Here is a 56,247-nt window from a genome sequence, read left to right on the forward strand (position 1 = left end):
AGGTTATCGCCCAGCAGGTTACGAAAGGGTTGATAAACTCGAAAAGCCGACAGGCAGCTTCGCAAACCCGCTACGATCACTGGATGGCGCACGCTGGCCGCACAAATCGGGCAAGAGTGTGACACTTTTGCCAAGCTGTCCTTACCCCTTCCGGGGATTGACGAAACCGCCCTGCCCGGTCTGATGTTAGGAGGAGGCGTCCGGCCGGCATATGCACATCGACGCAATGCCCGACATCCGCTATTTGGACAGTAGCTATCGGAACCCCTGTCGCAGCACACAGACCCGGACGAAGAAAGACAGATGAGTCAGGCCAACCCGACATGTCGGATGCGTTTCGGCCGGATGCGGACGGGAGTAGCGTGCGCGTGACCGGCGACGACCGTTTCTCCCGGCTTATCGAGCGGGTTGCGCTAGACCGCGACCGCACGGCCTTTGCCGAGCTGTTCGATCATTTCGCGCCGCGCCTCAAGGCCTATCTGATGCGCCTGGGGTCGGAGGCCGCCACCGCCGAGGAACTCACCCAGGAGGTGATGATCACCCTCTGGCGCAAGGCGGGACTTTTTGACGCAAGTCGCGCCACTGCCGCAACCTGGCTGTTCCGCATCGCCCGCAACCGGCGGATCGATTCCCTGCGCCGCGACCGCTCCGCCCTGCTCGATCCCGAGGATCCGAGCCTGCGGCCGCCCGTGCCGGAAGACCAGGACGAGGAGCTCGATGCGCGCACCCGCGAGGACCGCGTGCGCGAAGCGATGAAGGAGCTTCCCGAGGAACAGGCGGACCTGATCCGTCGCGCCTTTTTCTCCGGCCTGTCGCACAGCCAGATCGCCGAGGAGACCGGCCTGCCGCTCGGCACCGTGAAGTCGCGCATCCGTCTCGCCTTCACGCGCCTGCGCCGCATCCTGGAAGCCGACGACGCAATCGATACGCAATGACCCCGCACAAGCCTATGCGGGGTCATTAATTCTTCTTTGAAATCAGATATTTATCTGAAAATCACTTCTTCGGGAGCGGGTCGAACCGCTTCCGAATCGATCAGCCCTGAACGCCGAGCAACCGGCAGATTTCGTCGAGCTGTTCGAGCGAGGCATACTTGATCTTGAGCTCGCCCGCGCCCTTGTCCTGCTTGTGGGCAATGGCGATCTTCAGGCCCAGCGTATCCGTCAGCCGCTTTTCCAGCGCCTTGGTATCGGCATCCTTCTCCGGCTTCGCCGCCTTGCCGGCATTCGTCCGGGAAAGCGCCTGCGGGTCCTGTGCGAGCTTCTCCGCCTCGCGGACGTTCAGCCCCTTCTCGACAATCAGCTCGGCCAGGGCGGCCGGGTCCTGCGCGGTGATCAGTGCGCGCGCATGGCCGGCGGTCAGCAGGCCCTCCGCGAGGTAGTCCTTGACGGAGTTCGGCAGCTTCAGCAGGCGCAGCGTGTTCGCCACATGGCTGCGGCTCTTGCCGATGACCTTCGCCAGCTCGCTCTGGCTGTAGGAGAACTCCTGCACCAGCTGATCATAGCCGAGCCCCTCCTCGATCGGATTGAGATCGGCGCGCTGGACGTTCTCGATGATCGCCAGTTCCAGGGCTTCCTGGTCGGTGACCTCGCGCACCACCACCGGCACCATGTGCAGGCCGGCGCGCTGCGCGGCCCGCCAGCGGCGCTCGCCGGCGATGATCTCATAGGCATTGTCGCGGCCCGCCACCGGGCGCACCAGAAGCGGCTGCACGATGCCCTTCTCGCGCACCGAGCTGGTCAGGTCTTCCAGGTCGCTTTCGGTAAAGGTCTTGCGAGGGTTGCGCGGATTGGCGGTTAGGAACTCGATCGGCACCCGGCGCGTGTCGCGGGGCGGACGCGGGTCCGCCGGCGGCTCCGTTCCCACTTCGCCGATCAGCGCGGCGAGCCCCCGGCCCAGCCGCTTCTTCTTTCCGCTGTCGTCATCCGCCATCGTCATTGCCTGTTCTTGTTGTCGGCCGCCGAACCGTTGCGCATCCGAATCGTCATGCGGCAACGCCGCGCAGCGTACGCTCGCGCTGAATGATTTCCGAGGCCAGACGTAGATAGGCCTGGCTGCCGGAGCATTTCAGATCGTAGAGCAGCGCCGGCTTGCCGTAGGACGGCGCCTCGGACACCCGCACATTGCGCGGGATGATCGTGTCGTAGACCGCATCGCCCATGGTCTCGCGCACATCGGCGACCACCTGGGCGGAAAGGTTGTTGCGGCTGTCATACATGGTCAGGACGATGCCGTGGATCGACAGTTCCGGGTTCAGCGCCGCCTTCACCTGCTCCACCGTGCTGAGCAGCTGGCTGAGACCCTCCAGCGCGAAGAACTCGCATTGCAGCGGCACCAGGATCGAGTGGCTCGCAGACAGCGCGTTGATGGTCAGAAGGTTGAGCGAGGGCGGGCAGTCGATCAGCACATAGGTGAAATCCGCAGGCGCGGCCTGGCGCCCCTGCCCTGCCAGCTCTGAGATCGCCTTGCGCAGCCGGTGCGCCCGGTCGGAGCGGCTGGCGATCTCCAGCTCGACGCCGAGCAGGTCCATCGTCGACGGGGCGACCCACAGACGCGGCACCGCTGTGTCCTGGATCGTTTCGGCCAGCGAACAATCACCGATCAGCACGTCATAGGTGGAAAGATCGCGGTTGCGCCGGTCGATGCCGAGGCCGGTCGAGGCGTTGCCCTGGGGATCGAGATCGATCACCAGCACCCGCTCGCCGATGGCCGCAAGCGCCGTTCCCAGATTGATGGCCGTTGTCGTCTTGCCGACGCCGCCCTTCTGGTTGGCAAGCGCGAGGACGCGTGGAGACTGAGGAAGCATGCTCATCCGGTCTGGCCTTTCCCTGTCGCGCCGCGCGGCCTTAGCCCCGAGATCATGAGGAGCCGGCTGTCGGGATCGATGAGGCTCTCCCTTTCTACCAGATCGAACTCCCAAGCGTGAGCGGCACGCGCGACCTCGTCGCGGAAATTTTTTCCTTTGTGGAAAATCGCAGGCGCGCCGTGATTCTGGAAGGGCTCCGTATAGGCCAGCAGCTCGGAAAGATCGGCCAACGCCCGCGCCGATACCGCGTCGATCTCGCCCGCAAGCTCTCCCGACACGTCCTCGATCCGCGAGGCGTGCACCGTCGCCGGGCAGCCGGTCTCGCGGATCACCGTGCGCAGGAACGCGGCCTTGCGGCTGTTGCTCTCGATCAGGTGGACATGCGCCCCGGGCAGGCGCTCCATCTGCACCATCGCCGTTACCAGCCCGGGAAAGCCGGCGCCGCTGCCCAGATCCGCCCAACGCGCTGCGTCGGGCGCCATCGCCACCACCTGCAGGCTGTCGGCCACATGCCGGCGCCAGGCCTCCGGCAGGGTCGAGGGCGCCACCAGGTTCTGCGCCTTCTGCCAGTGCAGGAGCAAATTCACGTAAGTGGTCAAGCGCTCCACTGTTTCACGTGAAACTTCGAAAATTCCGTGAAGCACTTCCGGGCCGTCCTCGACGGCAAGCCGCGCCGGCCGGCTCATGCCACGGCCTCCCGGCCACCGGCGCGCGACACGGCTTTCTCCGCCTTGCGCACATGCGACAGCAGCAGCGTCAGCGCTGCCGGCGTCACCCCGTCGATCCGCGCCGCCTGTCCCAGCGTTTCGGGCCGTGCAGCCTCGAGCTTCTGCCGCGCCTCGTTGGACAAGCCCTTGACCAGCGCATAGTCGAGGCCCGCCGGAAGCATCAGGTCTTCATCCCGGCGCAGCGCATCGATGTCGGCCTCCTGCCGCTTGAGATAGACCGCATAGAGCGCGTCGATCGCCACCTGCGCGGCGATCTTCGGATCGAGCGCACCGATCTCCTGCGGCCACACGCCGGCCAACTTGTCGAGGTCGATATCGGGATAGGACAGCAGCTCGAAGGCCGAGCGGCGCACGCCGTCTTGGTTGATCGGCAGGCCCGCGCGCCTCCCCTCTTCCGGGGTCACCACCAGCCCAGACAGTACGTCGCGCGCCCGCGCCAGATCCCGGCACTTCGCCTCGAAGCGCGATGCCCGCTGGGCCGACACGCAGCCGATCTCCATCCCCATCGGCGTCAGGCGCTGATCGGCATTGTCCGCCCGCAGCGACAGCCGGTACTCGGCGCGCGAGGTGAACATGCGATAGGGCTCGTTGACGCCGCAGGTCACGAGATCGTCGATCATCACGCCGAGATAGCCCTTGTCCCGGCCGAAGACGACCGGCGCCTTGCCGCCGGCCTTCAAGGCCGCGTTCAGCCCCGCGACAAGGCCCTGCGCGGCGGCTTCCTCATAGCCCGTCGTACCGTTGATCTGGCCGGCCAGGAACAGCCCTCCGACCCGGCGCGTTTCGAGCGTACGGCCCAGCTCGCGCGGATCGATGTGATCGTATTCGATGGCATAGCCCGGCCGCAGCACGGCGACATCCTCGAGCCCGGGAATGGTCCGCAGGAATGCAAGCTGCGCATCCTCCGGCAGCGAGGTCGAGATTCCGTTCGGATAGACGGTCGGATCGTCAAGCCCTTCCGGCTCCAGGAAAACCTGATGGCCATCGCGGTCGCCGAAGCGGACCACCTTGTCCTCGATGGAGGGACAGTAGCGAGGCCCCCGGCCGACGATCTCGCCGGAATACATCGCCGAGCGATGCAGGTTCTCGCGGATGATGTCGTGGGTGCGCAGCGTCGTGCGGGTGATATGGCACGAGACCTGCGGCGTGGTGATCGCGTCGGTCAGCTCCGAAAATGGTTCCGGATCCGAATCGCCCTTCTGCTCTTCCAGCCGGTCCCAATGGATCGTGCGCCCGTCGAGACGCGCCGGCGTGCCGGTCTTGAGCCGCCCCAGCTCGAACCCGTGCGAGAGCAGCGAGGCAGACAGCAGGTTGGAAGGCGCCTCGTCGGCCCGGCCAGCGGCGATCTTGCGCTCGCCGATATGAATGACACCGCGCAGGAAGGTGCCCGTGGTCAGCACCACGGCGCCAGCGATCAGCCGTCGCCCGTCCGCCAGCATCACCCCGCTGACATGCCCATCGGTCACGGTCAGCTCGGCCGCCTCCCCCTCGACGACCTCCAGATTGGCGGTCTCGCGGATCGCCTCCTGCATCGCCTCGCGATAGAGCTTGCGGTCGGCCTGGGCTCGCGGCCCACGCACGGCCGGTCCCTTGCGCCGGTTGAGCAGGCGGAACTGGATGCCGGCGCGATCGGCCACCCGGCCCATCAGCCCGTCCAGTGCATCGACCTCGCGCACCAGATGTCCCTTGCCCAAGCCCCCGATAGCCGGGTTGCAGGACATCACGCCGATTGTGGAGAAGCTGTGGGTGACCAGCGCCGTGCGTGCGCCCATCCGCGCGCTTGCGCTCGCGGCCTCGCAGCCGGCATGACCGCCACCGATGACGATCACATCGAAGACAGGCTCGGCGGCGGATCCGCCCTTCATCCTGGTCATGTGTTTTGGCCTCTGCCCGAGCCGGCAAAAATCGGGCCCGGGATCTCAGGGCAGCAGCGGAGAAGAAGGCCCGCGACGTCGCCCTTGCGTGGATAACTCGTGAGGCTGGTGATACCCGAAAACCGGCGCGCCGGTCAAAGACAAGCAACGCTGCAAGCTCGCTTCGGCCATCCGTTTCGGATGAGTCTTCATTACGGTTTTGAATCGATCCTCGATTCCTGCTGTTTCACGTGAAACGCTCGTTTACTTCCCGATACAAAATTCGCGGAAAATCACATCCAGCAGGTCCTCCACACCGACGCGGCCGGCAATTCGTCCGAGCGACTCCCCGGCCCGGCGCAGGTCTTCGGCGCGGATTTCCAGCGACCGCCGCTCGACCAACGCATCGCCCAAAGCCGCCAAGCACACCTCCAGATGCCGCCGGTGCCGCTCCCGCGCAGCCAGCGGCTCGTCCAACCCGCCGACATGCGCGGCGGCGAAAGCTGTCAGCGCGGACATCAATGCGTCGACCCCTTCGCCGCTGCGAACCGACAGGCGGAACGCTTGCTCCCCGGTTCCGGCGTCCGGCCAGATCTCTCCCGCATCGGCCTTGGTCTCGATCCGCCACAGCGCGGTCGAGCCCTCCGGAGGACCCATCACCGTACCCGATGCATCCGTCTGCGGCGCCACCAGCCACAGCACCAGGTCCGCGTCGCCGGCGCGGGCCAGTGCCCGGCGGATACCCTCGCGCTCGACCAGGCCCGCCTCCTCGCGCAGCCCCGCCGTGTCGACCAGCGTCACCGGATACCCGTCGAGGTCCATATGCACCTCGATGACGTCTCGGGTCGTGCCTGCCTCCTCGGTAACGATGGCGACGTCCCGGCGCGCAAGCGCGTTCAGCAGACTCGACTTGCCGGCATTCGGCGCGCCGAGCAGCACCACCTGCACGCCGCTGCGCAGCCGCTCGGCCCGCTGCGACCGCTCCAGGTGCCGGGCGATTTCGGTCCGCAGGCGCGCGACCTCTTCCCACACCGCGGCCGAAACATCGTCCGGCACATCCTCCTCGTCGGCGAAATCGAACTCCGCTTCGATCAAGGCCCGCGCCCAGGTCAGCCGGTCCCGCCAGCCGTCATAGATGGCGGCCAGCGCGCCCCCGGCCTGGCTCATCGCCAGACGCCGCTGGGCCTCCGTCTCGGCTGCAATGAGATCGGCAAGGCCCTCCACCTCCAGGAGATCCATGCGGTCATTGTCGAAGGCCCGGCGGGTAAACTCCCCCTGCTCTGCCATCCGGCATCCCGGCACCATGGCCAGCATCTCGAGAACGGCGGCGACCACCGCCCGCCCGCCATGGCAATGGAGCTCGGCAACGTCCTCCCCGGTAAAGCTGGCCGGTCCGGGAAACCACAGCACCAAGGCCCGGTCGATCACCGCGCCATCGCCCGGTCGCCGGAGGTCGCGCAAGGATGCCCGCCGCGGGGCGGGACAGATGCCGCAGATCGTTTCGAGGACGAATCGTGTGCGCGGGCCGGAAAGCCGGATTACCGCGACGCCCGCCGGCACCGGCCCGCTGGACAGGGCGAAGATCGTATCCCCGCCTGCCCCGCTTCCGAGGATTCGAATCCCTGCCTCATCCATCGGCTTTCCCTTGGCTCCCGGCATCGACTGACCTAGCTTTCCAGACACGAGATGGCGAGTGCGCGTCGGACCTCCGACGCATCACGCTCATGCCCTGATATCGGAGAGGTCCATGACCGACAACCGTCTGGCCGACGCCACCAGCCCCTATCTGCTCCAGCACAAGGACAATCCCGTCGCCTGGCGGCCCTGGGGACCGGAGGCACTGGCAGAGGCCCGCGCCACGGACAAGCCGATCCTGCTCTCCGTCGGATATGCGGCGTGCCACTGGTGCCATGTCATGGCGCACGAGAGCTTCGAAGACCCGGACGTGGCGGAGGTGATGAACCGCCTCTTCGTCAACATCAAGGTCGACCGGGAGGAGCGCCCGGACATCGACCAGATCTACATGAGCGCCCTGCATGCCCTCGGCGAACAGGGCGGCTGGCCCCTCACGATGTTCCTTACCAGCGAGGCCGAGCCGTTCTGGGGCGGGACCTATTTCCCCAAGACCGCGCGCTGGGGCCGGCCCGGGTTTACCGATGTTCTCGAAGCCATCGCCGGCATGTACCGAACGGACCGGGGGCGAATCGATACCAACCGCAAGGCCTTGATGGACCACCTCCGCAAGGCGCCGCTCGGCGCGACCGCCCGCCTGCCGTCGGACCTGCCGATCACCGCCGGGCAGCGTCTTGCAGGTCTTTACGACAAGACCCATGGTGGCATTCACGGTGCACCGAAGTTCCCGCAAGCCTGCGTCAGCGAGCTCGTCTGGCGCACAAGCCTGCGCACCGGCGATGCCGAGGCCCTGCGCACCTGCATCCTCACGCTCGAGCGTATGAGCAATGGCGGCATCTACGATCATATCGGCGGCGGCCTTGCGCGCTACTCCGTCGACGAGCGTTGGCTGGTGCCGCATTTCGAGAAGATGCTCTACGACAATGCGCAATACATCTCCCACCTTGCCCGGGCACTCGCCCTCCCCGGTTTGGCTCCGCCGGTCGCCGAACTGTTCCGGACCCGACTCGACGAGACGGTCGCCTGGCTGCAGCGCGAGATGATGAACGGCCCGGCCTTCGCCGCCAGCCTCGATGCCGACAGCGAGGGCGAAGAGGGACGCTTCTATGTCTGGACGCCCAACCAGGTCGCCGCAGTCCTTGGCGAGACCGAAGAGGCCCTGCTCTTCTGCGAAGCCTACGACATCACCGCTCCGGGCAACTTCGAAGGCTCGAGCATCCCCAACCGGCTGATACCGCCGGAGGACGACGGCGGCGACGTGCTCGCACGCTTCGCCCAGGCCCGCCATACGCTTCTCGCCGCGCGCGAGACACGGGTGCGCCCCGGTCGCGACGACAAGGTTCTGGCCGACTGGAACGGGCTGATGATCGCGGGCCTTGCCGAGGCCGAGTACATCTTCCGCATCGCCGGTGTTTCACGTGAATCCTGGCGACGGCTCGCCGTCGGGGCCTACCGGTTCGTCATGGAGGAGATGCGCGACGACACCGGCCGGATGGCTCATGCCTGGCGGGATGGTCGAAGCACCCGGCCCGGTTTTGCCAGCGATCTCGCCATGATGATGAAAGCCGCGATCGCGCTGGCCGAAACCTCGGCCTCCATATCGGAGGCGAATCGGTTCCTGACCGACGCGAAGGACCTCGCCGCGCAGCTGGATCGGGACTTTGCCGCCGAAGGTGGCGGCTATTACCTGTCGTCCGTGGATGCCGGCGACGTCATCCTGCGTCCCCTCTCCCCGATGGACGAGGCCGTGCCGAATGCCAATGGCGTTGCCGCAGAAGCGCTGCAGCGTCTTTGGCATCTGACCGGAGACCAGGACGCGGAGGCCCGCTCCGAAGCCATCGTGACGCGGTTCGGATCCGAGATCGCCGGCAATGTCTTCGGGACCGCAAGCCTGCTCAGCGCCATGGACACCGGCGTCAATGCGTTGCTGGCGGTCCTGGTCGTGCCCGTAGAGGGCGATGCGTCGGATAGTGCGATGGCCTTGCGCCGCGCGGTGGCGGGTCTTGCCGACCCCGCCGTCCTCCGCCTGGAGGTCCCGACCGGTCATCCCTTCCCCGCTGGCCATCCGATGGAGGGGAAGAGCGCGAAAGACGGCCGACCTACGCTCTATCTCTGCCGGCAGGGCGCGTGCAGCGCGCCCGTGACCGAGGCAGCAGATATCGAGGCGGCGCTCGTCCAGCTCCTGGGACCGAGAACAAGAGCCTTTTAGGAGACGTGCCAGCCGGTCATATGCCCGCCTGCATTTCCCGCCACCGCTCCGCCTTCAGGCGATAAAGCACATGGCGCATCAGCGGGTGCCCGATGGGAAGGAGCGGGTGATCGAAGTCGCCATGCTCGTCCCGCTGCATGCCGAGACGGTCCATCACGCGCCTTGAAGGAGAATTCGTCACCGTGGTGAAGGAGACGATCTCTTCAAGGCCCAGAGTTTCGAAACCGAATCGAAGCCAGGCACGGGCCGCCTCGCTCGCATAGCCCATGCCCCATGCCGACCGGGCCAATCGCCAGCCGACCTCGACGCACGGCGCAAAGGGCACCGCGTAGCGTGGCCGGCTGAGCCCGACGAAGCCGATGAAAGCGCCGCTCCGCCTGACAACCACCGGCTGGAAGCAGAACCCGTCCTCGCGGCTTCGCTGGCGCGCAGTCTCGATCAAGGCGTCGCTTTCCTGCCGATCGAGCACGGAGGGAAAATAGCGCATCACCTCCGGATCGGCGGTCATGGCTGCAAAGGGCTCCCGGTCTTCGTCGGTCCAGGGCCGCAGCAGCAATCTCTCCGTCTCGATCACCAGGCTGTCGTCGCCCGGACGCAAGCGTGTGAAGTTCGTCATCGTTCCATCTCCGAATCGACCTGATTCACGTGAAACATGCGGGTCTTGAAAAGCAACACCCGCGGAAGCCATTCGGCATCCGCGGGTGTTTCACGTGAATCTTTCAAGATGGCGCGGGGCCGTGCCCCACCCCGCTCCGTCAGGTGTTCATGCTGTCGAAGAAATCGTCGTTCGACTTGGTCTGACGCAGCTTGTCGAGCAGGAACTCGATGGCGTCGACGGTACCCATCGGATTGAGGATACGGCGCAGGACGAACATCTTCTTCAGGTTCACCGGCTCGACAAGGAGCTCTTCCTTTCGGGTGCCCGAACGCTGGATGTCGATGGCCGGGAACACGCGCTTGTCGGAGATCTTGCGGTCCAGGATGATCTCCGAGTTGCCGGTGCCCTTGAACTCTTCGAAGATGACCTCGTCCATGCGGCTGCCGGTATCGATCAGCGCGGTCGCGATGATCGTCAGCGAGCCGCCCTCCTCGATGTTACGGGCCGCACCGAAGAAGCGCTTCGGGCGCTGCAGCGCGTTGGCATCGACACCGCCGGTCAGCACCTTGCCCGAGGACGGGACGACGGTGTTGTAGGCGCGGCCGAGGCGAGTGATCGAGTCCAGCAGGATGACCACGTCGCGGCCATGCTCGACCAGGCGCTTCGCCTTTTCGATGACCATCTCGGCCACCTGGACGTGACGCACCGCCGGTTCGTCGAACGTGGACGACACCACTTCGCCGTTCACCGTGCGCTGCATGTCCGTCACTTCCTCCGGCCGCTCGTCGATGAGCAGCACGATCAGGTAGCATTCGGGATGGTTGGTGGTGATGGACTTGGCGATGTTCTGCAGGAACACCGTCTTGCCGGTCCGCGGCGGCGCGGTGATCAGCGCGCGCTGGCCCTTGCCGAGCGGGGCGACCAGATCGATCACGCGCGAGGAGAAATCCTTGCTGGTCGGGTTCTCGACTTCCATCTTCAGCCGCTCATCGGGATAGAGCGGGGTCAGGTTGTCGAAATGGACCTTGTGGCGCGCCTTCTCGGGGTCTTCGAAGTTGATCTTGTTGACCTTGAGAAGCGCGAAATAGCGTTCGCCTTCCTTGGGGCTGCGGATCTCGCCTTCGACCGTGTCGCCCGTCCTCAGCGAGAAGCGACGGATCTGCGACGGCGAGATGTAGATGTCATCGGGGCCCGGCAGGTAGTTCGCGTCCGGCGAACGCAGGAAACCGAAACCGTCCTGCAGCACTTCGACGACACCCTCGCCGATAATGTCGACGTCCTGGGCAGCCAGCTGCTTGAGGATGGCGAACATCAGCTCCTGCTTGCGCATGGTGCTGGCGTTCTCGACCTCATGTTCCTCGGCGAAAGCAAGGAGTTCGGTCGGCGTCTTGATCTTCAGATCTGAGAGTTTCATTTCCCGCATGGGCAATGGATGGTCTTCTGCTAGAGGGGTGGAGAGGTAGATGCGTGTGATCCCGCGCCGCATATGGGCAACCCGGATCATCAGGAAAAGGGAATGGCTGCGGGTCGACAATCGGAGCTGTCGTTCCGACCTGGTGCTTCTCCAGTTCCGGTTTCGCACGCGGGTCAAGACCGCCGCTCCGGAACTTCGCCAACACCATGCCCGCAGGATGTGAGGTTGACGGAATCTACATTTTTAAATTCGTCAGGGCAAGCACCATTCGTCGAGTGCTCGCAATATTGTCACGTCGGGCGCAAGACTAACCCTCTCCGCCCGACGCAGGGTTATCACAGCTTAACCGCTCAAAACGGCTTGATCACCACCAGAATCACGATCAGCACCATAAGTACGGTCGGCACTTCGTTGACGATCCGATAGTGGCGAGAGCTGTGCGTGTTGGCATCCGCGGCAAATTGGCGCACGCAGCGCGCAAGGTAACCGTGCAATCCGCTCATCACGAAAACCAGCATCAGCTTGGCATGCAGCCAGCCCGACGAGAAGAACCCGCCCTCATAGGCAACCCACAGGCCGAAGATCCAGGACGAGATCATTGCCGGCGTCATGATCGCCTTGAGAAGGCGCCGTTCCATGACCTTGAAGGTCTCGCTCTGCGGCGTGCCCGGCACTGTCTCCGCGTGATAAACGAAAAGCCGCGGCAGGTAGAACATCGCGGCCATCCACGCGATGACCGAGATGATGTGCAGGGCTTTCAGCCAGAGATAGAGCATCGATCATCCGTTTCCAGAGGGAATTCTGCCAGGGACAGGCCCTGGCAGCCGTCAGGACGCTTCGAGAGGATCGGGAGCCTGACGCACGCGTTCGATCATGCGCGCGACGTTCTCCGGATCCGCGTCCGGTGTCACTCCATGCCCCAGATTGAAGACGAGCGGACCCTGTCCAAGTGTCGCAAGCACCTGGTCGACGCCCTCGTCCAGCGCCCGTCCGCCGGCCACGAGCCGCATCGGGTCGAGATTTCCCTGCACCGGAACCAGCTTCTGGATCTCGCGGGCAAGCCCGCCCGGCACGGTCCAGTCGAGGCCGACCGCATCGACGCCCGTTCCCGCGATGTAATCCGCCAGCCGCGAGCTTGAGGCTTTCGGAAAGCCGATGATGCGCGCGCCCGGCACGGCCGCGCGAACGCCGTCGACGATTGCCCGCGTCGGCGCGATCGACCAGCGGCGGAAACCCTCGTCATCCAAGACGCCCGCCCAGGTGTCGAAGATCTGCACCGCGTCGGCGCCGGCCTTCAACTGCCGCACCAGATAATCGATGGAGGCGGTGACCAGCTGGTCGATGAAGGCCTGCATCAGCTCAGGATCGCGATAGGCGCCGATCCTGGCGGCCGTTTGCTCCTGGGTGGTGTGACCGGCCACCGAATAGCAGGCGACCGTCCAGGGGGCTCCGCAGAAGCCCAGAAGCGTCACCTCGTCCGGGAGTTCCCGGCGCAGGCGCGCCACGATCTCGATGACGGGGTCGAGATGCCCGACAGCGCGCCTCTGATCGAGATTGCCGACGAGCTTGTCGCTGAGCGGTTCCAGCACAGGTCCGCGCCCTTCCTCGAAGCGAACGGGATATCCGAGCGCATCGGGAACCACGAAAATATCCGAGAAGAGAATCGATGCGTCGAAGCCGTAGCGCCGGATGGGCTGCAAAGTGACTTCCGTTGCAAGCTCTACGTCGTAACAAAATTCAAGAAAGTTAACTCTTTTTGAACGGGTGGCACGGTACTCGGGAAGATACCGGCCGGCCTGTCTCATCATCCAGATCGGAGGCGGCCAGAGCCTTTCGCCGGCCAGCACCTGCATGATCCGTCGCGACGCCGTCTGAGACACGAGACCCCCTTTAAAAAAGAAAAGAATCCTTGAAAGAGGATTCTGTTGTTTTTGTTTGGCACTGGACAACCGGGATTATCGGTTGTCGACACGGCTCCACATGACCTGTTCGCTCACTGCCTGTCGAGGGGTTTCGGGCATAAGCCCTTTTACCCATGATGGTGATAACCCGGATTTCGCTTTCAAATCAGACGACTGAAGCTTTGTTAACCATCTGTTAACCTTTAAGGCACGGTCGAACAATCTGGGGACGGGCGAAGAACAATCCGGTTTTCCCCGTTATCGGCGATCCTTCCGTCTCCGGCTCTTGCCCGCCTGTGCAGTGTTGATTGTTTTCGCGCTTCGGGCATGGTTTTGCGGGTCCGGCCTCGAAAGGGCCTGTTTGACCACACTAACCAGCACAAACGCCGCGGGCAGGGGATAACAGCTTGGGTAAGACTCGTAACTTCTTCCACCTGCACATGGTTTCGGACTCCACCGGTGAAACTTTGATGACGGTGGCACGCGCCGCGACGGCCCAGTACGAGGACGTGCAGGCGATCGAGCATGTCTATCCGCTGGTGCGTTCGACGCGGCAGCTCGACCATGCGCTCGACGAGATCGAGCATGCGCCGGGCATCGTCCTCTACACGCTGGTCGACCCGGAGCTGGCCGGCCGGCTGGAGCAGGCGGCGCGGGCTGCCGGCGTTCCTTGCGTCAACATCCTCTCGCCGGTCTTCGCGGTCTTCCAGTCCTATCTCAATGTCCGCCTGACCGGCCGTATCGGTGGCCAGCACGCGCTCGATGCCGACTACTTCCATCGCATCGAGGCGCTCAATTTCACCATGCTGCATGACGATGGGCAGATCCCGGACAATCTCGACGAGGCGGATGTGGTGCTTCTGGGCGTCAGCCGCACCTCGAAAACGCCGACCTGCATCTACCTGGCCAATCGCGGCATCAAGGCGGCGAACATTCCCATCGTTCCGGACATCCCCCTGCCCCGCCAACTCGGCGAGCTGCGCCGGGCGATGGTGGTTGCCGTGGTCGCCTCGGTGGAGCGCATCCAGCAGGTGCGGCAGAACCGCATTCTCACGCTGAATGCGGGCGGCTTCGAGAACGAGACCTATGTCGACCGCCGGGTGATCGCCCGCGAGATCGCGGTAACACGCAAGATCTGCGCCGAGCACGGCTGGCCCCTGATCGATGTCACCCGCCGCTCCATCGAGGAAACCGCCGCGGAAATCATGAGCTTGTACCGGGCTCACAAGAGCACTCTGGCAAACGGCGGCGTGGCCTGATATCGCCTGAAGCGGCCTTCAACAGCTTGCGGATGGGTTCATGACCGACATCATTCTCGCCAGCGGCAGCCGGATCAGGGCCGAGCTGCTCGCCAATGCCGGCCTTGCCTTCCGGGTCGACCCGGCACAGGTGGACGAGCGCGCCGTCGAGGCGCCGCTGCTGGAGGCCGGCTTTCCTCCAGAGGACATCGCCCGGGTTCTGGCCGAGGCCAAGGCACAGGAAACGAGCGCCCGCAATCCCGGGGCGCTGGTCATCGGCGCCGACCAGGTGCTCGAGTTCGACGGCCGCCGCCTGACCAAGCCCGAGGATATGGAGGCCGCCCGCCGTCAGCTTCTCGCCATGTCCGGCAAGCGCCATCAGCTGCATTCCTCGGCCGCGATCGCCCTCAACGGCGAGACCGTGTGGTGCGGTACCGCGACCGTGCACATGAAGATGTGGCCTTTCGGCCCGGAATTCGTCGGCCGTTATCTCGCCGCCACCGGCGATGTCGTCCTGTCGAGCGTCGGCGCCTATCAGCTCGAGGGCCGCGGCGTGCAGCTCTTCGAGGCCATCGAGGGCGACTATTTCACCGTGCTCGGTCTTCCGCTTCTGCCGCTGTTGAAGCAGCTGCGCGAGATGGGAGCAGTCGAGACATGACGCGGCGTGCCGCGATCACCGGCTATCCCGTCAGCCATTCCCGCTCGCCGTTGATCCACAACCACTGGCTCGCCCTTCACGGCATCGATGGTACCTACGAGCGCATCGCCGTGGCGCCGGACGAAGCCCATTGCTTCTACGAGTCTCTTGGCGACCAGGGTCTCGTCGGCTGCAACGTGACGGTGCCCAACAAGGAGGCGGCTGCCGAGGTCTGCGCGACCCTCGACGAGGCGGCCCGCGCGATGGGCGCGGTCAACCTGTTGTGGGTGGGGGGCGACGGCCGTGTGCACGGTGCCAACACCGACGGCCTCGGCTTTCTCGGCAATCTCGACCAGATGGCGCCCGGTTGGGACGAGGGCCTGCGCGAGGCGGTGGTCCTGGGCGCCGGAGGGGCGGCCCGTGCCATTGTCTGGGCCTTGCTATCGCGCGGTGTGAAAACCGTGACAATCGTCAATCGCACAAGGTCGAAAGCCGAAGAACTCTGCGCCCGTTTCGGGTCCGACTCGAAGGCTGCCGACTGGGGAGAACTCACCAGTCTTCTGGGGAGCGCCGGGTTGCTCGTCAACACGACCTCGCTCGGCATGCAGGGCCAGCCGCCGCTGGAGATCGACCTCTCCACGCTTCCCGTCTCCGCGCTGGTGACGGATGCGGTCTATGCGCCGCTGGAAACGCCGCTGCTTGCGGCGGCACGGGCCAGGGGCAACCCGGTGGTCGACGGGCTCGGCATGTTGCTGCACCAGGCGGTGCCTTCCTTCGAACGCTGGTTCGGTGTGCGCCCGCAGGTGACCGACGAGCTGCGCGCCCTTCTGCTCGCGGATCTGGGAGTGGCTGCGTGATCGTCCTCGGCCTCACCGGCTCCATCGGCATGGGCAAGAGCACGACGGCGCGCATGTTCGCCGAGGCCGGTGCCGCGGTCTACGACGCGGATGCGGCCGTACATCGGCTCTATTCCGGCAAGGCGGCGCCGCTGATCGAGGCCGGGTTTCCCGGCACCGTCGTGGACGGCACCGTCGACCGTGTCCGGCTCGGCGAACGGGTGATCGGCAAGCCGGACGAGATGAAGCGGCTGGAGGCGATCGTGCACCCGCTGGTGCGCGAGGCGGAAAACGCCTTTCTTCAGGATGCCGCGCGCCGGGGCTGCCGTGTCGCCGTACTCGACATTCCGCTGCTGTTCGAGACGGGCGGCGAGCGCCGCGTGCGGGCCGCCGTCGTCGTCACCGCCTCGGCCGAGGTCCAGCGCGAGCGGGTGCTCGCCCGCCCCGGCATGAGCGAGGCGCGCCTCGAAGGCATCCTCGCCAAGCAGATGCCGGACGCGGAAAAGCGTCGCCGGGCTCATTTCCTCATCGATACGGGTAAGGGGCTGGAGCCCGCGCGCCGCGCGGTCGGCGCGGTCCTGCGGGCCGTCGCCGCCCTTGCCTGAGGAAAAGCGCGCGCACAAACCGCGCAAAAGCGGTTGATCAACCAGGTACCAGCTGGGGAAAACCGGTGGGTGACGGCATGTCGCCATGCGCCTTGCTGTCGCGGCCGGGCCTGATCTGAGACACTGATATCGGCCGCCTTGTGGGCCGGCCGGCACGAAAACGGGGACCTCGACCTTGCGGGAAATCGCCTTCGATACGGAAACTACCGGCCTTGATCCCAGGAACGGCGACCGCCTTGTGGAAATCGGCGGCGTCGAGCTGATCAACCACGTGCCGACGGGCCGCACCTATCACGTCTACATCAATCCCGAGCGCGACGTGCCGCTGGAGGCGTTCAACGTGCACGGGCTGTCGACGGAGTTTCTGGCCGACAAGCCGAAATTCGCCGAAGTCGCGCAGGAGTTCCTGGATTTCGTCGGCGACGCGGTGCTGGTGATCCACAACGCCTCGTTCGACATGGGCTTCATCAACATGGAGCTGTCGCGCGTCGGCATGGGGCCGATCCCGCCCGCGCAGGTGCTCGACACACTGGCGATTGCCCGGCGCAAGCATCCCGGCTCGCCGGCCTCGCTGGATGCGCTGTGCTCGCGCTACGGCATCGACAATTCGCGCCGGACCAAGCACGGCGCGTTGCTCGACTCCGAGATCCTGGCAGAGGTCTATATCGAGCTGATCGGCGGCAAGCAGGCGGGCCTTGCCTTCAGCGCCGAGGAGGAAACGCGCACGGACACCATCGTCCATGAGCGCACGCGCGCCCAGCCGCGCCCCGTGCCGCTCGCGCCGCGCCTCACGGCGGCCGAGATCGAGGCCCATGCCGGCTTCATCTCGGGCATGGGCGACAAGGCCCTGTGGAAACGTTACGAGCCCGGCGAGGCCTGAAGACGGCGCATCAAAAGGACGGGCAGGGACGGGTTCCCCCGTCCCTCATCCTCACAGCATGGACGGCAGGACGCGATCCGGCGGACGGTGGCCGTCCATGAAGGTCTTGATGTTGATGATGACCTTCTCGCCCATGTCGACGCGGCCCTCGACCGTCGCCGATCCCATATGCGGCAGCAGCACCACCTTGTTGGAGGCGACCAGCTTCGGGTTAACCGCGGGCTCGTGCTCGAACACGTCGAGACCGGCACCGGCGAGCTGGCCGGCATCGAGTTGACGGATGAGGGCGGCCTCGTCGATCACCTCGCCGCGCGCGGTGTTGACGATATAGGCTTCCGGCTTCATCAGCTTCAGCCTGCGGGCCGACAGCAGGTGATAGGTCGCCGGGGTATGCGGGCAGTGGATGGACACGACGTCCATGCGCGCCAGCATCTGGTCGAGGCTTTCCCAGTAGGTCGCCTCGAGCGACTCCTCCACCGCTTCGGAGACCCTCCGGCGGTTGTGGTAGTGGATCGACATGCCGAAGGCCTTGGCGCGCCGGGCCACGGCCTGGCCGATGCGGCCCATGCCGATGATGCCGAGTCGCTTGCCCCAGATCCGCCGGCCGAGCATCCAGGTCGGCGACCAGCCGCTCCACTCGCCATGCTCCAGCACCTTGATGCCTTCGGCGATGCGGCGCGGCACGCCGAGCATCAGCGCCATGGTCATGTCGGCCGTGTCCTCGGTCAGGACGCCCGGCGTGTTGGTGACCGTGATGCCGCGATTGTTGGCGGTGATGACGTCGATATTGTCGACGCCATTGCCGAAATTGGCGATCAGCTTGAGATTGGGGCCGGCCTGGGACAGGACGGCGGAGTCGATGCGGTCGGTGACCGTCGGCACCACCACGTCGGCGGTCTTCACCGCCTCGACCAGCTCGGCCTGGCTCAGCGGCCTGTCGGCTTCGTTGAGGCGCGTCTCGAACAGCTCGCGCATCCGCGTCTCGACGACGTCGGGCAGTTTGCGTGTCACGACGACCAGTGGCTTCTTCCTGGGCATGCTCCTCGCCTTTTCGCGCTCTGTTGAGGGCTCCTTAACCCTACCTGTCCGAAATTGCGTCGTCGTCGCCGCAGCGGCCGGGCCGACGCTTCAGTTCTCATTACCAGATGGTCCGGTCAAAACAAGGGACCGGAGTGCGCGATGGCGCCGGATGGCGGGCTCAATGCGGCCCTGCCTTGAAAATGTGCGATTCTCGGTCTTTCGCTGAACCCGCCGCGCGGGCAGCGGCGATACGGATGTCGAGGGAAAGGACAGGAACCCCATGCGAGGACTGGCAAGGCGGTGCAGCGATCACGACAGGCAGCTGGCGGACGACGCCGGCCGGTCGCACGCGCGCCCTGCGCCGCCCCGCATCCGCAGACCTCTCGCCCGCGTCCTTGCCGCAGCAAGCCTCTGCCTGCTCCTGCTGCTGCAGGTGCTCGCCGGACCCGGTGCAGCCCTTGCCCAGAGCACCACAAAGGGCCCGAGCGGCTTCCCCGTGCCCCGTTTCGTCAGCCTCAAGTCCGAGCGCGTCAATGTCCGCGTCGGCCCCACGCTGGAGCACCGCATCGGCTGGACTTATGTCCGCGCCGGCCTGCCGGTCGAGATCGTCCAGGAATTCGAGAACTGGCGCCGTATCCGCGACTGGCAGGGCGAGGAGGGCTGGGTGTTCCATTCGCTGCTCAGCGGCCGCCGCACGGCGCTGGTGACCCCCTGGGAACAGTCCGGCACCACGCCGCTGCGTGCCGAGCCGCGCTCCGATGCCCGCCTCGTCGCCGAGCTGGGGCCGAACGTTTTGGCCAATGTCGGCAGCTGCCGTGAGGGCTGGTGCCGGATCAGCGGCGAGAAGTTCGCCGGCTGGATCGACCAGACGCGCCTGTTCGGCGTCTATCCGGACGAAACGTTCGAATAAGCTGACTTTCTGCAAGATACTGAAATACAAAGAAAAACGGCGACCACGCTTTTGCGAGGCCGCCGTTTTCGTTTCCTTGTTCCGACGCGAAAGCCGGTTTCAGACTTCCTCGATCTGGCGTGCGGCCTGGGCTTCGGCTTCCTGCGTCTTCAGCGCGTCGAGCCGGGGCATCGACACGGTGTTGTAGCCGCTGTCGACGAAATGCACCTCGCCGGTGACACCGGACGACAGGTCCGACAGCAGGTAGAGCGCGGAGCCGCCGACCTCGTCGATGGTCACGGTGCGGCCGAGCGGCGAGTGCTGCTTCTGATAGTTGAACATCACCCGCGCGTCGGAGACGCCGGACCCGGCCAGCGTGCGCACCGGGCCGGCGGAGATCGCGTTCACGCGAACGTTCTGCAGGCCGTAATCCATGGCGAGATAGCGCACGGAGGACTCAAGCGCCGCCTTGGCCACGCCCATGACGTTGTAGTTCGGCATCACCTTGGTCGAGCCGCCATAGGTCAGCGTCACGATCGAGCCGCCGTTCGGCATCAGCTCGGCCGCCCGCTTGGCGATCTCCGTGAAGGAGAAGCACGAGATCAGCATCGTGCGGGTGAAGTTCTCCCGCGTCGTGTCGGCATAGCGACCGCGCAGCTCCGACTTGTCGGAAAAGGCGATGGCATGGACGAGAAAGTCGATGCTGCCCCACTCGGCCTTCAGCGTCTCGAACACCTGGTCGACGGTCGCGATGTCCTCGACGTCGCAGGGGATCAGCAGATTGGCCCCGACGCTGTCGGCCAGCGGCCGCACGCGGCGGCCGAAAGCCTCGCCCTGATATGTGAAGGCGAGCTCCGCCCCCTGTGCCGCGAGCGCTTTGGCGATCCCCCACGCGATGGAGTGATCGTTCGCGACGCCCATGACCAGACCGCGCTTGCCCTTCATAAGCCCGCTCATTCCCAACTCCTTCAGAGAAGCGGACGGGGCCTTGCCCCGCTCCGCCCGGTCCAGCCGTTGCCGGCCGGATGTGATTTGCGTGAAGATCAGCCGTTGTAGCGGCGGAAGACGAGCGTGGCGTTGGTGCCGCCGAAGCCGAAGCCGTTGGACATGATGGTGTTCAGGCCCGCATTGTCGATGCGCTCACGCACGATCGGCACGTCGGCGAAGATCGGGTCGAGCTCCTCGATATGGGCCGACGGCGCGATGAAGTCGTTCTGCATCATCAGCAGCGAGTAGATCGCCTCATGCACGCCGGCCGCGCCCAGCGAGTGGCCGGAGATCGCCTTGGTGGCCGAGATCCGCGGCAGGTCCTTGCCGAACACGCTGCGCATCGCCTCCACCTCGCGCTCGTCGCCCACCGGCGTCGAGGTCGCATGCGGATTGATGTAGTCGATCGGCTCGCCGACATTGGCCATGGCCAGCTTCATGCAACGGGCAGCGCCCTCGCCCGAGGGGGCGACCATGTCGTAGCCGTCGGAGGTCGCGCCATAGCCGACGATCTCGGCATAGATGGTCGCGCCGCGCGCCTTGGCATGCTCCAGCTCCTCGAGCACCAGCACGCCGCCGCCGCCGGCGATCACGAACCCGTCGCGGTTCTTGTCGAACGGGCGGGACGCGTTGTAGGCGCTGTCGTTGTACTTGCTCGACATGGCGCCCATGGCGTCGAACAGGTTCGACATGGTCCAGTCGAGATCCTCGCCGCCGCCGGCGAAGACGATGTCCTGCTTGCCCCACTGGATCAGCTCGGCGGCATTGCCGATGCAGATGTTGGTGGTCGCGCAGGCCGCGGAGATCGAATAGTTGACGCCGTGGATCTTGAACGGGGTCGCCAGCGTCGCCGAGGTGGTCGAGCTCATCGCCTTGGGAACGGCGGTCGGTCCGATGCGGCGCGGGCCCTTGTCGCGGGTGATGTCGGCCGCTTCGACGATGGTGCGCGTCGACGGGCCGCCGGAGCCCATGATGATGCCGGTGCGCTCATTGCTGATGTCGCTCTCTTCGAGACCGGCATCGGCGATCGCCTGCTGCATCGACATGTAGGTCCAGGCCGCGCCCGGTCCCATGAAGCGGGTCGTACGGCGGTCGAGCACCTCGAACGGGTCGACGGTCGGGGCGCCATGGACCTGGCAGCGGAAGCCGAGCCGCGCATAGTCCTCGGCCGGAACGATGCCGGACTTGCCTTCGCGCAGGCTCGCCGTCACTTCCTGGGTGGTGCCGCCCAGCGACGACACGATTCCCATTCCGGTTATCACCACCCGCCTCATCGCGGTCTCCCATGCTGTCTTTCGGATCCGGTCGCAGAAGCCGGTCCGGTATCATTCGAAATGTCGACCCTCGGCGCGGTCTCGCCATGCAGCAGTGCTGTCCGGGGGGCGCCTGGCCGTTTGCGCGGCCGGGCATGCCTTCACCAGATAGGCGCTGCCGCGCCGGCGATCAATCGTCCGCGTCGGGTCTCACTCGGCCTTGAACAGGCCGACCTTCAGGTCCTTGGCCTGATAGATCGTCTCGCCGTCCGCCTTCAGCCAGCCGTCGGCGATGCCGAGCACGAGGCGGCCGCGCCGCACGCGCTTCAGGTCGACGCCGTACTCGACCAGCTTGGTTTCCGGAGTGACCATCTTGGAGAACTTGATCTCGCCGGTGGAAATCGCGCGTCCGCGGCCCGGCTCGCCGAGCCAGCCGAGGAAGAAGCCGGTCATCTGCCACAGCGCATCGAGCCCGAGGCAGCCCGGCATGACCGGGTCGCCATGGAAATGGCAGGGGAAGAACCAGAGGTCGTCGCGGATGTCGAGCTCGGCGCGGACCTGGCCCTGGCCGTGTTCGCCGCCATCCTCGGAGATCGAGGTGATGCGGTTGAACATCAGCATGGGCGGAAGCGGCAGCTGCGCATTTCCGGGGCCAAACAGCTCGCCGCGTCCGCAGGCAAGCAATTCATCGTAGGAGTAGCTCGATTGCCGCACGTTCTTCCCATTCCCGCAGGTTGATCGGTTGTCCCGTATGCGCAAGGTGGCCGCCATTGGCCGTCCTCGGACCGGGATCTGGTTCTGCCGCGCTTACTAACATAGCACCTTGCGCTCCGGAAACCCGTGAAGTGGCTTCCGGAATGAGCTTTTTCGCACTCCTTTAGGTCGACTTGCCACATTTTCTGCCCTAAGCGACCGTTCGGGCCGTCATTTTGACCCTTTTTCTGGCCACCTTGGCTGCGGCGGACAGGGCGAAGCTTGCAAATCGGGCGCGATCCGTGGCAGAAAACTGCCATGGAACTTGCGTGCCGGTGGGGGCAGTCCCCACATGAATGGCAGGCAAGGTCCCCGGCAGGGACGCCGATGACGACCGAAAACCGGTTCCCCGGCGAGCCGGGATGCAACGAGAACGGAAAGCGAGCGGGAAGACGTGGGCGAACTGCACCGGCATCGTGAGGTACAGGAAATGCTTCGTTCGGCTGGTTTGAGGCCGACCCGTCAGCGCGTTGCGCTGGCCGAACTCCTGTATTCCAGGGGCAACCGGCATATCTCCGCCGAACTCCTGCACGAAGAGGCCGAAGCCGCCAACGTTCCGGTGTCGCTGGCCACCGTCTACAACACGCTGCACCAGTTCACCCAGGCCGGCTTGCTGCGCGAGGTCGCCGTCGAGGGCACAAAGACCTATTTCGACACCAACACCGACGACCACCACCACTTCTTCATCGAAGGCGACAACAAGGTGGTCGACATTCCCGGGTCCGGCGTGTCGATGGCCCGCCTTCCCGAGGCGCCGGAAGGCATGGAGATCGTCCGCGTCGACGTGGTGATCCGCCTGCGCCGCAAGGACTGAGCCGCGCGGCCTGCCGCTTCCCTCTTGAAATATCCGTGATCTGTGACAGGCCGAACGCGGGCGTGATCGCCCGCGCATTTGCGTTGTCCGGGGTCTGCCTTGCCCGATCTACGCTGCCGGGCGGCGCGTGTTTTCCGGGCTCTTGCACAGATCGGCGATCAGGCATTTCTCGCAGTCCGGCTTGCGGGCCTTGCAGATATAGCGGCCATGCAGGATTAGCCAGTGATGGGCGTGCAGCAGGAATTCCGAAGGCACCGCCTTTTCCAGCGCCTTCTCCACCTCCAGCGGCGTCTTGCCCGGCGCCACTCCGATGCGGTTGCCCAGACGGAAGAGATGCGTGTCGACCGCGATGGTCGGCTGGCCGAAGGCGATGTTCAGCACCACGTTGGCGGTCTTGCGTCCGACGCCCGGCAGCGTCTCCAGCGCCTCGCGGTCCTGCGGCACTTCGCCGCCGAAGCGGTCGATCAGCAGCTGCGACAGGGCGATGACGTTCTTCGCCTTGTTGCGGAAGAGCCCGATCGTCTTGATCGCCTCGCGCAGCCGGTCTTCGCCGAGCTCGACCATCTTCTGCGGCGTGTCGACGGTCTCGAACAACGGTCGCGTCGCCTTGTTGACGCCGACATCCGTCGCCTGCGCCGACAGCGCCACGGCGACCAGCAGCGTGTAGGGGTTGACGTAGTGCAGCTCGCCGGTCGGCTCCGGATTGGCGGCGTGGAAGCGCGCGAAGATCGCGTAGAGCTCGTCCTTGCTGTAGCGCGGACGTGCCGCGCGGCGGGGCTTGGCCGCCTTCGGCTTGGCGGTGGCTTTGGTCGCTTTCACGGCCTTTGCGGCCGATGTGCCGGCCTGTAGGGCGGGCTTGCGCGACTTGCGGGGATCGGGCTGGTTCGCGGTCATTCCTCCTCTATAATCATCGCTCATGACGAGCGGCAATCCGAAAACCGAGCGGCCCGATCCGCAAGACCTGGCCTCCGATCCGTTGCATGCGGATCCGGACAGGCCTTTCTTCGCGGCCCTCCTGACGCCCTACCGGTCGCTCGGGCCGGAGGGCTTCCGCATTCTCATGCTGGTGGTCTGCGCCATCTGCCTGAGCGCCGGCCTGCTGTTCCTGTCGCTCGGCGCCTGGCCGGTTTTCGGCTTTCTCGGCCTCGATATCCTGCTGATTTTCTTCGCCTTCCGCTGGAACTACCGGGCGGCTCGGGCTTATGAGGAGGTGCAGGTCTCGCGCACCGAAATCCGCATCCGCAAGGTGCTGGCCTCCGGGCGCGAGCAGCTCTACTCGTGCAACCCGTTCTGGGCGCGCCTGCATGTGCGCGAGGAGGAAGACGAGGGCGTCGTGCGCATCACGCTGACCGCCCGCGACATGTCGGTGGACATCGGCGGCTTCCTCAATCCGGAAGACCGCACCAGTTTCGCCGGTGCCCTGCGACAGGCGGTGGCACTGGCCCAGGCAGGCGGGCCGAGGCCCGACCTGCCGGCGACCGCCTGAACGTCCCTTTCCCGTCTTGCGGCGGCAAGCAGCGGCTGCCGGATCAGAAGATCCGGCAGAACTGCGGCGGCATGCCCGGCCGCTGCCAGGTGACCGTGTTGCCCGTGCCGGTCAGCGCGTAGCCGCGCCCGACATAGTTCAGCTCGCCGCCGCCGCCCGAGCGGTCGGGCAGCGTTACCGGCGAGAGGCCGCGCTCGCGCACGGTCGCGGTGCGGCGGTCATTGTCGATCGTCACGTCCAGATAGGCGCCGCTGTCGCAATCGTAGGAGAGTGGCAACACGTCTCCGGCCGGCGGCAGCGGTTCGGGCGGCAGATATTGCGGCGGCGGCGCCGGTTGGTAGACCGGGCCTGGCTCCGCATCCGCGCGGCCCGGCAGGATCGTGACCGTGCGCGTGCCCCCGCCCGCCAGGTAGATGCCGAGGCACCGCCCGCGCAGGTTCGAGACCAGCCAGGGGTGGCCGGCCAGCGTGTCCTGGATCATCCGTCCGCCCGGCGGCACTTCCGCCTGGGTCTGGCGCAGCCCGTCGAAATCGAGCCAATGCACCACCACCGGCCGGTTGCGGTCGTTGACGAAGATCATCCGCGCGGGCTGGTCGCTGGGCACCGAGGTGATCTCGCCTTCCTCGAAGCAGCTGATGCTGCCGGCCCCGCCCGCCACCGGCAGGCCGCGCGTCATCTCTGGCGCAGGCACCGCCATGACCGGCGCCGGCGTGGCGCAGGCCTGCTGGAAGCTGCGCACCGGCTGGGCGCTGCCCGACAGCGACACCCGGTAGCGCCAGTTGCCGGAAATGCCCACGTCCAGCGTCTCGCCGCGGATCATGCCGGTCCAGATCGGATCGTCCGCCGCCAGCGTCACCACCGGCTCGGACTGGCCGGCCTCGTTGTTGGCGCTGGACCCGCGCCCCGTATAGGTGCGCGATACGTCGCGGGCCGACAGCTGGACGGAAACCTGCTGGTTCTCGACAAGCGGGTCCGCGGTCGCGGCGAGCTGCATCTCGATGCGGTTGGAGCCGCGCCGGCAGCTGGCGCGGAGCGCCCGGTCGTCGGTCTGGCGCTGGCCGTAGACCAGCTGCAGCTGGTCGCCGCCGAGATCCTCGACATACCAGGTCCGTCCCTCGAACAGCGGCAGTTCCTGCGGCACGCCGGCCTGGCTCTGCGGCTGATCCGCATCGCGGGCCTCGTCGCGGCCGGGGCTCTCGCTCGCCCGGGCCGTCGCTGCAGCCTCGTCCTGCTGTCCTTGGGCGTCCTCGGCGGCGGTTGTGCGGGTCTCTGCGGTGCCCCGCGCGTCGTCGCGGCTGCCCCGCAGGCCGTCGTCCCCGCTCCCGTCGACGGACGGGCGCCGGATGCCGCCCGAACGCGGCGGCGCGCTCGGCCCCTGCCCGGACGGAACCGCCTGGCGCACGCCGTTTCCGCCTGCATCGGCCTGGCGGGATGTCGCGCCCTTCGTGGCCAACGTCACCTTCCAGTCACCGCAGATGTCGACGTCGTCGCGCAGGATCCGCCCGTCGGCGAGCACCAGCCGCAGCGAGCGCCGGCAGTCGATCTGACCGTCGTTCTTGGCGTCTCCCTCGACCTCCACGAAAACGCGCGCCTGCGAGCGGCGGCGCACCTGCATCGCCTGGCCGTCCATCTGCACTTCGCGGATCGCGGTGTCGTCGTCGGTCTGGATCATCACCAGCCGGCGCTGCACGCGCGGGCTGGACTGGCCGCCGGCCTCCTGTCCGCTGCCTTGCGCATGGACCGGCAGCGGCGGCAGCGCGGCGGCGATCAGCGCCGTCAGGCCGGCGGCAAGGGCCGTCCTGGCGAGGCGGCGGGTCGCGGGCAGGCAGGCAGCGGGGCGAAACTGGTGCATCGGCAGGTCCGTGTCTTTCTTCGCAATCGGCGCCGGGCGCCGTTCAACGCCGCACAGTGGCCCGCGTTTTTGACCGAAGCAAGACGGGCCGTCCTGGCCCGGCCGTCGCAAATCGGGTGGCGATGCGTTTCTCTCGCGACTAGGCTCCCGGGTTCATGACGAGGGTCGCATGAGCGGCCGGACAGCGAGCGTGACGGGAGATCCGGCAATGACGGTGATGCGCAACATGGACGAGGCCCTGCCGGCGGTGCCTGCGGCCAGCCTCCCCGAGGCGGCGAAGGACTACGACACCGTCCGCCGCACCCTCAAGGTGATCACCGAGACCTGGCGCGACCAGCCGGCGCTGGAGACCCTGGCGGCGGAAGCGGGCCTCGACCCGATCCAGCTGCAGCGGGTGTTCTCGCGCTGGGCCGGCATCACGCCGAAACAGTTCATCCAGGCGATCACCCTCGACCATGCCCGCGCCCTGCTGCGCCAGTCGGCCACTGTGCTCGACACCAGCTACGAGGTCGGCCTGTCGGGGCCTGCCCGCCTGCACGATCTCTTCGTCACCCACGAGGCGATGACCCCCGGCGTCTACCGGGCGCGCGGCGAGGGCGTCGAGATCCGCTACGGCTTTCACCCCTCGCCCTTTGGCCTCGCGCTTGTCATGGCAACGGAGCACGGCCTTGCCGGCCTTGCCTTTGCCGATCCGGGCGAGGAGCGCGCCGCGCTGGAGGACATGACCGGCCGCTGGCCGCGCGCTGCCTATATCGAGGACACGGCCTTCACCGCGCCGATGGCGCAGCGCATCTTCGCGCCCTCGCAATGGTCGGCAGAGCAGCCCTTGCGGGTGGTGCTGATCGGCACGGATTTCGAGATCCGCGTCTGGGAGACCCTGCTGCGCATCCCGCTCGGCCGTGCCACCACCTATCGCGACATCGCCGAGCGGCTGGGCAAGCCGACCGCCTCGCGCGCCGTCGGCCGGGCGGTCGGGCGCAATCCGATCTCCTTCGTGGTGCCCTGCCACCGGGTGCTCGGCAGCACCGGAAAGCTTTGCGGCTACCATTGGGGCCTGACGCGCAAGCGCGCGATCCTCGGCTGGGAGGCCGGGCTCGCCGGCCCCGTGCTGGAAAGCGTGTAAAGGCGGCTCAGGTCTTTTTGCGCGCCTGTTTCAGCTTGTAGAGCGCCTCCAGCGCCGCGCGCGGCGTCAGGTCGTCCGGGTCGATGGCATCCAGCGCCTCCAGCACCGGATCGGGCGCGGCTTTTGCGGCCGGGGCGCTCGGCCTCGGCGCTGCGGCGGCGAACAGCGGCAGGTCGTCGATCAGCTGCTCGCCCGGCGCGCGCCGATCCTGTTCTTCCAGCTGCGCCAGCACCGCCCTCGCCCGCTCGATCACCACCGACGGCAGGCCGGCGAGCTTCGCCACCTGGATGCCGTAGGACCGGTCGGCGGCGCCGGCGACGATCTCGTGCAGGAACACCACGTCTCCCTGCCATTCGCGCACCCGTACCGTGGCGTTGGTCAGCCGCGGCAGCCGGCCCGACAGGGCGGTCAGCTCGTGATAGTGGGTGGCGAACAGCGCTCGCGAGCGGTTCACCTCGTGCAGGTGCTCGATCGCCGCCCAGGCGATGGACAGCCCGTCGAAGGTCGATGTGCCGCGGCCGATCTCGTCGAGGATCACCAGCGCCCGCGCGCCCGCCTGGTTGAGGATCGCCGCCGTCTCGACCATCTCCACCATGAAGGTCGAGCGTCCGCGCGCCAGGTCGTCCGCTGCGCCGACGCGCGAGAACAGCCGGTCGACCACGCCGATGCGGGCCGAGACCGCCGGCACGAAGGCGCCCATCTGCGCCAGGATGGCGATCAGCGCATTCTGCCGCAGGAAGGTCGACTTACCGGCCATGTTGGGACCGGTGATCAGCCAGATGCGGCCGCCCGCCTCGCCCTCGCTCGGCCCCAGATCCGCATCGTTCGCAACGAAGCTCCCGCCGCCCTCGCGCTTCAGCGCCTGTTCGACGACCGGATGCCGGCCGCCGCGAATGTCGAAGGCCAGGCTGTCGTCGACCACCGGCCGGCACTGGTTCTCCGCCTCGGCCAGATGCGCAAGGCCCGCCGCAACGTCCAGCACCGCCAGCCCGTCGGCGGCGCCCTTGATGGCCTCGCCCGCCTCGATCACCGCCTCGCACAGCCGGCGGAACACTTCGCTTTCCAGCGCCAGCGCCCGCCCGGCCGCATTGGCGATGCGGCTTTCCAGATCGGCGAGTTCGGTGGTGGTGAAGCGCATCGCCCCGGCCATCGTCTGCCGGTGGATGAAGCGCGCCGGATCGGCGGTCAGCTTCTCCGCATGGGTTGCCGGCACCTCGATGAACCAGCCCAGCACGTTGTTGTGCTTGATCTTCAGCGCCCGGATCGCCAGCTCGTCGGTCAGCGCGCCCTGCAGCTGGGCGATCACCTTGCGGCTGTCGTCGCGCAGCCGCCGCACCTCGTCGAGATCGGCAAGATATCCCTCGGCAACGAAGCCGCCGTCGCGGGCAAGCAGCGGCGGCTCGTCCACCAGCGCCCGCTCCAGCTCGCCGGCAAGCTCGGCCGGGGCCGCCGCGATCCGCGCCAGCGCCGCGCCCAGCTCCTCGCCCTCGCCGCTTGCGTCAGCGAAGAGGCCGGCGATGTCGCGTGCCGCACCCAGGCCGCTGGCGATGGCCAGCAGGTCGCGCGGACCGCCGCGCTGCATGGCGATGCGCGACAATGCGCGCGCCATGTCGGGCACGGCCTTGAGGCTTTCGCGCAGCCGCTCGCGCAGGTAGGTGTCGCCGACCAGCCGCGCCACCGCATCCTGCCGCTTGCGGATCTCCTCCACCTCCGTCAGCGGCCCGGCCAGCCGGGCGGCCAGCAGCCGCGAGCCGGGGCCCGAGACGGTGCGGTCGATCACCGACAGCAGCGATCCGGCGCGGTCTCCGGCGAGCGTGCGCATCAGCTCCAGGTTCGCCCGCGTCGCCGGGTCGATCAGCATGCGCCGCGAGGTCGCCTCGTGCGAGGGCGGGTCGAGCGGCGGGCGCTCGCCATATTGCGTGCGCTCCACATAGGCGATGGCGGCGGCCGCCGCCGTCATCTCCAGCCGCGAGAAGGTTCCGAAGGCCTCCGGCGTCGCCACGCCGTAATAGCGGGCCAGCCGATCGCTGGCGGTCGCCCCGTCGAACAGGCTGCGCGGCACCGGCGACAGCGCCGCCCCGGTCTCGGTGAGCTGCCGGCGCAGCTCCGCATCGTCGAGCAGCACGTCTGCGACGATGATCTCGCGCGGGTCGATGCGGGCAAGGTCCCCGGCCAGCTGCCGCGCATCGCTGGTGGCGACGCGGAAGGCGCCGGTGGAAATGTCGGCCCAGGCGAGGCCGTAGCTCGCCTCGTCCTCCAGCGATCCGGTGCGCGCCCGTGCCAGCGTCAGCAGGAAGTTGTTGCGCGCCGCCTCCAGCAGCCGGTCCTCGGTCAGCGTGCCCGGCGTCACCAGCCGCACCACTTCCCGCCGCACCACGGACTTGGAGCCGCGCTTCTTCGCCTCCGCCGGATCCTCGGTCTGCTCGCATACCGCGACGCGGAAGCCGAGCGAGATCAGCTTCTGCAGATAGTCGTCGGCCGCATGCACCGGCACACCGCACATGGGGATGTCCTCGCCCAGGTGCTTGCCGCGCTTGGTCAGCGTGATGCCCAGTGCCCGCGAGGCCTCTTCCGCGTCCTGGAAGAACAGCTCGTAGAAATCGCCCATGCGGTAGAACAGCAGGCAATCGGGATTGGCCGTCTTGATCTCCACATATTGCGCCATCATCGGCGTCATCGCGGAGAGGTCCGGCGCGGGGGACGTTGCGCCGGAGCGCTCCGGCGCCGAGGCGTCGTCGCCCTCGTGGAGCTGTGCTGTCGTGTGGGATATCTGCATGTCGTCGGCCATGCGGCAGACCCTAATGCGGCGGCGTGCGGGACGGAAGAGCCCGCGGACCTGCCTGCGCAGATCCTCCCCGGTTTCCGTCGCCGTGGGGCCCACCCGGCTTGAGCCTTGAATTCTCCGGGGATATGGTCTCCGTCCGCCGCGGTGACGGCGCAATGATTTGGAGGAAACCACATGCCGACGACGGACAAATCGGGCAAGAGCAACGTCAGTTTTACCGATCAGGAGGCATTGCAGTTCCACCAGCAGGGCCGCCCGGGCAAGCTGGAAGTCACCCCGACCAAGCCGATGGCGACCCAGCGCGACCTGTCGCTGGCCTATTCGCCCGGCGTTGCGGTTCCCGTGCGTGCCATCGCCGAGGACCCATCGCGCGCCTTCGACTACACCACGCGCGGCAATCTCGTGGCGGTGATCACCAACGGCACCGCGATCCTTGGCCTGGGAAATCTCGGCGCGCTTGCCTCCAAGCCGGTGATGGAAGGCAAGGCGGTGCTGTTCAAGCGCTTCGCCGACGTCGATTCCATCGACCTTGAGATCGACACGGAAGAGGTCGACGCCTTCGTCAACTCCGTGCGCTATCTCGGCCCGTCCTTCGGCGGCATCAATCTTGAGGACATCAAGGCGCCGGACTGCTTCATCATCGAGCAGCGCCTGCGCGAGCTGATGGACATTCCGGTCTTCCACGACGACCAGCACGGCACCGCGATCATCGCCGCCGCCGGCCTGATCAACGCGCTGCACCTGACGGGCCGCGACCTTGCCGGCACCCGCGTGGTGTGCAACGGCGCGGGCGCGGCCGGCATCGCCTGCATCGAGCTGATCAAGGCGATGGGCGTGCCGCATGACAACGTCATCCTCTGCGACACCAAGGGCGTGATCTACAAGGGCCGCACGGAAGGCATGAACCAGTGGAAGTCCGCCCATGCGGTGGAGACGGAGGCGCGCAGCCTCTACGACGCGATGAAGGGCGCCGATGTCTTCCTCGGCGTGTCGGCCAAGGGCGCCTTGACCGAGGACATGCTGCGGGCGATGGCGCCGAACCCGATCATCTTCGCCATGGCCAACCCGGATCCGGAAGTCACCCCGGAAGAGGCCCATTCCGTGCGCGACGACGCCATCGTGGCGACGGGCCGCTCCGACTATCCCAACCAGGTCAACAACGTCCTCGGCTTCCCCTACATCTTCCGCGGTGCGCTCGACGTCCAGGCGACGACGATCAACGACGAGATGAAGGTCGCCTGCGCTCATGCGCTGGCCGAGCTGGCGCGCGAGGAAGTGCCGGACGAGGTCGCCGCCGCCTATCGCGGCAACCGTCCCAAGTTCGGTCCCGAATACATCATCCCGGTGCCCTTCGACCCGCGCCTGATCTCCACCATTCCGCCGGCGGTCGCCCAGGCGGCGATGGACAGCGGCGTCGCCCGCCGGCCGATCGTCGACATGGAGGCCTACCGCCACCAGCTCTCGGCCCGGCGCGATCCGGTCGCCGGCACCCTGCAGCGGATCTTCTCCAAGGTGCGCCAGCAGCCCAAGCGCGTCGTCTTCGCCGAAGGCGAGGAGGAGCCGGTGATCCGCGCGGCGGCGAGCTTCGTCGCGCAAGGGCTCGGCGAGGCGATCCTGATCGGCCGCGAGGACGAGGTGCGCGAGGTCGCGGCCAGCGCCGGCGTCGATCTGGAGCGCGGCGGCATCCGCATCCTCAATGCGCGCCTGTCGACCCGCAATTCCGACTATGCCGAGTATCTCTACTCGCGCCTGCAGCGCCGCGGCTACCTGCTGCGCGACTGCCAGCGGCTGGTCAACAACGACCGCAACTACTGGGGCGCCATCATGGTGGCGCGGGGCGATGCCGATGCCATGGTCACCGGCCTCACCCGCAACTATTCGGTCGCCCTCGACACGGTGCGCAGCGTCATCGACACCAAGCCCGGCCACCGGGTGATCGGTGTGTCGCTGGCCCTGTGCCGCGGCCGCACCGTCCTGGTCGCCGACACGGCGGTGATCGACATGCCGACCTCCGAGGAACTGGCCGACATCGCCGAGGAGGCCGCCCATGTCGCCCGCCGTCTCGGCTACGAGCCGCGCATCGCCATGCTCGCCTATTCCACCTTCGGCCATCCGCGTAGCGAGCGTTCGGAAAAGGTCATCGAGGCGGTGAAGATCCTCGACCGGCGCCGCGTCGACTTCGAATATGACGGAGAGATGGGCGCCGATGTCGCGCTCAACATGGACAAGATGGCGGCCTATCCGTTCTGCCGCCTGACGGCCCCGGCCAACGTGCTGGTCATGCCGGCGTTCCACTCGGCCTCGATCTCGACCAAGATGCTGCAGGAACTCGGCGGCTCGACGGTGATCGGCCCGCTGCTCGTCGGCCTCGACAAGCCGGTGCAGATCCTGCCCATCGGCGCCAAGGACAGCGACATCGTCAACATGGCGGCCATCGCCGCCTACAACGTAACGTGAGAGAAGGGTGTCGCCCCTCCATCCACGCTGGAGAGAGGGGCGACTATTGTCGTTAGACCGAGTGCATCAGATGATCGGGAACATAGACAGGGCTCGAATAAGAGCTCTTCATGATCTCGATCCCGCGCTCGCAGTCTGCTCGGCGCTTGTAACCTTCGCTGCTGACAGCGATGGTAAGGCCGTTCGAGGCTGCATATGACCAGCGCCATTCTCCGGCCTGGTCCTTATACATCCAGTAAGAAGGGAACTTTCTGGTTGTCATTCTCAACTCCTTTCGCCTCGGGAGGACGAAGAGCTGGACTTGACCGCAGCGCGTCTTTGGAACAATAGTTCCTAGTCGCAAGACGACTGCCCCCGCGTCCAGCATCAATTGATGCGGGAGTTGAATGTGGAGCCGCCAAGCACTGGTACTGCTGGCGGCTCCGTCATTTCAACTAGGCTGTATCATGGATTCCTCTAGTGTGCCGCGGAGTCAACCGCCCACATCTTTAGAGATATATTCCTATTGTTCACAATGGTTTAGCCTATGGATTAAGCTGCTGGTAGAGAGACGAGGTTGCAGGACTCTTGCTAATCTTAACGAATTCTTAGGGAATCACTTGATTCGCGTAGGCTGGGTAAGGGAAGACTCTAGGGTGCCAAATCTCGTCAAGATCTGCGGTCTGTCGACCGAAGAGACGCTCGATACCGCGCTTGAGGCCGGGGCCGACATGATCGGCCTCGTCTTCTTCGAAAAGAGCCCGCGAAACGTGTCGATGGAGGCTGCCACGCGGCTTGCCGGGCGCGCGCGGGGCCGGGCGGAGATCGTGGTGCTGACGGTCGATGCGGACGATGCGCTGGTGGAGGCCATCGTCTCGGCCGTGCGGCCCGACTGGCTGCAGCTGCACGGGCACGAGAGCCCGGCGCGCTGCGCGGAGCTGAAGGCGCGGCACGGCATCAGGATCATGAAGGCGCTGGGGATCTCGGCGGCTGAGGACCTTGCAGCGGCCGCGCCCTATGTAGCCCATGTCGACCGGCTGCTCTTCGATGCCAAGCCGCCGAAGGGTGCGGTGCTGCCGGGCGGCAACGGCGTCAGCTTCGACTGGCGCCTGCTCAAGGGCCTTGACCTCGGCGTTCCGCTCATGCTTTCCGGTGGGCTGGATGCCGCGACGGTCGGCGAGGCGGTCCGCATCGGCGGGATCCGCGACGTCGACGTCTCCTCGGGCGTGGAGCGCGCGCGGGGCGTCAAGGACACGGAACTCATCAGGGCGTTCGTCGCGGCTGCACGCCGGGCGGTGCCGGGAGCGGCGTCTGACGCCGCCGAACAGGGACGCAGCGCATGACGATCCAGCAGAACACCTTCCGCTCCGGTCCGGACGAGCGCGGCCATTTCGGTATTTTCGGCGGCCGCTACGTCGCCGAGACCTTGATGCCGCTGATCCTCGATCTCGAGCAGGCCTACAAGGATGCCAAGGCCGATCCCGCCTTCCAGGCCGAGATCGACAATCTCAACACCCATTACACCGGCCGGCCCTCGCCGCTCTATTTCGCCGAGCGCCTGACGGCCGAGCTCGGCGGCGCGAAGATCTATTTCAAGCGCGACGAGCTCAACCACACCGGCAGCCACAAGATCAACAACTGCCTCGGCCAGATCCTGCTGGCCCGTCGCATGGGCAAGACCCGCATCATCGCCGAGACCGGCGCCGGCCAGCACGGCGTCGCCACCGCCACCGTCTGCGCCCGCTTCGGCCTTCCCTGCGTCGTCTACATGGGCGCCACGGACGTCGAGCGGCAGAAGCCCAACGTCTTCCGCATGAAGCTGCTCGGCGCGGAGATCGTCCCGGTCACCGCCGGTGCCGGCACGCTCAAGGACGCGATGAACGAGGCGCTGCGCGACTGGGTGACCAATGTCGCCGACACCTACTACCTGATCGGCACCGCCGCCGGTCCCCATCCCTATCCGGAGATGGTGCGCGACTTCCAGTCGGTGATCGGCACGGAAACCCGCGAGCAGATCATGCAGGCCGAAGGCCGCCTGCCGGATGCCATCGTCGCCGCCGTCGGCGGCGGCTCCAATGCCATCGGCCTTTTCCATCCCTTCCTCGACGATCCGCAGGTCGCCATCTACGGCGTCGAGGCGGGCGGCAAGGGGCTGGAGGGCGAGGAGCACTGCGCCTCGCTCAACGCCGGCAAGCCCGGCGTGCTGCATGGCAACCGCACCTACCTGCTGCAGGACGACGACGGCCAGATCCTCGAGGGTCACTCGATCTCCGCCGGCCTCGACTATCCGGGCATCGGGCCGGAGCATTCCTGGCTGCGCGACACCGGCCGCGTCACCTATGTGCCGGCGACCGACAATGAGGCGATGGAGGCCTTCCAGCTGCTGACCCGCGTCGAGGGCATCATCCCGGCGTTGGAGCCGGCCCATGCGCTGGCCCAGGTGATGAAGCTGGCCCCGACCATGGACAAGGACCAGATCATCGTCATCAACCTGTGCGGGCGCGGCGACAAGGACGTGTTCACGGTCGGCAAGCTGCTCGGCTTCGACCTGTAAGCCCTCTTGGGCGACCCTTGAAAAAAGGCCCCGGCGATCTCCTCGCCGGGGCCTTTTGTATGTCCGCTCGGTTGGCGCCTTCTCAGGGACCGCTGACGGCGATCAGCACGCAGGTGTTTTCCTCCAGCCGGCGCACCTGGTGGCGCAGCGGGCCGGGAAACTGCACCGAGTCTCCCTTGCCCAGCACGATGTTCTCCTCCGGGAAGGAGATCTCCACCCGCCCTTCGACGACGAACAGCAGCTCCTCGCCCCGGTGCTCGGCGTCGGGCTCCTCGCGCAGCTCGTCCGGCGGATACATCAGGAACACTTCCAGCCCCGAGCTGCCATGGCCCTGGGTCAGCAGCCGCATGTGATAGCTGTCGTCGCGGGCGGTCAGCTCCTCGCGCTCGTCGGCGCGGGTGACGAAGACCAGCTTGTGCTCCTCCGCCGCACCGAACAGCTGGGCAACGGACACTTCCAGCGCTGTCGCGATGCGCAGAATGATGGCGATGGACGGCACCTTGATGCCCCGCTCGACCCGCGACAGGTAGCCCTTGTCGAGCGTTGCATCGAGCGCCAGCTGCGACAGCGACAGGTTCTTTTCCTGCCGCAACGTCCTGATCGCCCTGCCGAGACCGATCCCGGTCGGCAGGGTCAGCTTTTCCGCCGCTTCGCGTGCCATCGAAAACGTCATCCTCTCCTGCCGGGCGCCGCCGCCTCCTCGCGGGGGCTGTCCCGGCCCGGTCACTATACTTGCACCCGGCCGGGAAAACAGACGCAGCGGTTTGCGCGCGAGGCCGGGCAAAATCACGAGCTTTGTCCTATAGGCAACGATGCCTGAGGCGTCCAGAGGGCGCTTCCCGGTAAATCTGGCATGTCCCTTGCTCATATTGCCGCATCGGCCGTGAAAACGCCCGGCGGTCGATTTTCTGGTTGCCTATTAGGCAACGTTGTCTACAAATCGGGCATGCAGGGGAACAACCCACATGAAGATCACTGGACTTCTGCGTGGAGCCGCGATTGCGCTTCTGGCGACGACCGCATTCGTGACCGGGGCAAAGGCCGAGGATGCCAAGGTCAAATGGAAGATGGCAGGCACCTTCTCCAGCTCGTTGCCGCAGCTTGGCACGCTCGGCAAGCGGCTGGAGGCACAGATCGCCAAGGTGTCCGGCGGCAGCATCGAGATCCGCTTCTTCGAACCCAGCGCCCTGGTGCCGCCGCTCGAGACTTTCGACGCGGTCTCCGTCGGCGCCATCGACGCGGCCTTCTCCACCCCGGGCTTTTGGGGCGGCAAGGTGCCCGCGCTCCAGGTCTTCGCGGCCCTGCCCTTCGGCCCGTCCTCGCCCGAATACATGGCCTGGTTCTATTTCGGCGGCGGCAAGGAGATCTTCGACGAGATCTACGCGAAATACGGCATCAAGTCGGTGATGTGCGGCATGCTGGCGCCCGAGGGCTCCGGCTGGTTCCGCAACGAGGTCAAGAGCGTGGAGGACCTTGCGGGCCTCAAGCTGCGCTTCTTCGGTCTCGGCGCCAAGGCGCTGGAGAAGTTCGGCGTCTCGGCCCAGCTGCTGGCGGCTCCCGACGTCTATCCGGCGCTCGATCGCGGTGTCATCGACGGCCTGGAATTCGTGCAGCCGGCCATCGACCTCAACATGGGCTTCTGGCAGATCGCCAAGCACTACTACTTCCCCGGCTGGCACCAGCAGTCGACCTTCTTCGACCTGATGATCAACAAGGACCGCTGGGACGCCTTGAGCGAGACCCAGCAGGCCCAGATCGAGGCGGTGTGCGGCGACAACGTGCGCTACGGCATCGCCGAGGGCGAGGCGATCCAGCTGCCGGCGCTCAAGGAGCTGCAGGAGAAGGGCGTGCAGCTGCACCGCTGGTCGGACGAGGATCTGGCCAAGCTGAAGGCCGCGTCGGAAGAGGTCATCGCCGAGCAGGTCGCGGCCGATCCCGACTTCAAGCGGGCCTACGAGAGCTTCTCCAGCTTCCGGGCGGACTACGCCACCTGGAAGGAGCTGGGGTACCTCAAGTAAGCCATGACCCTCCTTCTGGCTTCGGCCCAATTCCTGAAGGCGTTCGCGCGGCGGTTGGGACAGGCGGCGGCATGGTTCGTCGTCCTCCTGATCCTGACCGTTGTCGTGGATGTGATCACGCGCCGCTTCGTGGTGCTCGGCTCGACCAAGCTGCAAGACCTGGAGTGGCATTTCCATGCCGCTCTGTTCCTCTTCTCCCTCGGCTATGCCTATGTCGAGGGCGAGCATGTGCGCATCGACGTCCTGCACACCCGCTTCGGCGAGACGACCGTCGCGGTCATCGAGCTGATCGGCGCGCTGCTCTTCGTCGTACCGTTCTGCGTGATCGTCCTCTATTACGGCTGGACCTTCGTGGAGCGCTCCTACCTGCTCGGCGAAGCCTCGGCCTCGCAGACGGGCCTCACCCATCGCTGGATCATCAAGTCGGCCCTGCTCATCGGCTTCGCCACGCTGCTCTCCGCAGCGCTGGGCGTCATCGCCGAGCAGATCGCCCGGCTGATGGGGGCCGCGCCCCCGCCGGCGCCTCCCTCCCGGCACGAGGAGGTGGGCCTGTGAGCACGTTCGAAGTCGTTCTGCCGCTGACCATGCTCGGCGGTCTGGTGCTGATCCTGTTCTCCGGCTTTCCGGTCGCCTTCTGCCTTGCCGGCGTCGGCCTTGCCTTCGCCGCCCTCGGCGCCGCGCTCGACATGTTCTACCCCATGCAGCTGTTCCTCATCGTCAGCCGCATCTGGGGGTCGATCGCGGAGAACCTCGTCCTCGTCGCCATCCCCATGTTCATCTTCATGGGGATCATGCTGGAAAAGAGCGGCGTCGCCCGCCACCTGCTGGAAATCCTCTCGGTGCTGATGCGCCGGGTGCCCGGTGGGCTGGCGCTCGCCGTCGTCCTGATGGGCACCATCATGGCGGCGACGACCGGCATCGTCGGCGCCTCGGTGGTGATGCTGGCCATGCTCGCCCTGCCGGTGATGGTCGACCGGGGCTACGACAAGGGCATGACCTCCGGGGTCATCGCCGCCTCCGGCACGCTCGGCATCCTCATCCCGCCCTCGATCATGCTGGTGGTGATGGGCGACATGTTGGCGATCCCGGTCGGCGACCTGTTCGCTGGCGCGGTCATCCCCGGTCTGCTGCTGTCCGGCCTCTACCTTGTCTTCATCGTCGTCATGGCGCTGATCCGGCCGGACCGCATGCCCCGAATGGCAAAGCCGGGGGACGAGGCCGCCGCCGACATCTGGATGCTGGTGCTCAAGGGCTTCGTGCCGCCCACCCTGCTGGTGGTCTTCGTGCTCGGCTCCATCGTCGGCGGCCTTGCCACCCCGACGGAGGCCGCCGGCATCGGCGCCTTCGGGGCAACGCTGCTTGCCCTGTTCAACGGCCGGCTGTCCTTCGGCCTCCTGCGCGAGGTGGCACGCGGCACCGCGCTCACCAATGCGATGATCTTCGGCATCTTCTGCGGTGCGACGCTGTTTTCCTACGTCTTCCGCGAGCTCGGCGGCGACGATGCCATCATCCATGTGATCGACCTGCTCGACCTGCATGACTGGACGCTCGTCGTCCTGCTGATGGCGATCATCTTCCTGCTCGGCTTCTTCTTCGACTGGCTGGAGATCACCCTGATCATCCTGCCCGTCTTCCGGCCCATCGTCCTGTCGCTGGACCTCGGCGACACGGTGCCCTCCGACCAGCTTCTGCTATGGTTCGCCATCGTCGTCGCGGTCAACCTGCAGACCTCCTACCTCACCCCTCCCTTCGGGCCGGCGCTGTTCTACCTTCGGCAGGCAGGCCACGCCCATCTCACCCTGGGAGACATCTACAAGGGGGTGATCCCCTTCACGCTTCTCCAGCTCACCGGCCTCGGGCTTTGCCTGCTGTTCCCGGCGCTGGTTCTCTGGCTGCCCGGCGCCCTCGGTTACTGAACCAGGCACCGGGCCCCGCCCAACCCGAAAGGAAACGCATGTCCCGTACTGTCATCGCTCCTCCGTCCGTCACCGTGCCCGGCGTGCCGCTGTCGCCGGCCGTCGCCTATGGCGATCTCGTCTTCGTCTCCGGCCAGCTGCCCATCGACCCGGCGACCGGCCAGCTGGTGGAGGGCGTCGAGGCGCAGACACAGGCCTCGCTCGACAACCTCAGGACCGTGCTGGAAGCCGCCGGCGCCTCGCTCGCCTCGGTGCTCAAGACGACGGTCTTCCTGAAGAACATGGACGATTTCGCCGCCATGAACGGCGTCTACGCCAAGGCCTTCCCGAGCGAGCCGCCGGCCCGTTCGGCGATCGAGGTCGCGCGCCTGCCCAAGGATGCGCTGGTCGAGATCGAAGCCGTCGCCGTCCGGGTGAAGTGAGGTCCGCCATGGCAAGCGAAGCACCCGAAATGATGGAAGCCTTCAGCCACCCGGCCGCCATCGACGCGCTGGGCCGGCAGGGCGGCGTCACCGGCTGGACCGGCGAGCTGCTGCACATCCACATCGCGCCGGAAGCCAGCTTCGAGATGGAGGAGCTGGAGGAAGCGGTCTGCGTTGCCGGTCGCGGCATCGAGGGCGACCGCTACTTCCTCGGCACCGGCACCTATTCCGCCCGTCCCGACGTGCGCGAGGTGACATTGATCGAGCAGGAGGCGCTGGATGCGCTCGCCCGCAACGATCCCCCGCTCCAGTCCGGCCCGGTGGTGCTGGAGCCGGTCGATCACCGGCGCAATCTCACGGTGCGCGGCGTGCCGCTCAACCATCTGGTCGGGCGGCGCTTCCGCGTCGGCGAGGTGATCCTGCGCGGCGGCCGGCTCAACTTCCCGTGCAAGTATCTGGAGACGCTGCTGGGCATGGAGGTCTTCCTGCCGCTCTACAACCGCTCCGGCCTCAATTGCGGCATCGAGAAGGGCGGCACCATCCGCCCCGGCGACACCATCGAGATGCTGGACTGAGCCATGGTCGCGAGGCTTGTCATGAAGCTCCGGGTCGCGGAGCTGCGCCGGGATGCGGGCGATGTCCTCGCGATCCGTCTCGAGCATCCGCGCCGGCCGCAATTGCCGGCGTGGACCGCCGGGGCGCATGTCGATGTGCATGTGCCCGGGCTCGGCGTGCGGCACTATTCGCTCTGGGGCGACCCGGACGACCGCAGCCACTATCTTATCGCCGTGCGGCGGGAGGAGGCCGGGCGCGGCGGTTCCGCCTGGCTGCACGCGGCGCTGGCGCCGGACGCCTTGCTGACGGTCGCCGCCCCGCGCAACCATTTCGAGCTGCCGGAGGTGCCCCGCCGCACCCTGCTCGTTGCCGGCGGCATCGGCGTCACGCCGCTGCTGGCGATGGCGCGCCGGCTCGCCCAACACAACGCCGACTTCGCCTTCCATTATTGCGCAAGGTCGCGCGCCGCCGCCCCGTTGCTGGACGAGGTCGCGGCCGTCTGCGGCGACCGTCTCGTCACCTGGTTTCCGGACGAGGGGCGCCGGTTCGATGCGTCCGCCGTCCTTGCGGCCGAACCTGCCGAGGCCGACGTCCTCGTCTGCGGGCCGCCGCGCCTTGCCGAGGCCGTCGAGGCGGCGGTGGCGGCGCGCGGCTGGCCGGCCGAGTGTTTCCATACTGAGAGGTTCGCGGCGCTCGACCCCGGCGATTTCGTGCCCGAGCCCTTCGAGGCGGTGATCGCCTCCACCGGCGCGGTCCTTGCCGTCCCGGCGGAGCGCAGCCTCGTTGCCGTGCTGGCGGAAGGCGGCATCGAGCTGCCGACCTCGTGCGAATCCGGCGTCTGCGGCTCGTGCGAATGCGGCTATCTGCAAGGCGAGGTCGTCCACCGCGACGTGGTGCTCGACGCCAGGCGCCAGAAAACCCGGCTGATGCCCTGCGTCTCCCGCGGCCGCGGCCGCATCGTCCTCGATCTGTGAAGGGGTGGCCCCGCCCTGGAGGCGAAGACATGGACGGGCGGCGCGCCTTGACCGGTCGGTTATCCCGTGCGGCGGGAGGGGCCAATTCGCTGGTTGATGCGGCTGGCGCGATCCTGTAAGAACGCTTCGCATCCCCGGTGTCGAACAGGCACCGCGTCCGCGGGTCCACCCCGCCGGAAGCACCCGTAGCTCAGCTGGATAGAGCGCTGCCCTCCGAAGGCAGAGGTCACAGGTTCGAATCCTGTCGGGTGCGCCAAACTTTCAAGAGCTTAGATGATTTGTGCCAAATGGTGCTGCGCTGAAGGAAGCGCAGCAAATGTAAACCCGGCCTCAATTCGCGCCAACGGCAGCGGCCCTTTCAGCCACAATAAATTCGTAGAGATAGATACCTAAGAGAGCTTGTTGTCCTCAGAGCCGTCCCCACACAAAGCGAAGTAAGGTGGAGCCTAGGGGAATTTTCTTTGGTCGACCAAAATTGTTGAGGATTGAATAACGGATGATAAGTAAACTTTTCTGCCTAGAGGGCAGGTATGAGTGAAAATAGTGGATTGCTTCGTGATGCGTGCATTCGCGCACCACTAATCGATTGGCTCCGGGCTCTGCACCCGAGTGACGGGTCAACCGAGCTGTTGCAAGAACTCAAAATGCCTCGCCCATCCGCACGCATCGACTTGGCGCTCGTAAATGGCGAATTGGCAGGCTTTGAGATTAAGAGCGACGTCGACACTCTCCGCCGGTTGACCGTTCAGGTGCCTGCGTTCTCGCGCTTCTTTGACCGGGTTAGTGTCGTAACGACACACAAACATTTGGCAGCCGCACGCAAAACAGTTCCTACGTGGTGGGGCATCATTGTCTACCGAGACGACAGCGGCTTCCGAGTGGCTCGAACTCCCAAACTAAATCGCCACGTTGATGTGCGGTCGCTCCTCTATGCTTTGTCCAAAAGAGAAATCGTGGAGCTAGCACGTCGAGCGAACGTCTCGATAACAACGAATGTAAGCAAAGAAGCCATGATTGAGCGCACCGTCAATAGCATCTCCGAACGAGAGATCCGTGATATTTCTAGGGCCGTTCTCAAACTGCGCAATCAGGCTTAAGGCTCGCCGCCCCCCATTTTTGTCGGAGCGTATCTAATTTGGCGATGGATGTGCATGTTGATCTTTGCGCCATGCCAGAAGCGAGCAGAGGCGACACCCTCAATGTCGTTTTGTCTGGCTCTTTCCAATAACTCGCTGCCCCAACATTGGTTATTTTTGTCACAGTTTGGGTCTTTCAGGATCGCCTGCGACCCGTTAATCCACCCTTGCACATCCTGTGCGTCAGGGTGCTTGTAGACAAGCCAAGACTCTTGCATCGGGTATACTACTTGCGCCTTCCATTCTCCAGGCATGAAAGTGCTTGTTTTCTTGTGGCGATAGTTGGCTCCGTAGTCTCCAAATAGAAATGGGAACTTCTCGCTTGCTTGCGACCAGAGGTCCCAGGAATGAGATTCGTATATCTTAGGTAGACCATCGGGTGGGCTCGTATATGAATCATGAAGACATACGGCTGTTAGAAGAAGTGCTTGTGAAGGCTCAAGTTCCTCTTGGATGCGGGCGATTGCAAGTTTAGCAAACTCGGCGCGCTCCGCTATGCGCTGCCTACCCTGACCGCAATCAATGATCAGGAGGAGCTGAGAAGCAGAATCGAGTATAGAGATTATTTGGCCAATTACAGGAAAAATTCCCGTATTGGTTTCTTCTGTAATGCGAATAGATAGATAGCTGTAGCCATCTCGCGAAAGCAACGCAGCTTGGCGGAGGATCTGGTTAGTTTGCGCTATAGGGTCTGTAAATTGCAATACGGGTATCGAATTCGGGAATTTTTGCACGAGCCCGCGCCATTCAGCGAAGCCATTTTCCGGAGACAATAGCGAAGTCAGAATTTTGTTATAATTATCTTGAGCGGCCTGCGTTTTTACTATTTTAGCTTCATCAGGATTATTCTTCGCGACATATGCAGGTGGCGCTCTATCTTTCGACAAGTCGAAAATAAACGGCCTTCCCTCTATCATGTCCGATATAGATTTTACGCTATCTTCAAATGATGACTCGTTTTTTATTTGGCTAAGCTCAAATATTGGAATAATTGAATTTTTATCTTCATCGCTTAATTTTTCATAACCAATCTGTTCGTTTTCCGACAATTGCAGGCAGGGGAAATAATAGTAGCTCGTAAAATCTATGACCATCTCTGCCTCCAGAAAAGGGCGAAAATCGACGTTGAGAAAAGGCAATCAAGACACAAAGATATATAAAATCATATCTGCGCAAAATATGGAAATAGCAAAAATTGGGTAGTTCCTTTTCTGAAGTCTCTTAGTGTCGGTTCTTTCCTTAAGTAAGGCTCCCCCTCCCCCTCACTCCGGCCGCACGCGCAAAGCCCGCAGGGCGTTGAGGATCACGGCGACGTCGATCGCCTCCTGCAGCAGGGCGCCCTGCAGCGGCGTCAGGTAGCCGAAGGCGGCGGCGATCATGCCCAGCACCGACAGGCCGATGCCGGCGACGACGCTTTCCAGCGCGATCCGCCGCGCGGCGCGGGCGATCTCCATCCCGGCGCCCAGCCTCTCGATCCGGTCGACCAGCAGCACCACGTCCGCCGCCTCGGCCGAGGCCGCCGCCCCGCGCGCGCCCATGGCAACGCCCACATCGGCCGCCGCCAGCGCCGGCGCGTCGTTGACGCCATCGCCCACCATCATCACCGGGCCGTGCTTGTGCTCGGTGAGAACCAGCAGCACCTTCTGGTCGGGCGACAGCCCGGCGCGCAGCCCGTCGAGGCCGAGCCCCTCCGTCACCCGCTCGGCCACGTCCGCCCGGTCGCCGGTCGCCAGCAGGATCCGCTCGATGCCGCCGCGCCGCAGCCCGTCCAGCATCGCGCCGACGCCCTCGCGCAACGGGTCCGACATCACCAGATGCCCGGCCATCCGCCCGTCCACCGCCACCGCGACGACCACCGCCCCGGCGGCGGCGTCGGGCAGCGCGCCGCGCGTCTTCTCCGCGCCCTCGCCTGCAACTTCACCCGCGACGAAACCGTGGCCGCCGACCACGACCGCGCGCCCGGCCACCTGTCCGATCACCCCTTCGCCGGCCCGCTCCACCACCTGCAGGGGCACTTCGAGCGCAAGGCCCCGCTCGCGCGCGGCGGCGACGATGGCCTGGGCGACCGGGTGTTTCGAGGCCTGATCCAGCGATGCGGCAAGGCGCAGCAGCTCCGCCTCGCCCAGGCCGTCCTCGGCGTCGATGGTGACGATCTGCGGCCGCCCGTCGGTCAGCGTGCCGGTCTTGTCGAGGATCAGCGTGCGGATGCGCGCCATGGTCTCCAGCGGCCCGGCGCCCTTGATCAGAACGCCGAAATGCGCCGCCCGCGACAGGCCGGCGACCAGCGCCACCGGCACGGCAAGGATCAGCGGGCAGGGTGTTGCCACCACCAGCACGGCAACGGCGCGGATCGGGTCGCCCGTCGCCCACCATGCGCCGAACGCAATGACCAGCGTGACCGCCAGAAAGCCCAGCGACCAGCGGTCGGCGAGCCGCGACATCGGCGCCTTGGAACGCTGCGCCTCCTCCACCAGCCGGACGATGCCGGCATAGGTGCTTTCCGCCGCGCGGCGGGCGGCGGTCATGTCGAACGCCTCGCCCGCATTGGTCGCCCCGCTCATCGCCTCATGGCCCTGCGACAGGCGCTGCGGCAGGGATTCGCCGGTCAGCGCCGAGGTGTCGAGGAAGGCGGTTTCGGAAGCGAGCGTCCCGTCGACCGGCACCACGTCGCCCTGCCGGATCAGCAGCCGGTCGCCGGGCTGGATCTCATTGAGCGGCACATCCTCCAGCGCGCCGCCGCGATAGCGCGTCGCCGTGCGCGGCACCCGCGACAGCAGGTCGTGCATCTCGCGCCGGGCCCGCCCTTCGGCAAAGCTCTCCAGGAAGGTGCCGCCCGAATACATCACCGCGACGACGGCCGCCGCCAGCGTTTCGCCGAAGGCGAGCGCCGCGCTCATCGACAGCGCCGCGACGATGTCGAGGCCGACCTCGCCGCGCCCGATGCTGCGCGCGATCTCGACAACCAGCGCGACGAGCGCCGGCACCACCCCGGCGAACCAGACGATGCGGGCGATGTCGCCCTGGTCCGCGACATATAGGACGAGCCCGCCGGCCAGTCCGGCGACGGCAAGGATCAGGATCGCCGTCTTGAAACGGTCGCTCGCACTGCTCTCCACACTCTATCCCCTGGCTGGCGCGGCCGGCCGCCATGGCCCCCTTGCGCGTGGCTGGCGGCATCATTGCGCGCGCCGGCGGGTCCGTCGAGGCCGCGCGGCGTCGCAGACCTGTCGCAGACAGGCCGTTTGCTGACGCCTTCGCGGGGCAGCATCGCCCGTTCGCTTCTGCTATGGTCGCGCCGCTTGGCGGAACGGACAAGGTTTCATGGAACGTATCACGATCACGGTCGACGGGGATTTGTTGCGGCAGATCGATGCCCTCAGCGAGAAGCGCGGCTATGCCAGCCGTTCGGAGATCTTCCGCGACATGGCGCGCGAGGCGCTTGCCCGCGAGGCGATCGGTCCGGACGGCGAGCTGGACAACGACCGCCCCTGCTACGGCGCGCTCACCTATGTCTACGACCACGGCATCCGCGACCTGCCCAACCGGCTGACCGACAACCACCACGCCCATCACGCGCTGTCGGTCGCCACCACCCATGTGCATGTCAGTGCCGAAAACTGCCTCGAAGTGTCGATCCTGGCCGGCACCGCCGGCGATTTGCGCCGCTTCGCCGACAGCGTGACCAGCCAGCGCGGCGTGCGCCACGGCAGCCTGCATGTCTTTCCCGCCGCCCCCGGCGAGACGCTGCTGGTGCGCGGCCAGCCGCACACGCATGACCACGACCACCATCACGGGCACGATCATCCCCATCACGAGGGCGATGTGCCGAAAGACGAGCCGCTGAAGCCTTGACCGCACAGGGCAGTATGATGTTATTGAAATAACTCATACTGTGATCCTCCTGCCCTGAAAGCGACCGATGTTCGAGGTTTTCCGCGGCGCAGCGCGCGTCCTTGCCCGCTCCGCTCTCCTTGCCTGCCTGATTCTCCCCTCGAGCCTCGTGCCCCTGTCCCCGATGCCCGCTGCCGCGGACGGGCTTGACCTCGCCTTTTCCTGGCCGCTCAATGTCGGCCCGCTCAATCCGCATCTCTATTCGCCGAACCAGATGTTCGCGCAGAACATGGTCTACGAGCCCCTGGTGCGCTACCGCGCGGACGGCACCGTCGTGCCTTGGCTCGCGGCCTCCTGGGACGTGTCGGAGGGTGGGCGCGTCTATACCTTCGCGCTGCGCGAGTACGTGACCTTTTCCAACGGCGAGCCCTTCGATGCCGCCGCTGCCAAGGCGAATTTCGACGCGATCCTCGCCAACCGCTCCCGCCATGCCTGGCTGGAGCTCGCCAACCAGATTGTCTCGGCCGAGGTTGCCGGCCCGCACCTTTTGCGGCTCACCCTCAAGGACGCCTATTACCCGGTGCTGCAGGAACTGGCGCTGCCCCGCCCCTTCCGCTTCATCGCGCCCTCGCAGTTCGTTGCGGGCGGCACGAAGGACGGCATCACCGCTCCCGTCGGCACCGGCCCCTGGATGCTCGCCGAGACCTCGCTCGGCGAGCGCGACGTCTTCACCCGCAACGAAGCCTATTGGGGCGAGAAGCCTGCCTATGCCTCGGTCACCGGCAAGGTCATCCCCGATCCCAACACCCGCGCCATCGCCTTCGAGACCGGCGAGATCGACCTGATCTACGGCAGCGACGGGCCGATCTCGCCCGACACGTTCGAGCGTTTTCGTTCCATGGGCGAGGCGGCCGGCATCACCGCCGCCCTGTCGGAACCGCTGGAAAGCCGGGTCCTGGCGCTCAACACCAATCACGGGGCGACGCGCGATCTTGCCGTGCGCCGGGCGATCAACCACGCCGTCGACAAGGACACGATGATCGCGACCGTGCTCTACGGTACCCAGCGCCGCGCCGACACCCTGTTCGCGCCCAACGTGCCGTATGCCGATATCGGCCTTGCGCCCTACGCGTACGATCTCGACGAGGCGCGGCGCCTGCTGGAAGAGGCCGGCTGGACCGCACCCGACGCCGGCGGCATCCGCGAGAAGGACGGCGCGCGGCTCAGCATCGAGCTCTGCTTCGTCGGCACGGATGCGGTCGCCAAGTCGATGGCCGAGATCATCCAGGCGGATCTGCGCCGCGTCGGCATCGAGGTCCTGCTCACCGGAGAGGAGGAGAGCAGCATCTATGCCCGCCAGCGCGACGGCCGCTTCGGCATGATCTTCAACCGCACCTGGGGCGCGCCTTACGATCCGCATGCCTTCGTCAGCTCCATGCGCCTGCCCTCCCATGCCGATTATCAGGCCCAGCTTGGCCTGGCCGACAAGGCCGAGATCGACGCGATGATCGGCCGGGCGCTGGTCAGCACCGACGAGACGGCGCGCCAGCAGATCTACCGCGATCTCCTCACCCGTCTGCATGACGAGGCGGTCTACCTGCCGCTGACCTATGTCACCGCCATTGCGGTTGCGCGCAAGGAGGTCGGTCCGGTGCCCTTCGGCGCCATGTCGAGCGAGATCCCCTTCGACCGCCTGATCCCGGCGGCGGACTGATCCGATGGCCGGTTTCATTCTCCGCCGCGTCCTCCTCCTGGTGCCGATGCTGCTCGGCGCCTCGCTGGTCATCTTCCTGATGCTGCGGCTGGGGCCGAGCGACCCGGCGATGGACTATCTGCGCCTGTCCAAGTTGCCGCCGACGCCGCAGGCGCTGGAGGACGCGCGCATGATGCTCGGCCTCGACCGGCCGATCATGACCCAGTATCTCGACTGGCTCGGCAAGGCGGTGCGGCTCGATTTCGGGACCTCCTATGCCACCCAGCGCCCGGTTCTGCCGGACCTGCTGCACTTCCTGCCGGCAACGCTGCAACTCGCGGGTGTCGCGCTGGCGCTCACCATCGGCCTGTCGGTGCCGCTCGGCATCTGGGCGGCGCGCTACCGCGAGCGCTGGCCGGACCACCTGGTGCGGCTGATTGCCTTCATCGGCGTCTCGATGCCGAATTTCTGGCTCGGCTTCCTGCTGGTGCTGCTGTTCTCGGTCCATCTCGGCTGGCTGCCGGCGATGGGCCGTGGCGGGCTCGCCCATCTGGTGATGCCGGCGCTCGCCATCTCGTTCATGTCGCTCGCCATAAACGCCCGGCTGCTGCGCGCCAGCATGCTGGAGGCCGCCGGCCAGCCGCATGTGCGCTATGCGCGGCTGCGCGGCCTGCCCGAGCGGCGGGTCGAGCGCGCCCATGTGCTGCGCAATGCCTGGCTGCCCGTCATCACCGCCATGGGCATGCATGTCGGCGAGATGATCGGCGGCACCCTGATCATCGAAAGCATCTTCGGCTGGCCCGGCGTCGGCCGCTATGCCGTCTCGGCGATCCTCAACCGCGACTATCCGGTGATCCAGTGCTTCACCCTGGCCATGGTCGCGATCTTCATGCTGTGCAATCTCGTGGTCGACATCGTCTATGCGCTGGCCGACCCGCGCATCCGCCTGTCGGCGGAGGGGGTGGAATGACCGACCTGCCGCTCTCTGCTCCGTCCCCTGGCCCCTCAGCGCGCCCTTCCCGCCGGCTTCTCTCCCGGCTGGCCGCGCCCTTCTCGGGCCGCTGGCCGGTGCGCATCGCCCTCGCCGTCGTCGTCCTGCTGCTGGTCGCGGCGGTGGCAGGCCCCTGGATCTCGCCGCACGATCCGGACCTCATCGACCTGACCCAGCGCCTGCAGGGCGCCGATGCCGTCCACTGGCTCGGCACCGATCATCTCGGCCGCGACATCCTCTCGCGGCTGATCGCCGGCGTGCGCGTGTCGCTCGGCGTCGTCGCGCTGACGCTGGCGCTCATTCTCGTGCTCGGCATCGTGGTCGGCGGCGCCTCCGGCTTCATCGGCGGGCGCATCGACCAGCTGATCATGCGCGTCACCGACGTGTTCCTCACCTTCCCCACCCTGGTGCTGGCGCTGTTCATGATCGGTATGCTCGGCACCGGCCTCGTCAACGTGGTCATCGCCATCGCGCTGTCGCACTGGGCCTGGTATGCGCGCATCGTGCGCGGCATCGTCCTGTCGCTGCGCCATCGCGACTACCTGCTGGCCGCCCGCCTTGCCGGGGCCAGCCGGCTGCGCATCTTCGCCGCGCACCTGCTGCCCGCCACCTTGTCGCAGCTCCTGGTGCTCGCCACGCTCGATATCGGCCACATGATGCTGCATGTCTCCGGCCTCTCCTTCCTCGGCCTCGGCGTCGCGCCGCCGACCGCCGAATGGGGCGTGATGATCGGCGATGCGCGCCAGTTCGTCTGGACCGCGCCGATGCTGATCTTCTGGCCGGGCCTCGCCCTCTTCGTCTCGGTGATGGCGTTCAACATCCTGGGCGATGCGCTGCGCGACCGTCTCGACCCGCATCTGAGGGCGGACCATTGTCATTGAATCTCGCCCCCACACCCTCCTCCGCATCCGGCCTCCTCTCCATTGAGGGGCTGACGGTCGCCGCCGGTTCCGGCTCCGGTGCCGACGGCGCGGTCCTGGTCCGCGACCTGACGCTGGAGGTCCGGCGCGGCCGCGTCCTGGCGCTGGTCGGCGCCAGCGGATCGGGCAAGTCGATGACCTGCATGGCCGCGCTCGGCACTTTGCCGCCCGGCACCAGGGCGCTGTCCGGCCGCGTCCGTCTCAATGGTGCCGAGTGCGCGCCCGCCGCCCTTCGCGGCCGACAGGTCGCGACGATCCTGCAGAACCCGCGCAGCGCCTTCAATCCGGTCCGCACCATGCGCGATCATGCGCTGGAGACGCTTGCCGCGCTGGGCCTTTCAGGGCCCGATGCAGAAGCGCGCATTGCGGCGGCGATGGCCGAGGCCGGGCTCGACGAGCCCGCCCGCATCCTGCCGCTGCATGCCTTCGAGATGAGCGGCGGCATGCTGCAGCGGATGATGATCGCGCTGGCGCTCCTCGCCGATGCGCCGTTCCTCTTCGCCGACGAGCCGACCACCGATCTCGACCTCGTGGTGCAGATGCGCATCCTTGAGCTTCTGGAGCGTCTGGTTGCCGCGCGCGGCCTCGGCGTCCTGCTCGTCACCCACGACATGGGCGTCGTCGCCCGCCTCGCCGACGATGTCGCGGTGCTCGATCAGGGCCGCCTGGTCGAATGCGCGCCGGTCGAGGAGGTGTTTCAGGCGCCGCGCCATCCGGTCACCCGGATGCTGGTTGCGGCGCATCTTGCCCTTTACGGATTGGAGCTTGCCCCATGACGCTGATCCGCGCCGATGGCGTCTCCCGGATCTATCGCAGTGTCTCGCTGGTCGGGACGGGCGCCGCGCGCACGGCGCTGGACGGCGTCTCGCTTTCGGTTGCGGCCGGCGAGACCGTCGCCCTGCTCGGCCGCAGCGGCTGCGGCAAGAGCACGCTGGCGCGCCTGCTCTGCGGGCTGGAGCGGCCCGACGGCGGCACCGTCGCCTTTCGCGGCACGCCGCTGGACCGTCTCGACCGGGCCGGCCTGCGCCGGTTCCGCCGCGAAGTGCAGATGGTGTTCCAGGACGCACCCGGCGCGGTCAATCCCCGCTTCGACATCCGCTCGATCATCGCCGAGCCGTTGCGTTATCTGACCTCGCTCGATGCTTCGGCCCGCGCCCGACGGGTCGACGAGCTGCTCGAAATGGTCGAGCTTCCGGCCTCGCTTGCCTCCATGCTGCCCTCGCAGGTCAGCGGCGGCCAGCTGCAGCGCGTGTGCATCGCCCGCGCTCTGGCGCCAGAGCCGGCTCTCGTCGTCCTCGACGAGGCGGTCTCCAATCTCGACCTGCACCTTCAGGCCGCCACGCTGGCGCTGCTCAAGCGGCTCCAGCAGGCCTCCGGCATCGCCTGCCTCTTCGTCACCCACGACCTGCGGCTGGTCGAGCGCTTCGCCGACCGCACCATCGTCATGCAGCGGGGACAAGTCGTCGAGGAGACGGGGACAAGTGCTTTGGCCGAGCTGCGCCATCCCGCCTCGCTGGAGCTCAAGGCGGCGATCCTGCCGCCGCTCCCGGCACGCGTGCGCACCGTGAAGGTCGCCGCCGCGGGCTGATCGGCGGGATTGCGACGGCGCTCGCAAATTTTCGGGAAATTGAGACGGAATTTCGCAAAATCCGTCTCGAAAATTCCCGAACAGATTTTATCTTTTGGAACAAGTGCTTGACGCCGGTTTTCCGGCAAAGCGGTCCTCGGTCCAGGCCAGCAGTTGCGGCGTCAGCGCCGAGCCCGGTTCGACCAGGCTGACATGGGTGAGCCCAGGATATTCCCGGTAGTCGATCGCCTGGCCGGCGGCGCAGCGCCGCGCGACATAGCCATCCTGCAGCCTCGGATCGATCACCTCGTCGGCCAGACCCTGCGCCAGCAGCACCGGCGCGTCGATGGCCCCGTTCGGGTCGTTCTGCGCCAGCCGCTCCCCGAACGGGCCGTCAGAAATCGGTTGCAGGAACAGTCCCTGATCGGGCAGCAGCCGGGTCAGGGCGAGCGACCAGGCAGTGCGCCAGTCGAAGATGCAGCGGCGGGATATGTCCTTGGCCACCATCGCATGGAAGCGGCTGATATAGGCCTCGCCGATCTCCGGGTAGAGCCGGTGATAGGCGGTGTAGAGATAGGCCGTGATGATCTCGCCGAAGCTGCTGCGGGCGCCGTAGCCGATCATGGCGGCAAGCTCGGTCGCCGGCGCCATCGCGGCGACCCCGGCGATCTTCAGGTCCGGCGCGTCCGTGCCGGCCCGCATGCCGGTCCACAGCGCCGCATGGCCGCCCTGCGAATGGCCCCAGACGACGACGCGGTCGCCGAGCTGCCACTCCGCCATCTGTCTGGCGGCATTGACGGAATCGAGCACCGAATAGGCCGCGACCTGCCCGACCAGATAGGCGTGATGTCCCGGCGTACCCATGCCCGCATAGTCGGTCGCCACCATCGCCCAGCCGCGCTTGACCACCTCGTCCATGCCCGGCGTGCCGCCGAAGGGTGCGGGCGAGATGGAGGGCGCGCAGCCCCGGGCGATGCCGGTGGTGCCGTGCGCCCAGGCGATCAGCGGTCGCGGTCCTTGCGCGGGGATATCCGGCAGCACGACGATTGCGCTTGCGACCGTCGGCGAGCCGTCTTCCAGGCGGCTGGTATAGAGGATACGCCAGCCCTTCGCCCCGGCCGGAATGTCGGTGTCGTAGGCTTCGCTGCGCAGGAGCATGCCCGGTTCGGCGGGCACGGTTTCGGGCGGGGTGTAGAAGGCGTCGGGCCGGTCCGGCAGGGTCAGCCACCAGCCCGCCGCCAGCGCGATGAGTACCAGCAGGCCGAGCCCGCCCAGCCACCGGCCGACCGCGCGGCCTCGCCCGCCCTTGCGGGCGCCGTTCTTCTCGTCCTGCATCTGTCCCCCTGCCCCAAGCCGGTGCAACGCACCATCCTTGTCACGATGGCAAGGCTCAAGGCAATTGTCACATGCAGCGGTCCATCGTGGCGGCGGGGATTTCCGGCCTCCGCCCGCTCGGGACCGGCCGGATCAATCCCCGGTGAAGGCGAGCATCCGTCCGCAGACCAGCGCAGCGGTCCACAGGATCAGCGACAGCGCCCCGGCAAGCCGCAGCCGGGCCGACGAAAGCTGTGCCAGCCGGTCGGCCATGTCGCCATCCGCCGCACCTTTTGCCGCCGCCCTGTGGGTGACGAGGGCCGAGCCCGCTCCCAGCAGGATGAGGCCGATCTTGGCGAGGAACAGCGGCGCGCTGGCGTAGTCGGCGGGCGCCGAGAGAAACAGCAGCGCGCCGGTGACCAGCGCGAGCGCCAGCCCGCCGGCAGCAACCGGCACCAGTGCCCGGGCAAGCCCGGCCAGCGGAACACGGCCGCGCCACAGCCCGAGGAGCCGCAGGTCGAGCGGCACGATGGCGCCGAAAAGCAGCGACAAGCCAATCACATGCAGCGTGTTGACGCCGGCATAGCCCCAGCGCGAGACCCGCATCCACTCGGCCAGCGGCAGCCCCGCAAGCAGGTCTACAAGCGTCTGCATCGGGGCGAACTAGTCGCGGCCGGGATAGAGGTCGTAGCTGCGTCCGGAGATGCTGATCCGCTCCGCCTTCATCAAGCGGTCCTCGATATTGGCCGAGGGCTCGCCGATGAAGGTCGCCTCGACGCCGGGCGCCAGGTCGCCGTCCTTCAGTCCGGCACGTTCGTTGCGCCACGGCTGCCCGACCTCGACCTGCCAGCTCTCGCCTTCCGCGTCGACCGTCAGCACGCCGTGCGGGTTGCCGAGCCGCGCCTCGCTGATCACGCCGGTCAGCTCGATGTTCTTCCCCGTCGTCCAGCGCCAGCCGTGATGGGCGAGAGCGGGGATAGCAAGGGTTGCGGCAACGCCGAGGCAAAGGGCGGCGGTGAGGGCGCGCCGGGTCATTGTGCTCAAGCTCATTGGGTTCTCCTCGTCATGATCCCCCGCCCGGGGCGGTAAGGGCAATGCGGCCGATCACCGTGAACAACTCGCCCTCCTGCCGGCCGACGATGATCTCGCCGGACGCGGGATAAACGCCGCTCAGGGCCGTGATGTTGACCTGGTGGGTCACGAGGACAGCGACCGTTCCTTGCGGCAGGGCACGGATCGCGGCCGCAAGGCGCTGGGTCTGGCTTTCCGCTTCGCGCCTGTCGGCGAAGAAGGAGTTGAGGTCCGGCAGTTCCTGCGGCTCGCCGAGGCCGAGAAGCGCGGCCGTCTCCCGCGCGCGGCACCACTGCGAGGTCAGGACCTGGTCGACCGCGATGCCGCGTTCGCGAAAGGCGGCGCCGATGGCCCTGGCCTGCGCCCGGCCGCGGTCGTCGAGATTGCGCTGGGTGCTGCAGTCGCCGAGCCGGAAGCCGGCGGGGTCGCCGGTGCCGGGGGCGAGCGCGTGCCGCATCACGGCGATGGCACCGCGGTTCGAAGAGAGCGCCGCCCAGGCCTCCGCCTCGCCGCTCGCCCGCGCCGCCTCGATGGCGGGCCCGGTCAGCACCAGCAGGGCAAGGAGCGCGAGGACAAGCCGGCGAAACCGGCCTTTCGCGTGGCCTGTCGCAAACGGGAGCAAGTGGATCATCGTCCGGTCCGCTGTCGGTCTGGCGAAAGGGGGATACCTTGCGCCAGACCCAGCAGTTAGGGCGGCCGGTGCGCCCGTCAAACCGGATCGCCGCGCGGAGCGGCGATCCGAAGGCGAGAGACGGGTTATCCTCAGGCCTTGCCGAGTTCCTTGGCATGCAGCCAGGCGGCATGCTGGGGCGCCCGCTTGGTCTTCGACCACTCCTCGAGCATCTCCCACTTCACCGCGTCGAGCTTCCGCAGCATCTCTTCCTCGGCCGGATCCGGGCAGGCCAGCTCGATACGGTGGCCGTTCGGATCGAAGAAATAGATCGAATGGAAGATCGAGTGATCGGTGACGCCGAGCACCTCGATGCCGTTCTTCTCCAGCCGCTCCTTGTAGGCGACCAGCGTGTCGCGGTCCTTCACCTTGAAGGCGATGTGCTGCACCCAGACCGGGGTGTTCGGGTCCCGGCCCATCTCCGGCTTGGTGGGAAGCTCGAAGAAGGCGAGTACGTTGCCTGCGCCGGCGTCGAGAAAGACGTGCATGTAGGGGTCCGGCTCATGGGTCGAGGGCACCTTGTCCTCGGCGATGGCCAGCACGAAGCCCATGTTCAGGTTGTCGACATACCAGTTCACGGTCTCCTTCGCGTCCTTGCAGCGATAGGCGACGTGGTGGATCCGGTCGATCTTCAGGTCCGGTTGGACAGTCATTGCGGGCACTCCCGTTTTCATCGTTGAAACGGAACGCCCCGTCCGCGTTCGGCAGGGTCGCAGCAGCCACGGGCCCCTCAGCCGCAGGCCGCTGCGGAAAGGATCAAGCGCTTGATGCGCCTTGCAGTCTGGCGGCGGCAAAGGCGGCGCGCAGCACGTCCCGGTCGCCGATATGGTTGGCCAGAACCAGCACCAGCCGGGCGTTCAGCGCCTCGCTGTCCTCGCGCGACAGCCCCTCGTGCAGTGCGATCAGCTCGGCATAGAAGCCGTCGGGATCGGGAAGGTTGGGGCCAAGTCGCAGGCCCGTCTCCTTGGTGGTTTCGCTCATCTCGAGTTTCCTTGAGTTCCGGCCGGTTCCGGCCTCAATCCCCGGCTTACTTTCCGTCCCTGGCGGTGGCGATCCGCAATGCCCGCGTCACCTCGCCGGCATCGAACGTCTCCCAGCGGGCCGCCACATGCTGGTCGGGCCGCATCAGGTAGACGGCGCTCTTCGCCTCGCCGAGATAGCGCGCGGCCAGCGCGCCGGTCGGATCGTCGGCGGCCGACAGTGCCACCCGTTCGACCGGGATGCCGTCGACCGTGAGCGTGCCAGGTGCCTCCACGTCGATGGTCACCAGCTGGAAGCGGTCGCCGAGCCGGTCGATCAGCCATCCGCCGGCAACCGGCGCATCACTCGCCGGCGCGCCCGGCCGGGTGCGGGCCGGCATCGCGGCGCAGTCCGGGCCGTTGAGCGGCGAGCCGTCATAGGTCGCCGGCAGCGACAGGCGGCCGGAATTGACCAGCGGCCGCGCGAAGGCGTGATGCTCGGCCAGCTCCAGCACCGCGTCGCGGAACACCCGGCTTGCGTGGCTTTTCGGCGTGATGAAGTCGGTCGAGCGCGACGAGTTGAGGATGTTCTCGTCGGCGGCGAAGACGCGTTCGGCATCGTAACTGTCGAGCAGGGCCTCGGGCGCGGTGCCCTCGACCACGAGCTTCAGCTTCCAGGCCAGGTTATCCGTGTCCTGCAGGCCGGAATTGGCGCCGCGTGCGCCGAAGGGCGAGACCTGATGCGCGCTGTCGCCGGCGAAGATCACCCGGCCGTGGCGGAACTTCTCCATCCGGCGGCACTGGAACGTGTAGATCGACACCCATTCCAGCTCGTACTCGATATCCTCGCCCAGCATCGCCTTCAGCTTCGGCGCGATGCGCTCCGGCTGCTTTTCCGCCTCGCGGTCGATGTTCCAGCCG

Annotated in this window: 54 protein-coding genes and 1 tRNA gene (1 of these 55 cut by a window edge); 28 read left to right on the forward strand and 27 right to left on the reverse strand. The window is 66.6% G+C overall.

The genetic code is table 11. From position 1 onward, the window contains the following. Positions 1-323: 323 nt before the first annotated feature. A complete protein-coding gene (locus H7H34_RS21085) occupies positions 324-935 on the forward strand; it encodes a sigma-70 family RNA polymerase sigma factor (protein ID WP_120269930.1) in 612 nt (203 codons plus the stop codon). 100 nt (positions 936-1,035) lie between these two features. On the opposite strand, the gene H7H34_RS21090 is transcribed toward H7H34_RS21085, so the two are convergent. The 5 genes from H7H34_RS21090 to mnmE all read right to left on the reverse strand — a co-directional run bounded on the left by H7H34_RS21090 (position 1,036) and on the right by mnmE (position 7,022). Next, entirely contained in the window at positions 1,036-1,932 is an 897-nt protein-coding gene (locus H7H34_RS21090) for a ParB/RepB/Spo0J family partition protein (RefSeq protein ID WP_120270206.1), read from the reverse strand. Positions 1,933-1,984: 52 nt separating this feature from the next. Beyond that, on the reverse strand, positions 1,985-2,812 hold the full coding sequence (locus tag H7H34_RS21095) for a ParA family protein (RefSeq protein WP_120269929.1): 828 nt from the start codon (positions 2,810-2,812) through the stop codon (positions 1,985-1,987). Further along, positions 2,809-3,492, reverse strand: a complete 684-nt coding sequence (rsmG, locus tag H7H34_RS21100) for a 16S rRNA (guanine(527)-N(7))-methyltransferase RsmG (RefSeq protein WP_097174360.1) — start codon at positions 3,490-3,492, stop codon at positions 2,809-2,811. The genes H7H34_RS21095 and rsmG overlap by 4 nt, the downstream gene beginning before the upstream one ends. Beyond that, positions 3,489-5,408 (reverse strand): tRNA uridine-5-carboxymethylaminomethyl(34) synthesis enzyme MnmG, encoded by a 1,920-nt coding sequence (gene mnmG, locus H7H34_RS21105; RefSeq protein ID WP_245165156.1) that lies wholly within the window; start codon positions 5,406-5,408, stop codon positions 3,489-3,491. The genes rsmG and mnmG overlap by 4 nt, the downstream gene beginning before the upstream one ends. A 243-nt stretch (positions 5,409-5,651) precedes the next feature. Then, on the reverse strand, positions 5,652-7,022 hold the full coding sequence (gene mnmE, locus H7H34_RS21110) for a tRNA uridine-5-carboxymethylaminomethyl(34) synthesis GTPase MnmE (RefSeq protein ID WP_209006280.1): 1,371 nt from the start codon (positions 7,020-7,022) through the stop codon (positions 5,652-5,654). A gap of 112 nt (positions 7,023-7,134) precedes the next feature. On the opposite strand from mnmE, the gene H7H34_RS21115 reads away from it, so the two are divergent. Then, on the forward strand, positions 7,135-9,228 hold the full coding sequence (locus H7H34_RS21115; RefSeq protein ID WP_185926349.1) for a thioredoxin domain-containing protein: 2,094 nt from the start codon (positions 7,135-7,137) through the stop codon (positions 9,226-9,228). A gap of 16 nt (positions 9,229-9,244) precedes the next feature. Here H7H34_RS21115 and H7H34_RS21120 read toward each other — a convergent pair whose 3' ends face one another. The 4 genes from H7H34_RS21120 to hemE form a co-directional block, all read right to left on the reverse strand. Beyond that, positions 9,245-9,916 (reverse strand): GNAT family N-acetyltransferase, encoded by a 672-nt coding sequence (locus H7H34_RS21120; protein WP_371811441.1) that lies wholly within the window; start codon positions 9,914-9,916, stop codon positions 9,245-9,247. Positions 9,917-9,983: 67 nt separating this feature from the next. Further along, positions 9,984-11,249 (reverse strand): transcription termination factor Rho, encoded by a 1,266-nt coding sequence (gene rho / locus H7H34_RS21125; protein WP_067224528.1) that lies wholly within the window; start codon positions 11,247-11,249, stop codon positions 9,984-9,986. A gap of 341 nt (positions 11,250-11,590) precedes the next feature. Next, positions 11,591-12,016, reverse strand: a complete 426-nt coding sequence (gene hemJ / locus H7H34_RS21130) for a protoporphyrinogen oxidase HemJ (RefSeq protein WP_067224530.1) — start codon at positions 12,014-12,016, stop codon at positions 11,591-11,593. Between the two features lie 51 nt (positions 12,017-12,067). Then, complete coding sequence (gene hemE, locus H7H34_RS21135) at positions 12,068-13,093, reverse strand: uroporphyrinogen decarboxylase (protein ID WP_120269924.1); 1,026 nt, start codon at positions 13,091-13,093, stop codon at positions 12,068-12,070. 455 nt (positions 13,094-13,548) lie between these two features. On the opposite strand from hemE, the gene H7H34_RS21140 reads away from it, so the two are divergent. The 5 genes from H7H34_RS21140 to dnaQ all read left to right on the forward strand — a co-directional run bounded on the left by H7H34_RS21140 (position 13,549) and on the right by dnaQ (position 17,337). Further along, complete coding sequence (locus H7H34_RS21140) at positions 13,549-14,400, forward strand: pyruvate, water dikinase regulatory protein (RefSeq protein ID WP_120269923.1); 852 nt, start codon at positions 13,549-13,551, stop codon at positions 14,398-14,400. A 40-nt stretch (positions 14,401-14,440) separates the two neighbouring features. Then, a complete protein-coding gene (locus H7H34_RS21145) occupies positions 14,441-15,037 on the forward strand; it encodes a Maf family protein (protein WP_185926350.1) in 597 nt (198 codons plus the stop codon). Next, a complete protein-coding gene (locus H7H34_RS21150; protein WP_185926351.1) occupies positions 15,034-15,873 on the forward strand; it encodes a shikimate dehydrogenase in 840 nt (279 codons plus the stop codon). Before H7H34_RS21145 ends, H7H34_RS21150 begins: the two co-directional genes overlap by 4 nt. Then, positions 15,870-16,457 carry a dephospho-CoA kinase gene (coaE, locus tag H7H34_RS21155; protein WP_120269920.1) on the forward strand — a complete coding sequence of 196 codons (588 nt, stop codon included), beginning with the start codon at positions 15,870-15,872 and terminating at the stop codon, positions 16,455-16,457. Before H7H34_RS21150 ends, coaE begins: the two co-directional genes overlap by 4 nt. A 175-nt stretch (positions 16,458-16,632) precedes the next feature. After that, positions 16,633-17,337 (forward strand): DNA polymerase III subunit epsilon, encoded by a 705-nt coding sequence (gene dnaQ, locus H7H34_RS21160; protein ID WP_185926352.1) that lies wholly within the window; start codon positions 16,633-16,635, stop codon positions 17,335-17,337. 51 nt (positions 17,338-17,388) lie between these two features. On the opposite strand, the gene H7H34_RS21165 is transcribed toward dnaQ, so the two are convergent. Further along, positions 17,389-18,375 carry a 2-hydroxyacid dehydrogenase gene (locus H7H34_RS21165; RefSeq protein WP_067338418.1) on the reverse strand — a complete coding sequence of 329 codons (987 nt, stop codon included), beginning with the start codon at positions 18,373-18,375 and terminating at the stop codon, positions 17,389-17,391. A gap of 262 nt (positions 18,376-18,637) precedes the next feature. Here H7H34_RS21165 and H7H34_RS21170 point away from each other — a divergent pair, with 262 nt between their 5' ends. After that, complete coding sequence (locus H7H34_RS21170) at positions 18,638-19,267, forward strand: SH3 domain-containing protein (RefSeq protein WP_185926353.1); 630 nt, start codon at positions 18,638-18,640, stop codon at positions 19,265-19,267. 99 nt (positions 19,268-19,366) lie between these two features. On the opposite strand, the gene fabI is transcribed toward H7H34_RS21170, so the two are convergent. The 3 genes from fabI to fabA all read right to left on the reverse strand — a co-directional run bounded on the left by fabI (position 19,367) and on the right by fabA (position 22,257). Next, a complete protein-coding gene (gene fabI / locus H7H34_RS21175; protein ID WP_120269917.1) occupies positions 19,367-20,203 on the reverse strand; it encodes an enoyl-ACP reductase FabI in 837 nt (278 codons plus the stop codon). Positions 20,204-20,289: 86 nt separating this feature from the next. Further along, positions 20,290-21,507 carry a beta-ketoacyl-ACP synthase I gene (gene fabB, locus H7H34_RS21180; protein ID WP_120269916.1) on the reverse strand — a complete coding sequence of 406 codons (1,218 nt, stop codon included), beginning with the start codon at positions 21,505-21,507 and terminating at the stop codon, positions 20,290-20,292. A gap of 189 nt (positions 21,508-21,696) precedes the next feature. After that, complete coding sequence (gene fabA, locus H7H34_RS21185; protein WP_185926354.1) at positions 21,697-22,257, reverse strand: 3-hydroxyacyl-[acyl-carrier-protein] dehydratase FabA; 561 nt, start codon at positions 22,255-22,257, stop codon at positions 21,697-21,699. 376 nt (positions 22,258-22,633) lie between these two features. Between fabA and irrA the strand changes: the two genes are divergently transcribed. Then, complete coding sequence (gene irrA, locus H7H34_RS21190; RefSeq protein ID WP_371811442.1) at positions 22,634-23,053, forward strand: iron response transcriptional regulator IrrA; 420 nt, start codon at positions 22,634-22,636, stop codon at positions 23,051-23,053. A gap of 108 nt (positions 23,054-23,161) precedes the next feature. On the opposite strand, the gene nth is transcribed toward irrA, so the two are convergent. Next, a complete protein-coding gene (gene nth, locus H7H34_RS21195) occupies positions 23,162-23,947 on the reverse strand; it encodes an endonuclease III (RefSeq protein WP_120269913.1) in 786 nt (261 codons plus the stop codon). A gap of 22 nt (positions 23,948-23,969) precedes the next feature. On the opposite strand from nth, the gene H7H34_RS21200 reads away from it, so the two are divergent. Beyond that, complete coding sequence (locus H7H34_RS21200; protein ID WP_120269912.1) at positions 23,970-24,539, forward strand: DUF2244 domain-containing protein; 570 nt, start codon at positions 23,970-23,972, stop codon at positions 24,537-24,539. Between the two features lie 43 nt (positions 24,540-24,582). Here the strand turns inward: H7H34_RS21200 and H7H34_RS21205 are convergent, their stop codons facing one another. Beyond that, entirely contained in the window at positions 24,583-26,391 is a 1,809-nt protein-coding gene (locus tag H7H34_RS21205) for a VHL beta domain-containing protein (RefSeq protein ID WP_185926355.1), read from the reverse strand. 226 nt (positions 26,392-26,617) lie between these two features. On the opposite strand from H7H34_RS21205, the gene H7H34_RS21210 reads away from it, so the two are divergent. Further along, positions 26,618-27,514 carry a methylated-DNA--[protein]-cysteine S-methyltransferase gene (locus tag H7H34_RS21210; protein WP_120270205.1) on the forward strand — a complete coding sequence of 299 codons (897 nt, stop codon included), beginning with the start codon at positions 26,618-26,620 and terminating at the stop codon, positions 27,512-27,514. A gap of 7 nt (positions 27,515-27,521) precedes the next feature. Here the strand turns inward: H7H34_RS21210 and mutS are convergent, their stop codons facing one another. After that, positions 27,522-30,302 carry a DNA mismatch repair protein MutS gene (gene mutS / locus H7H34_RS21215; RefSeq protein ID WP_245165158.1) on the reverse strand — a complete coding sequence of 927 codons (2,781 nt, stop codon included), beginning with the start codon at positions 30,300-30,302 and terminating at the stop codon, positions 27,522-27,524. A 171-nt stretch (positions 30,303-30,473) separates the two neighbouring features. On the opposite strand from mutS, the gene H7H34_RS21220 reads away from it, so the two are divergent. Continuing rightward, the gene (locus H7H34_RS21220) at positions 30,474-32,756 is read left to right on the forward strand and encodes an NADP-dependent malic enzyme (protein WP_185926356.1); all 2,283 of its coding nucleotides are present in this window, start codon (positions 30,474-30,476) and stop codon (positions 32,754-32,756) included. A gap of 52 nt (positions 32,757-32,808) precedes the next feature. Here H7H34_RS21220 and H7H34_RS21225 read toward each other — a convergent pair whose 3' ends face one another. Further along, positions 32,809-33,018, reverse strand: coding sequence for a YegP family protein (locus H7H34_RS21225; protein ID WP_185926357.1), 210 nt, complete (start codon positions 33,016-33,018; stop codon positions 32,809-32,811). 373 nt (positions 33,019-33,391) lie between these two features. On the opposite strand from H7H34_RS21225, the gene H7H34_RS21230 reads away from it, so the two are divergent. Both H7H34_RS21230 and trpB read left to right on the forward strand, forming a co-directional pair. After that, positions 33,392-34,078: a phosphoribosylanthranilate isomerase gene (locus tag H7H34_RS21230; RefSeq protein ID WP_185926358.1), complete on the forward strand. Its 687-nt coding sequence runs from the start codon at positions 33,392-33,394 to the stop codon at positions 34,076-34,078. Next, the gene (trpB, locus tag H7H34_RS21235) at positions 34,075-35,289 is read left to right on the forward strand and encodes a tryptophan synthase subunit beta (protein ID WP_185926359.1); all 1,215 of its coding nucleotides are present in this window, start codon (positions 34,075-34,077) and stop codon (positions 35,287-35,289) included. Before H7H34_RS21230 ends, trpB begins: the two co-directional genes overlap by 4 nt. An 82-nt stretch (positions 35,290-35,371) precedes the next feature. Here trpB and H7H34_RS21240 read toward each other — a convergent pair whose 3' ends face one another. Beyond that, positions 35,372-35,950 carry a helix-turn-helix domain-containing protein gene (locus H7H34_RS21240; protein WP_185926360.1) on the reverse strand — a complete coding sequence of 193 codons (579 nt, stop codon included), beginning with the start codon at positions 35,948-35,950 and terminating at the stop codon, positions 35,372-35,374. 304 nt (positions 35,951-36,254) lie between these two features. Here H7H34_RS21240 and H7H34_RS21245 point away from each other — a divergent pair, with 304 nt between their 5' ends. From H7H34_RS21245 to H7H34_RS21280, 8 genes are all read left to right on the forward strand, one after another. Then, positions 36,255-37,307 (forward strand): TRAP transporter substrate-binding protein, encoded by a 1,053-nt coding sequence (locus tag H7H34_RS21245; RefSeq protein WP_067224561.1) that lies wholly within the window; start codon positions 36,255-36,257, stop codon positions 37,305-37,307. Positions 37,308-37,310: 3 nt separating this feature from the next. Continuing rightward, positions 37,311-37,862, forward strand: coding sequence for a TRAP transporter small permease subunit (locus tag H7H34_RS21250; protein WP_067224562.1), 552 nt, complete (start codon positions 37,311-37,313; stop codon positions 37,860-37,862). Beyond that, positions 37,859-39,223 (forward strand): TRAP transporter large permease, encoded by a 1,365-nt coding sequence (locus H7H34_RS21255; RefSeq protein WP_371811443.1) that lies wholly within the window; start codon positions 37,859-37,861, stop codon positions 39,221-39,223. The genes H7H34_RS21250 and H7H34_RS21255 overlap by 4 nt, the downstream gene beginning before the upstream one ends. Before the next feature lie 38 nt (positions 39,224-39,261). Then, positions 39,262-39,645, forward strand: a complete 384-nt coding sequence (locus tag H7H34_RS21260) for a RidA family protein (protein WP_185926361.1) — start codon at positions 39,262-39,264, stop codon at positions 39,643-39,645. Positions 39,646-39,653: 8 nt separating this feature from the next. Next, positions 39,654-40,220, forward strand: coding sequence for an MOSC domain-containing protein (locus H7H34_RS21265; RefSeq protein WP_083202361.1), 567 nt, complete (start codon positions 39,654-39,656; stop codon positions 40,218-40,220). Positions 40,221-40,241: 21 nt separating this feature from the next. Next, complete coding sequence (locus H7H34_RS21270; protein WP_245165162.1) at positions 40,242-41,174, forward strand: PDR/VanB family oxidoreductase; 933 nt, start codon at positions 40,242-40,244, stop codon at positions 41,172-41,174. Between the two features lie 179 nt (positions 41,175-41,353). Then, a tRNA-Arg gene (locus H7H34_RS21275) sits at positions 41,354-41,430 on the forward strand. A 274-nt stretch (positions 41,431-41,704) separates the two neighbouring features. Then, positions 41,705-42,271: a sce7726 family protein gene (locus H7H34_RS21280; protein WP_185926363.1), complete on the forward strand. Its 567-nt coding sequence runs from the start codon at positions 41,705-41,707 to the stop codon at positions 42,269-42,271. Here H7H34_RS21280 and H7H34_RS21285 read toward each other — a convergent pair. Next, positions 42,268-43,404 (reverse strand): beta family protein, encoded by a 1,137-nt coding sequence (locus H7H34_RS21285; protein WP_185926364.1) that lies wholly within the window; start codon positions 43,402-43,404, stop codon positions 42,268-42,270. The genes H7H34_RS21280 and H7H34_RS21285 overlap by 4 nt on opposite strands. 168 nt (positions 43,405-43,572) lie before the next feature. Beyond that, positions 43,573-45,426, reverse strand: coding sequence for a heavy metal translocating P-type ATPase (locus H7H34_RS21290; protein ID WP_185926365.1), 1,854 nt, complete (start codon positions 45,424-45,426; stop codon positions 43,573-43,575). 205 nt (positions 45,427-45,631) lie between these two features. Here H7H34_RS21290 and nikR point away from each other — a divergent pair, with 205 nt between their 5' ends. From nikR to nikE, 6 genes are all read left to right on the forward strand, one after another. Then, positions 45,632-46,162, forward strand: a complete 531-nt coding sequence (gene nikR, locus H7H34_RS21295) for a nickel-responsive transcriptional regulator NikR (protein WP_185926366.1) — start codon at positions 45,632-45,634, stop codon at positions 46,160-46,162. A gap of 163 nt (positions 46,163-46,325) precedes the next feature. After that, entirely contained in the window at positions 46,326-47,855 is a 1,530-nt protein-coding gene (gene nikA / locus H7H34_RS21300) for a nickel ABC transporter substrate-binding protein (protein ID WP_185926640.1), read from the forward strand. A 4-nt stretch (positions 47,856-47,859) separates the two neighbouring features. Continuing rightward, on the forward strand, positions 47,860-48,804 hold the full coding sequence (gene nikB / locus H7H34_RS21305) for a nickel ABC transporter permease subunit NikB (protein ID WP_185926367.1): 945 nt from the start codon (positions 47,860-47,862) through the stop codon (positions 48,802-48,804). After that, positions 48,801-49,706, forward strand: coding sequence for a nickel ABC transporter permease subunit NikC (gene nikC / locus H7H34_RS21310; RefSeq protein ID WP_185926368.1), 906 nt, complete (start codon positions 48,801-48,803; stop codon positions 49,704-49,706). Before nikB ends, nikC begins: the two co-directional genes overlap by 4 nt. Beyond that, entirely contained in the window at positions 49,703-50,521 is an 819-nt protein-coding gene (gene nikD, locus H7H34_RS21315) for a nickel import ATP-binding protein NikD (RefSeq protein ID WP_371811444.1), read from the forward strand. The genes nikC and nikD overlap by 4 nt, the downstream gene beginning before the upstream one ends. Next, positions 50,518-51,333, forward strand: a complete 816-nt coding sequence (gene nikE, locus H7H34_RS21320) for a nickel import ATP-binding protein NikE (protein ID WP_185926369.1) — start codon at positions 50,518-50,520, stop codon at positions 51,331-51,333. The genes nikD and nikE overlap by 4 nt, the downstream gene beginning before the upstream one ends. 87 nt (positions 51,334-51,420) lie before the next feature. Here the strand turns inward: nikE and H7H34_RS21325 are convergent, their stop codons facing one another. The 7 genes from H7H34_RS21325 to H7H34_RS21355 all read right to left on the reverse strand — a co-directional run. Beyond that, positions 51,421-52,647, reverse strand: coding sequence for a lipase family protein (locus H7H34_RS21325; RefSeq protein WP_185926370.1), 1,227 nt, complete (start codon positions 52,645-52,647; stop codon positions 51,421-51,423). Between the two features lie 132 nt (positions 52,648-52,779). Then, positions 52,780-53,280: a hypothetical protein gene (locus H7H34_RS21330; RefSeq protein ID WP_185926371.1), complete on the reverse strand. Its 501-nt coding sequence runs from the start codon at positions 53,278-53,280 to the stop codon at positions 52,780-52,782. A 9-nt stretch (positions 53,281-53,289) separates the two neighbouring features. Then, complete coding sequence (locus H7H34_RS21335) at positions 53,290-53,676, reverse strand: DUF6152 family protein (RefSeq protein ID WP_199681361.1); 387 nt, start codon at positions 53,674-53,676, stop codon at positions 53,290-53,292. Between the two features lie 13 nt (positions 53,677-53,689). After that, entirely contained in the window at positions 53,690-54,328 is a 639-nt protein-coding gene (locus tag H7H34_RS21340; RefSeq protein WP_185926372.1) for a histidine phosphatase family protein, read from the reverse strand. A gap of 131 nt (positions 54,329-54,459) precedes the next feature. Beyond that, positions 54,460-55,002: a VOC family protein gene (locus H7H34_RS21345; protein WP_185926642.1), complete on the reverse strand. Its 543-nt coding sequence runs from the start codon at positions 55,000-55,002 to the stop codon at positions 54,460-54,462. Between the two features lie 121 nt (positions 55,003-55,123). After that, on the reverse strand, positions 55,124-55,348 hold the full coding sequence (locus tag H7H34_RS21350) for a DUF2783 domain-containing protein (RefSeq protein ID WP_185926373.1): 225 nt from the start codon (positions 55,346-55,348) through the stop codon (positions 55,124-55,126). Positions 55,349-55,394: 46 nt separating this feature from the next. Then, on the reverse strand, positions 55,395-56,247 hold the 3' portion of the coding sequence (locus H7H34_RS21355) for an FAD-dependent oxidoreductase (protein ID WP_185926374.1). 764 nt of this gene lie beyond the right edge of the window; 853 of the gene's 1,617 nt are visible here — the last part of the coding sequence; its start codon lies beyond the right edge, outside the window; its stop codon occupies positions 55,395-55,397.

The organism is Stappia sp. 28M-7 (genome assembly GCF_014252955.1).
Lineage (GTDB): Bacteria > Pseudomonadota > Alphaproteobacteria > Rhizobiales > Stappiaceae > Stappia.

Bases quoted from the DNA above. Each gene is read 5' to 3' on its own strand.
- H7H34_RS21085 (WP_120269930.1), top strand. From the start codon at position 324: ATGTCGGATGCGTTTCGGCCGGATGCGGACGGGAGTAGCGTGCGCGTG.
- H7H34_RS21090 (WP_120270206.1), bottom strand. From the start codon at position 1,932: ATGGCGGATGACGACAGCGGAAAGAAGAAGCGGCTGGGCCGGGGGCTC.
- H7H34_RS21095 (WP_120269929.1), bottom strand. From the start codon at position 2,812: ATGAGCATGCTTCCTCAGTCTCCACGCGTCCTCGCGCTTGCCAACCAG.
- rsmG (WP_097174360.1), bottom strand. From the start codon at position 3,492: ATGAGCCGGCCGGCGCGGCTTGCCGTCGAGGACGGCCCGGAAGTGCTT.
- mnmG (WP_245165156.1), bottom strand. From the start codon at position 5,408: ATGACCAGGATGAAGGGCGGATCCGCCGCCGAGCCTGTCTTCGATGTG.
- mnmE (WP_209006280.1), bottom strand. From the start codon at position 7,022: ATGGATGAGGCAGGGATTCGAATCCTCGGAAGCGGGGCAGGCGGGGAT.
- H7H34_RS21115 (WP_185926349.1), top strand. From the start codon at position 7,135: ATGACCGACAACCGTCTGGCCGACGCCACCAGCCCCTATCTGCTCCAG.
- H7H34_RS21120 (WP_371811441.1), bottom strand. From the start codon at position 9,916: ATGGCTTCCGCGGGTGTTGCTTTTCAAGACCCGCATGTTTCACGTGAA.
- rho (WP_067224528.1), bottom strand. From the start codon at position 11,249: ATGCGGGAAATGAAACTCTCAGATCTGAAGATCAAGACGCCGACCGAA.
- hemJ (WP_067224530.1), bottom strand. From the start codon at position 12,016: ATGCTCTATCTCTGGCTGAAAGCCCTGCACATCATCTCGGTCATCGCG.
- hemE (WP_120269924.1), bottom strand. From the start codon at position 13,093: ATGCAGGTGCTGGCCGGCGAAAGGCTCTGGCCGCCTCCGATCTGGATG.
- H7H34_RS21145 (WP_185926350.1), top strand. From the start codon at position 14,441: ATGACCGACATCATTCTCGCCAGCGGCAGCCGGATCAGGGCCGAGCTG.
- H7H34_RS21150 (WP_185926351.1), top strand. From the start codon at position 15,034: ATGACGCGGCGTGCCGCGATCACCGGCTATCCCGTCAGCCATTCCCGC.
- H7H34_RS21165 (WP_067338418.1), bottom strand. From the start codon at position 18,375: ATGCCCAGGAAGAAGCCACTGGTCGTCGTGACACGCAAACTGCCCGAC.
- H7H34_RS21170 (WP_185926353.1), top strand. From the start codon at position 18,638: ATGCGAGGACTGGCAAGGCGGTGCAGCGATCACGACAGGCAGCTGGCG.
- fabI (WP_120269917.1), bottom strand. From the start codon at position 20,203: ATGAGCGGGCTTATGAAGGGCAAGCGCGGTCTGGTCATGGGCGTCGCG.
- fabB (WP_120269916.1), bottom strand. From the start codon at position 21,507: ATGAGGCGGGTGGTGATAACCGGAATGGGAATCGTGTCGTCGCTGGGC.
- fabA (WP_185926354.1), bottom strand. From the start codon at position 22,257: ATGGCGGCCACCTTGCGCATACGGGACAACCGATCAACCTGCGGGAAT.
- nth (WP_120269913.1), bottom strand. From the start codon at position 23,947: ATGACCGCGAACCAGCCCGATCCCCGCAAGTCGCGCAAGCCCGCCCTA.
- H7H34_RS21200 (WP_120269912.1), top strand. From the start codon at position 23,970: ATGACGAGCGGCAATCCGAAAACCGAGCGGCCCGATCCGCAAGACCTG.
- H7H34_RS21205 (WP_185926355.1), bottom strand. From the start codon at position 26,391: ATGCACCAGTTTCGCCCCGCTGCCTGCCTGCCCGCGACCCGCCGCCTC.
- H7H34_RS21210 (WP_120270205.1), top strand. From the start codon at position 26,618: ATGGACGAGGCCCTGCCGGCGGTGCCTGCGGCCAGCCTCCCCGAGGCG.
- mutS (WP_245165158.1), bottom strand. From the start codon at position 30,302: ATGGCCGACGACATGCAGATATCCCACACGACAGCACAGCTCCACGAG.
- H7H34_RS21220 (WP_185926356.1), top strand. From the start codon at position 30,474: ATGCCGACGACGGACAAATCGGGCAAGAGCAACGTCAGTTTTACCGAT.
- H7H34_RS21225 (WP_185926357.1), bottom strand. From the start codon at position 33,018: ATGACAACCAGAAAGTTCCCTTCTTACTGGATGTATAAGGACCAGGCC.
- trpB (WP_185926359.1), top strand. From the start codon at position 34,075: ATGACGATCCAGCAGAACACCTTCCGCTCCGGTCCGGACGAGCGCGGC.
- H7H34_RS21240 (WP_185926360.1), bottom strand. From the start codon at position 35,950: ATGGCACGCGAAGCGGCGGAAAAGCTGACCCTGCCGACCGGGATCGGT.
- H7H34_RS21245 (WP_067224561.1), top strand. From the start codon at position 36,255: ATGAAGATCACTGGACTTCTGCGTGGAGCCGCGATTGCGCTTCTGGCG.
- H7H34_RS21250 (WP_067224562.1), top strand. From the start codon at position 37,311: ATGACCCTCCTTCTGGCTTCGGCCCAATTCCTGAAGGCGTTCGCGCGG.
- H7H34_RS21260 (WP_185926361.1), top strand. From the start codon at position 39,262: ATGTCCCGTACTGTCATCGCTCCTCCGTCCGTCACCGTGCCCGGCGTG.
- H7H34_RS21265 (WP_083202361.1), top strand. From the start codon at position 39,654: ATGGCAAGCGAAGCACCCGAAATGATGGAAGCCTTCAGCCACCCGGCC.
- H7H34_RS21270 (WP_245165162.1), top strand. From the start codon at position 40,242: ATGAAGCTCCGGGTCGCGGAGCTGCGCCGGGATGCGGGCGATGTCCTC.
- H7H34_RS21280 (WP_185926363.1), top strand. From the start codon at position 41,705: ATGAGTGAAAATAGTGGATTGCTTCGTGATGCGTGCATTCGCGCACCA.
- H7H34_RS21285 (WP_185926364.1), bottom strand. From the start codon at position 43,404: ATGGTCATAGATTTTACGAGCTACTATTATTTCCCCTGCCTGCAATTG.
- nikR (WP_185926366.1), top strand. From the start codon at position 45,632: ATGGAACGTATCACGATCACGGTCGACGGGGATTTGTTGCGGCAGATC.
- nikA (WP_185926640.1), top strand. From the start codon at position 46,326: ATGCCCGCTGCCGCGGACGGGCTTGACCTCGCCTTTTCCTGGCCGCTC.
- nikB (WP_185926367.1), top strand. From the start codon at position 47,860: ATGGCCGGTTTCATTCTCCGCCGCGTCCTCCTCCTGGTGCCGATGCTG.
- nikC (WP_185926368.1), top strand. From the start codon at position 48,801: ATGACCGACCTGCCGCTCTCTGCTCCGTCCCCTGGCCCCTCAGCGCGC.
- nikE (WP_185926369.1), top strand. From the start codon at position 50,518: ATGACGCTGATCCGCGCCGATGGCGTCTCCCGGATCTATCGCAGTGTC.
- H7H34_RS21325 (WP_185926370.1), bottom strand. From the start codon at position 52,647: ATGCAGGACGAGAAGAACGGCGCCCGCAAGGGCGGGCGAGGCCGCGCG.
- H7H34_RS21330 (WP_185926371.1), bottom strand. From the start codon at position 53,280: ATGCAGACGCTTGTAGACCTGCTTGCGGGGCTGCCGCTGGCCGAGTGG.
- H7H34_RS21335 (WP_199681361.1), bottom strand. From the start codon at position 53,676: ATGAGCTTGAGCACAATGACCCGGCGCGCCCTCACCGCCGCCCTTTGC.
- H7H34_RS21340 (WP_185926372.1), bottom strand. From the start codon at position 54,328: ATGATCCACTTGCTCCCGTTTGCGACAGGCCACGCGAAAGGCCGGTTT.
- H7H34_RS21350 (WP_185926373.1), bottom strand. From the start codon at position 55,348: ATGAGCGAAACCACCAAGGAGACGGGCCTGCGACTTGGCCCCAACCTT.